We start from the raw sequence: 54495 nt of genomic DNA on the forward strand, positions 1-54495 counted from the left end.
CCGATTATGGATCGGTAGTGAAAAAGCCCCGCCTTGGCGGGGCTTTTTCATGGGCGGTAGAAACTGGCCAGAACGTGAGCAAGCGAAGCGTTGTGTCTGTGCGCCAGTTGGCCTACGTCTGTGTAGTGTCCACGGTGGGCGCCGATATACTCGGCCGACCCACCGGGAGCGGCGGGACAGTTCAGGGACAAAACGCATGCAATGGATCTTCATGCTGGTCGGCCTGGTGCTCGGTGCACTGGCCGGGGAATCGGTAACGTCGGCTTTGCTCGGCGGGCTGATCGGTCTGGGCCTCGGGCAGGCGCTGCGCCTGCAGCAGCTGGCGACCGATAACGCCAGGCTGCGCACGGAGCTGAAGGGCTTCGCCGAGCGCTTCGAGCGCGGCACCACGGCCGTAGTCGAGCGCCTGGTCCGGCTGGAAAGCGCGCAACCGGGTGCGGCTGCCGAACCGACGGTGGCGCCGCCTGCTGCGGCCGAGCCGAACCCTGTCGCACCGCTGCCCGAGAGCGAGCCGCTTGCCCAGTCCGAGGCGGAGTCCAGCGAGCTGGTCTGGGAGCTGCCGGAACAACTCAGCCCCGCCCCGCAGCTGGCCGCCGAGGCCGCGCGCGCCGAACCGGTCGAACCCCAGATACAGAGAGAAGAGCCGGTTCGCGAGCCGCGTCGTCCGCCGGTACCGCGCGAGCCTTCGCTGATCGAACGAGGCATCGCCCAGGCCAAGGCCTGGCTGCTGGGCGGCAACACCGTGCTGCGGGTCGGCGTGGTGCTGCTGTTCCTCGGCCTGGCCTTCCTCCTGCGCTACGCCACCGAGGGCATGGTGGTGCCGGTGGAGCTGCGTTATGCCGGCGTGGCAGCCAGCGCCATCGCCCTGCTTGGCCTCGGCTGGTGGCTGCGCCGGCGTAACCCGAACTACGCCCTGATGCTGCAGGGCACCGGCATCGCCGTGCTGTACCTGACGGTGTTCGCTGCCATGCGCCTGCACCCGCTGCTCGATCCCAAGCTGGCCCTGGGCCTGCTGGTGCTGGTCACCGCCTTCTCGGCCATCCTCGCCGTGGCGCAGAACGCCCTGGGCCTGGCGGTGGCGGCGGCGCTTGGCGGATTCGCCGCGCCGATCCTCACTTCCACCGGCAGCGGCAACCATGTGGCGCTGTTCTCCTACTTCATCCTGCTCAACAGCGGCATCCTCGCCATCGCCTGGTTCAAGGCCTGGCGCCTGCTCAACCTGGTCGGCTTCGTCGGCACCTTCGGAATCGGTTTCGCCTGGGGCATCCGCTCCTACACGCCGGAGCTGCTGTGGAGCAGCGAGCCGTTCCTCATTGTATTTTTCCTGATGTACGTAGTCATCGGCCTGCTATTCGCCCGACGCAAATTGCGCGAGGCGGCGGACGCGCCAGAAGAGCGCGCCGAGCTGCTGCGCTGGAGCCGCGGCCGCGCCGACTATGTCGACGGCACCGTGCTGTTCGGCCCGCCGCTGGTGGGCTTCGGCTTGCAGTACGCCATCGTCCAGCACCTGGAATTCGCTGCCGCCTTCAGTGCCTTGGGCCTGGGCCTGTTCTACCTGGTGCTGGCGCGCCTGCTGCGCGGACGCAACCTGTTGCTGTTGATGGAGACCTGCCTGGCCTTGGGCGTGGTGTTCGCTACCCTGGCCATCCCGCTGGGCCTGGATGCGCGCTGGACCACCGCCGCCTGGGCAGTGGAGGGCGCCGGCATCTATTGGCTGGGCCTGCGCCAGGGCCGACCGCTGGCACGCGTCTTCGCCCTGCTGCTGCAACTCGGTGCGGCGCTGGCCTTCCTCGGTCAGCTCGATATCGGCGGCGACAACCTGCTCGGTGGTGCACCGCTGGGCGCGCTGATGCTCGGCGTGGCGCTGCTGTTCAGTTTCTGGCAGCTGCGTCGCGCACCGCAGGAGGCGACCCGTGGCTGGGAACGCCGTGGCTTGCCCTGGCTGGCGGTGGCGGGGCTGCTGTTCCTCTACCTGATCGCGCCGCTGTGCCTGGACGCCGAAGGTACGGCTATCGCCTGGGCCCTGGCCGGCCTGGCCACCCTGTTCGTCGGCCTGCGCCTGCAGGCGCGCAGCTTCCTGTTCAGCGCCTTTGCCGTGCAGCTGCTCGGCGGTGTGGTATTCCTGACCCAGATGCAGGGCAGCGAACTGGGCAACTCCGCCATCTTCTACTCCGGATGGCGTGGCCTGATGGTCTGCTCGCTGATCGGCCTGGCGCTGGTGGCCGGCATGCTGATCGCCGTGCGCGACAAGCTGGTCAGCGAGGATCGCCGGCTGATGCGCGGCCTGTCGCTGGTGATGCTGGTCGGCCTGCTGTTCGTCAACCTGGCGGTGCTGTTCGTGCTGCCCTGGCAGAGCGCGGCGGCGGTGTGGGCCGGCACGGGCCTGCTGATCATCTGGCTCAGCCTGCGCCTGCAACTGCGCGCGAGCTTCCTGTTCGGCCTCGTGTTGCAGGTGGTCGGCGGTATCGCCTTCCTCGCCGCCAGCCCGCTGCTGCTCGGCCAGCTGCCGAGCGAAGGCCTGCGCCCGCTGGCGCATGCCGGATTTTGGGCGCCACTGGTGCTGGCCCTGGCCGCGCAGGTCGGTGCCTGGCGTCTGCGCCATGTGTTGCTGCGCCAGCAGGCCGGCGATCTTGGCAGCCTCAGCCTGCAGCGCCTGTCGCAGCTGTTGCTGGCCTGGGGCGCCGGCTGGTGGGCGCTTGCGCTTTCCAGCGAAGTGCTGCGTTTCGTCGCTAGCGATCTGCAGGGCGCCGCGCTGCTGGCCCTGGCGGCGCTCAGCGTGGCGCTGTGGAGCTGGCTGGCCGGGCGCCTGCGCTGGCGCTCGCTGGCGTTGTTGTGCACGTTGCTGGTGCCGGTGGCCGGCGTGATCCTGCTGCACCAGGCCCATCACCTCTACCATCCAGCGGCCGGCTTCGGCTGGCTTGGCTGGGGCCTGGTCTTCGCCGTGCACCTGTGGTCGCTCAAGCGCCTGGCCGAGTTGCTGCCGGCGGGCATGCGCAGCGCCGCCCACGTGCTGGGCTGCTGGCTGATCCTCGGCGTGCTGGCGCTGGAGCTGCGTTATCTGCTGATGCTGCTGGCCGAGCACTACAACGCCTGGCGTTGGCTGGGCTGGGCGGTGCTGCCGAGTGCCTTCCTCCTGGCGATGGCCGCGCCGCGTGCCTGGCCCTGGCCGGTGGCGGCCTACCCACGCGAGTACCGAGTGCTGGCCGCCGCGCCGCTGGCGCTGCTGATGCTCGGCTGGCTGTGGCTGGCCAATATCGCCAGTGACGGCAGCGCCGATCCGCTGCCTTACCTGCCGCTGCTCAACCCGCTGGAGCTGGGCATGCTGCTGGTGCTGCTGGCGATCTACAGCTGGATGCGGGCAGGCTTACCGCAGCTGGGCCTGGCGGCGCACAGCGAGCGCATCGCGCAGACAGTCGCCGGAGCCACGCTGTTCGCCGTGCTCACCGCCACCGTATTCCGCGCCGCCCATCACTGGGGCGGCGTGCCCTACGAGCTGGATGCGCTGCTCGACTCGATGCTGGTGCAGGCTGGCCTGTCCATCGTCTGGACCCTGATCGCTCTGCCGCTGATGATCGTCGGCCACCTGCGTGCCCGCCGCGAGCTGTGGCTGCTGGGCGCGGCATTGATCGCCGTGGTGGTGGCCAAGCTGTTCTTCGTCGAGCTGGGTAACCGTGGCGGCCTGGAGCGGATCATTTCCTTTATCGGTGTTGGCGTGTTGCTACTGGTGGTCGGCTACTTCGCCCCGCTGCCACCGCGCAAGAGCGAGTCCCCCGAGGTAAACGCATGAACAAGTCGTTGCTGATAGCCCTCCTGCTACTGGCGCCCTGGGCGCGTGCCGAGTTCGCCACCCAGGTACCGCTGACCCTGGCAGGCGAGGGCCCCTGGTACCGCCTGGAGCTGCCACTGGGTCTGCAGATGGCGGCCAAGCATGGCGACCTGCGCGACCTGCGGGTACTCAATGCCGAGGGCGAGGAGCTGGCCTATGCCCTGACCCTGGGCAGCACCCAGCCCGAGGAAAAGCGCCAGGAGGCGGCGGTGAAGTGGTTCCCGCTGCGCGGCCCGGCCGATACCCAGGCCGCACCGGCCATCCGCGTGCAGCGCGGCACTAGCGGCACCCTGGTGGAGGTGGCGCCGGAGCAGACGGGGCAGGGCGAACAGATCCTGCGTGGCTGGTTACTCGACGCCAGCGCCTTCGATGAGCCATTGCATCGCCTGCTGCTGGACTGGAGCGCCGAGCAGGAAGGCTTCCAGCGCTTCACTATTGAGGCCAGCGACGACCTACAGCACTGGCAGCGCTGGGAAGATGGGCAGATCGCCCGCCTGAGCCTGAATGACGAGCGCGTCGAGCAGCGCGAAGTCGCTCTGCCGGGCGCCAAGGCCCGCTACCTGCGCCTGCTTTGGCAGGCGCCACAGCAGGCCCCTGACTTGCTGGGCGCACGCATGGTCAGTATCGAAAGCCGCGATACGGCGCTTCCCTTGGCCTGGTCCGCGCCATTGCAGCCGAGCTCCGCCAAGACCGGCGAATACAGCTGGGAACTGCCGCTGTCACTGCCCCTGCAGAAGGTGCGCATCGAATTGCCGGTGGGCAATGTACTGGCACCGGTCAGCCTGTCGTCGCGGGGCGCCGGCAAGCTGGAGTGGCAACCACTGACCAGCGGCCTGCTCTATCGCCTGCCGCAGGATGGCAAGGAAGCACTGCAGGACGAGATCGAGCTGTACGGCACGCCGGTGCAGCAGCTACGCCTGCGTGTCGACAGCCGTGGCGGTGGCCTGGGCAGTGCGGCGCCCCAGCTGCGCGTGGCGGTGCGCGGCACTCAGGTGGTGTTCCTCGCCCGTGGCTCGGCGCCCTATCGCCTTGCCGTCGGCGACGCCGCTGCGCACTCGGCGGCGCTGCCACTGAGCACCCTGATCCCCGGCTACGAGCCCAAGCGCCTGGCAACCCTGGGCCGAGCCATTGCGCCCGACGAAGTGCCTGCAGTCGTGCGTGAAGCGGCCGCTGCCGGGCAGTCTTCCGCCGACTGGAAACGCATCGGCCTGTGGGCGGTGCTGCTCGCCGGTGTCGCCCTGCTCGGCGGCATGGCCTTCAGCCTGCTGCGCAAGCCGGAATGATGGCGATATCGGGGCCGTGGCACTGAACTTCCTGCATGTCGCCATCCTCTCATCTGCTGTCGGTTTCGGCAGAGGCGCCGGAGCCCGCAAACGGTTAAACTGCCGCCGATTTTTCCAAGCTTCCGGAGCCCCTCCATGTCGCGCGTCACTCTGAGCCGCTACCTGATCGAACAGACCCGCAGTCACAACACCCCGGCCGACCTGCGCTTCCTCATCGAGGTGGTGGCACGCGCCTGTAAGGAAATCAGCCATGCCGTGTCCAAGGGCGCCCTCGGCGGCGTGCTCGGCAGCATGGGCACCGAGAACGTGCAGGGCGAGGTGCAGAAGAAGCTCGACGTGATCTCCAACGAGATCCTGCTGGAAGCCAACGAGTGGGGCGGCCACCTGGCCGGCATGGCTTCCGAAGAGATGGACAACGCCTACCAGATTCCGGGCAAGTACCCGAAAGGCGCCTACCTGCTGGTGTTCGACCCGCTGGATGGCTCCAGTAACATCGACGTCAACGTCTCCGTCGGCACCATCTTCTCCGTGCTGCGTTGCCCGGACGAGTACCTGAGCCAGAACGACAGCCTGGACGAGAAGGCCTTCCTGCAGCCTGGCACCAAGCAGGTTTGCGCTGGCTACGCCATCTACGGCCCGCAGACCATGCTGATGCTGACCCTCGGTGACGGCGTCATGGGCTTCACCCTGGACCGCGAGATGGGCAGCTTCGTGCTCACCCACGACAACATCCGCGTACCGGAGAGCACCGCCGAGTTCGCCATCAACATGTCCAACCAGCGCCACTGGGAAGCCCCGGTCAAGCGCTACGTGGACGAGCTGCTGGCCGGCAAGGAAGGCCCGCTGGGCAAGAACTACAACATGCGCTGGATCGCCTCCATGGTGGCCGATGTACACCGCATCCTCACCCGTGGCGGCCTGTTCATGTACCCGCGCGACGCCCGTGAGCCTGAGAAGCCGGGCAAGCTGCGCCTGATGTACGAGGCCAACCCGATGTCGATGCTGATCGAGCAGGCGGGCGGCGCTGCCACCAACGGCACCCAGCGTATCCTCGACATCCAGCCGGAGTCCCTGCACCAGCGCGTGGCGGTGTTCCTCGGCTCGAAGGAAGAAGTCGAACGCGCTACGGCCTACCACAAGGCCTGACCCGTGAACGCCTGGCAGCCGCTGCTGGACTGGTGGTTCGGTGCTACCGAAGCCAGTGCCGGCGAGGTGGCTGCCCGACGCCAGGGCCTGTGGTTCGGCTATCGCGCCGAGCAGGACGAGGAGGCTCGCCGCCTGTTCGGCGAGCCTTGCACCGCAGCGCTGGCCGGTGGGCTGCAGGACTGGGCCGAGCAGCCGCGGGGCTGGCTGGCGCTGATCCTGCTGCTGGACCAGCTGCCACGCATGATCCACCGCGGTACGCCGCAAGCCTTCGCCGGCGATGTCCGTGGCAGAGAGCTGGTGCGCCAGGGCCTGGCGCGTGGGTTCGCTGCCGAGCTGACGCCGATCCAGCGCGTCTTCATCTACCTGGTGCTGGAACACGCCGAAGACCTGGCGTTGCAGGACGAGGCGGTCAACCTGTTCGCCGCGCTGCGCGATCAGGCACCGACCAGCGAGCAGCAGCTGTTCGCCAACTACCTCGACTTTGCCGAACGCCACCGTCAGGTGATCCAGCGTTTCGCGCGCTTTCCGCATCGCAATGCGCTTCTTGGGCGCGCCTCCACGGCGGCCGAGCAGGCCTTCCTCGAGGAACCTGGCTCACGCTTCTGAGGTCCGAGGGGCGCAGTTGGGCTGGTCCTGTGCCAAGCTCTGTTGCAACGTCCCCATCTTCTGGAGCTGCCTTCATGTCGCTGCGCAATCTCGCCCTTCTCACCGTCTGTGTCCTGCTCGCCGCCTGCGGCAAGGTCAATCAGGAAAACTACTCCAAGCTCAAGGCCGGCATGGCCAAGAGCGAGGTGGAGAGCATGCTCGGCAATCCTACCGAGTGCTCCGGTGCCGTGGGGCTGACCAGCTGCACCTGGGGCGACGAGAAGAGCTTCATCAGCGTGCAGTTCGCCGGCGACAAGGTGATGCTGTTCTCCGGCCAGGGCCTCAAGTAACTCGCTCGTTCTGCGGTGGGCGCGGTCCAAAGCGAACTGCCTTTGCGGAGATTCGCCATGCGCCCCATCCTCCTCTCCCTGCTCCTCGCCCTGGCCGGCTGTGCTGGCTCGGGGGCGACGGACAATCCGCCAGCGACCGCTGGCCAGGTCGATCTGCAGCGCTACCAGGGCACCTGGTACGAGCTGGCTCGCTTGCCGATGTTCTTCCAGCGCGACTGCGTCGCCTCTGAGGCGCACTACCGCCTGCAGGAGGACAGCCGCGTGGCGGTGACCAACCGTTGCCGCACGGCCGAGGGTGAGTGGCAGGAGGCGCGCGGCGCGGCCGAGGCACAGGTGGCGGGGCGTACCGACAAGCTCTGGGTGCGTTTCGACAACTGGTTCAGCAACCTCTTCCCCGGCCTGACCAAGGGCGATTACTGGGTGCTGTACCTGGATGCCGACTATCAGGTTGCGCTGGTCGGCCACCCTAATCGCGAATACCTGTGGCTGCTGTCGCGCACCCCGCAGGTCTCTGCCGAGACTCGTGATCGCCTGCTGAGCGAGGCCCGCGAGCGTGGCTACGACACCGGCGCGCTGATCTGGCGCGCGGACTAGCGCCGGCTGCGCAGCTTCACGGTGATCTGCGTGTCGCCGCTGCCGTGTTCGAACAGGCATTGCGCCGGCTGCGGCTTGCCCTTGAACAGCGAGGGATTGGTCGAGAAACCCACCGGCTCGCGCGGCACGCCGCGCGGGCTGAGGGCCAGCGCGCCATCGCCGTCGAGGTCCTGGAACAGCTGCACGGCGTAGCGCCCCGGCGGTACATCGCTCAGGCGCAGCTCGCCGGTATCGCCCTGCAACTGGCGCAGAATCGGGCCGTTCCAGTCGGGCTGGTCGGCCGCGATCAGGGCCAGGTGCAGCAGGCCGTTGGCCTGTTTGCCTTCGACCTTGACCAGAATGTCCCCGGCGCACGTCTGTGAACTGACGAACAGCAGCGCCAGCAGGCACGGCCAGGTTACGGTTTGAAGAAATCGCTGTGGCATAATCCGGCCATTTTGCAGGGAATTGGCAAAGGATGCGTCAGGTTTTAGTGGTTCATTTCTCACAAACCGGCCAGTTGGACCGCTTGGTCCGATCGGTATGCGCGCCTCTGGAAAATGCCCCCGGCGTGCAGGTCGACCATCTGCAACTGCAGCCCGCACAACCCTTTCCCTTCCCCTGGCCTTTCCTCGGTTTCTTCCGCATCTTCCCCGAGACGGTGCTGATGCGCCCGCAGCCACTGCTGCCATTGCAGGTGGATGCGAGTAAACGCTATGACCTGATCATCCTCGCCTACCAGGTGTGGTTCCTCTCGCCGTCGCTGCCGGTGACCAGCTTCCTCGCCTCGCAGGAGGCCGCCAAACTGTTCAAGGACACCCCGGTGGTGACCCTGATCGGCTGCCGCAACATGTGGCTGATGGCCCAGGAGAAGATCAAGGTGCGCCTGACCCAGCTCGGCGCGCGCCTGGTCGACAACATAGCCCTGACCGACGCCTGCGGCACCGCCGCGAGCTTCCTGGCCACCCCGCTGTGGATGTTCACCGGCCGGCAGAAACCCTATTCCTGGGTGCCGCGCGCCGGTATCGAGGAGGGCGAGATCGTCGCCGCCAGCCGCTTCGGCAAGGCCATTGCGCGGCGTCTGACGGCTGACCAGCTGCCCATCGTCCAGCCCATGCTGCAGGGACTCGGCGCCGTGCGCATCGACGAGAAGCTGATCGGCAGCGAGAAGGTCGGCAACCGCAGCTTCCAGCTGTGGAGCCGCCTGCTCTCCGCCCTCGGCCCGCAGCAGAGCACGCGCCGAGGTGTCGGCCTGGTGGTTTATATCGTCTTCCTGCTGTGTCTGATCATCACCGTGGTGCCGCTCGGCGCCCTGCTCAAGAAACTGCTGGCTCCGCTGTCCAGGGAACGGACTCTGCGTGAAAAGGCCTACTTCGCCGGTCCGTCCGGCGAGTGAAGTGACCCGAGGAATTCAACGTGGCCAATCCCGTCTTCATCAACCGCATCAGCGCCTACCTGCCGTTCGACCCGGTCGACAACGAGCAGATGGAGGAGCGCCTAGGCTTCGTCGGCGGCCAACCGTCGCGGGCGCGGCGCCTGGTGCTCAAGCGCAACGGCATCCAGAACCGTCACTACGTGATCGACCCGGCCAGCGGCCAGCAGGCGATGAGCAACGCGCAGATCAGCGCCGCCGCCATCCGCGAGCTGCAGGCTCCAGGCTTCGATCTGGCTGACCTGGACTGCCTGGTGGCCAGCACCTCATCGCCGGACCAGACCATGCCCGGCCATGCGGTGATGGTGCATGGCGAGCTGGGCAACCCGCCCAGCGAAGTGGTGACCACCGCCGGCATCTGTCTGTGCGGCATGACTGCGCTGAAATACGCCTACCTCAGCGTGGCCAGTGGCGAGAGCCGTAACGCCGTTGCCTGCGGCTCCGAAGTGGCTTCCGCGCTGATGCAGGCGCGCAACTTCGACGCCGAGTACGAGCGCCGCGCCGAGGAGCTGGAAAGCCACCCGGAGATCGCCTTCGAGAAGGACTTCCTGCGCTGGATGCTCTCCGATGGCGCCGGCGCCGTGTGGCTGCAGGGCCAGCCCAACGCGCGTGGCCTGAGCCTGCGCATCGACTGGATCGACATTCTCTCCTTCGCCGACCAGATGCCGCCGTGCATGTACGCCGGCGCCGAGATGGAGGAGGGCGGCCTGACCGGCTGGAGCCGCTTCGACGCCGACGAGCGTAGCCGCCGCTCGGTGATGGCGATCAAGCAGGACGTCAAACTGCTCAACGACAACATCGTGCGTGTCACCGTGGTCGAGGCGCTCAAGCGCATCCTGCACAAGCGCGACCTGCGCGTGGCGGACATCGACCACTTCCTGCCGCACTACTCCTCCGAGTTCTTCCGCGAGCGCCTGGCCGAGGGCCTGGCCGAGGCCGACCTGCCGATTCCCCAGGAGCGCTGGTTCACCAACCTGACCAGCAAGGGCAACACCGGCGCCGCCTCGATCTTCATCATCCTTGAGGAACTGTTCAACGGCGGCCGCCTGCGCCGTGGCGAGCGCCTGCTCTGCTACGTGCCGGAGAGCGGCCGCTTCTCCAGCGCATTCATGCATCTGACGGTGGTCGGCGATGAAGCTTGACGAGGTTCCCCAGGATCACAGCTCCACCTACGGCGGCCACAGCAAACTGGTCTACGCGGTGGACGCCGAGGGCCACTACCAGCGCGCGCAGAGCGACGGCTGGGACACCGAGGCTTACGCCACCCAACTGGCCGTGGCCGAGCTGGAGGCCCAGGAAGCCGAGGCCGAGGCGGCCTGGCAGCGCGGCGAGCTGTCGCCGCTGAAATGCCTGATGTACCGCTACCGTCTGGACGAGCCGGCGCTGGCGCAGATCACCGGGCTGTTTCAGTGGCGCATCCGCCGGCACTTCCGTCCGGCCATCTACCGGCGCCTGAGCGCATCTATCCTCGCCCGTTACGCCGAAGCCTTCGGCCTGCCGGTGGAACAACTGATCGGCTACCAGAAGGCCCCGGCATGAGCAGCTTCGAACCGCATTTCCAGCACCGCCAGAGCGCCCACTGCGAGAGCGGGGTGATGGCCAGCCTGCTGAGCCACGCCGGCCTGCCGATGAGCGAGCCGATGGCCTTCGGCCTGGCCTCGGGCCTGGCCTTCGCCTACCTGCCGATCGTCAAGCTCAGCGGCATGCCGCTGATTGCCTATCGCATGCCGCCCAAGCACCTGATCAAGACCCTGAGCAAGCGCCTCGGCGCACGCCTCAACAGCCGTACCTTCGGCAACCCCGAGCAGGGCCGCCGCGAGCTGGATGCGCTGCTCGACCAGGGCCGCCTGGCCGGCCTGCAGAGCTCGGTGTTCTGGCTGCCGTACTTCCCGCCGGAGATGCGCTTCCACTTCAACGCGCACAACCTGCTGGCCTACGGCCGCGATGGCGACGAGTACCTGATCAGCGATCCGGTGTTCGAGGAGCCGGTGCGCTGCGCCAGCGCCGACCTGCAGAAGGCGCGCTTCGCCAAGGGCGCGCTGGCGGCCAAGGGCCTGATGTACTGGCTCGACGACGTGCCGCAGGAGCAGGAGTGGGAGAAGCTGATCCGCCAGGCGGTGCTCGGCACCACGCGCATCCTCGACGGCATGCCGCTGCCGTGGATCGGTATTCGTGGCATCCAGCACCTGGCCAAGCAGGTCGAAAACCTCGATCCGGCGCAGACCAAGTACAACCGCCTGTACCTGACCCACATCGTGCGTATGCAGGAAGAGATCGGCACCGGCGGCGCCGGCTTCCGCTTCATGTACGCCAGCTTCCTGCAGGAGGCCGGCGAGAAGATCGGCGCGGCCGAACTGGGCGCGGCCTCGGCACGCCTGACCGCCATCGGTGACGACTGGCGCCAGTTCGCCTCGGCCTGCGTGCGCGCCAGCCGCAGCAAGGGAGAGGCGCCGGACTTCCGTCCCATCGCCGAGATGCTGCGTGGCATCGCCGGCCAGGAGCGCGCGCTGATGAAGGAGCTGGGCGCCTGGAGCAAGCGCAAGGGCTGAGCAAATTACGGATTCAGACAAGTGGGCTGAGAGAACGCTACTACATCAGGGATGAAGCAATATGAGTTTGCAGCGGTATCTGCTGGGAGCCACCGTCTGGATGCTGGTATCCACGGCTAATGCTGATGAGTACTACGAGTTTCTTTCTATTCGCTGTATGCCGCAGCTCCAGGCAATACGTTTGGACTTTGTAGGTATTTGGAATGTCGGTGACTGGATTTGGCCTAGCGTGCCGGAGCAAGAGAATCGTAAGTCTTGGGTCTTGGATAGCTGGCAACGTCATGAGAATGCGTTAAAGACGCTTGAGCGCAAGCACGGTCTCCATGTGTTTGGCCAGCAATATGGCCGCCAGCTGGACTCGCCCATCATCTGCGAGCTTCCTCATTTTCGCGTCAGTATCGCGGCCGCTCGCATTGAGCGCGAATACGTAGATGAGGACATTCGGGTTGCTTACCGAGGTCGTGCAGAGATTCAAATAACAGCTCTGAATGGTTCATTGGTTTTCAGCGAGACGCTGGATGAAGCTGACGACTTTCAGGCTGCCGAGGCCTCCTACGGCCTTGCTATATCTCACTGCAAAAAAGCGTCCGAATCTCCTAGTAGGCACGTGACCAAGGAGTGCAGCGAACAGCTGATCAAGGTGCCGAACAGCCAATAAGGCGTAGTGGCCAGAGGGGCGCTACAGGTTGACCTGCTGCACTTCAATGGCCGCTGTCAGCTTGGCGAAATCCTCCGCCGATGTAGCCGGTACGCCGCGTTCCAGCAGCACTGCCTGTACGCGGAAATCACCCAGGTCTTCGACCACCACCAGCAGCGCCTGGCTGACCAGGCCATCGGCCAGGTCCAGTGCGGCCAGTCGCTGCAGTTGCGGCCACACTCGTGGCCCTGCACCGACGAACAGGTTCGGCCCTTCCAGGCCCAGCTGCTGGGCGACATGGAAGCCGGCGGCATTGCTCACGCTGTTGACGAACTCGAAGGGCTTGGGCTGGCGCTGCTGCACGCACACGGCGTCGAGCAGCGCGCCCATGGTCGGCCGCGCCGGGTGACGCGAGGCCAGGTACAGGCCGCAGTCGCTGCGCACATGCTCCTTGAGCAGGGCGGCGCCGAGCAGGGCCTGGAAGATCAGACGATCGATGCGCCGCGGCGGGCTGGCTAGGTACTGGCTGAGCGCGGCTTTCAGCGCCTTGTCGTCTAGCTCGGCGCTGCCATGGATCTCGCTGGCGGCGATAACCTTCATGGCTGTTCTCCCGCAATGCAGCCCTGCAGCACCAGGCTGGCGTTGTTGCCGCCGAAGCCGAAGAAGTTGGCCAGCAGCAGGGCGTCGGGGGCGATCGCCGTCGGCTCGCTAGGCAAGGGCAGCAGCGCCGCATCGGCATAATCCAGCACCGGCAGCGGGCCTTGGCGCAGGGCGGCGAGCAGCAACAGGGTCTCGCTCAGGCCACAGGCGCCAAGGGTATGGCCGAGCCAGGGCTTGAGCACGGCCAGCGGCGGCATCGCCTCGGGATAGAGCCGGCGCATGCCGGCGCTCTCGGCCAGATCGTTGGCGCCGGTGGCGGTACCGTGCAGCTTGGCCAGGCCGATCTGTTCGGCTGTCACGCCGGCGGTGGTCAGCGCACGTTGCATCACCCAGTCGATATGGCTGCCGTCTTCGCGGGTGGTGGTCAGGCTGCTGGTATCGCAGGCGCTGAAGCCGCCGAGCAGCTTCGCCAGTGGCACCGGACCGGGTTCGAGGCCGAGCAGGGTGGCGCAGTAGCACTCGCCGAGCACCAGGCCATCGCGCTCGGGATGGAAGGGCCGATAGGCGCCGCTGGGGCTGGTCAGGTCGAGGGCGCCGAAACCCTGCTGGGCGATGGCGCTGGGCGTCTCGAAGGCCAGTACCAGTACCTGCTTGTATTCGCCACTGGCGAGCAGGCGCGCACCGTAGAGCAGGCCATTGGCGGCGCTGGTGCAGGCAGTGTTGAGGGTGAAGGCATCGGCAAAGCCGTGGCGTTGGCACAGGCGCTCGGCTATCAGGTCCAGCGGCGTGGAGTGTTCGAAGCGGAAGCCGCCGTCGGCCGCCACCTGGGCTTCCAGCTCGGTGATATCCAGCGCGGTGCTGGCGACGATCAACAGGCAATCGCCGGCCGTTGCGTCGCCCAGGGTTTCGCCCAGCAGGCGATCCAGGCGGGCATCCAGCGTCTCGTTAGTGGCGACGGTGAAGTAGGGGCGCGGCTGCTGCAGTTCGTGCAGCTGGAAGGGCGTCGGCTGTGGCCGGCGGTCGGCTAGCAGGTTGCTCGCCGCGTCGCTCAGGTCGGCGCCCAGGGCGCTGTGCAGGGCGCCGCGCTGCAGATAGACCGGGGTCACTTTTGCTGCCGGATAAAGGCGGCGATATCGGCGATGCTGGCGAGGATCTTGCGGCCGTCCTTGGCGCCCTCGATACGCACGCCATAGTGCTGCTGCAGGGCCAGCGACACCTGCAGGGCGTCCAGGCTGTCCATCTGCACGCGGCTCTTGGCGCCGAACAGCGGCTCATCGTCGGCGATGCTCTGCCAGTCGATGTCGTCTTCCTTGTCGCACTCACGAATCAGCAGTTGCTTGAGTTGTTGTTCTAGTCGTTCGTCCATTGCGTTTGCTGCACTCGTCTGCGGAACAGAAGCCAGCCACCGCCGCCCAACAGGGCAGCCATCAGCAGCAGGCGGAAACAGTAGGGGGCGATGTCAGTGAGCGAGCCCTGGCCCACCAGCAGGGTGAGGAAGGCGTCCAGCGCCCAGCTCATCGGCGAGACTTCCGCCAGCTGGCCCATGGCCGCTGGCATCACGCTCTTCGGCACCATGATGCCGCCCAGTGCGGCGAGGATGATATTGATCCCGCCGCCGAGCAACAACGCCTGCTCGGCGCTGCGCGCCAGTGCCGCCAGCAGCAGGCCGAGGCCGCAGGTGGCCAGGCTCAGGCTGATGGCCAGCAGGGCGTAGGCCGCCGGGCTGCCGGGCAGGCTCAGGCCCTGCAGGCCGAGCAGCGGCAGGCCGTGCACGCCGATGCTCAGCAGCAGGGCGAACTGCACCAGGTTGATGGCGAAGTAGGGCAGCAGCTTGCTCAGGGCCAGGGTGGCCAGACTGAGGTCGAGGGCGCGGAAACGCAGGAGGGCGCCGCTCTGCTGCTCGCGCTGGAAGCCGCCGGCCATTGGCAGGGCGACGAAGAACATGCCGAAGATCAGCCAGGCCGGCACGCTCAGCTGGCTGGCGTTGGCCCGGCCGCTGAGGTCGCCGCTGGCCAGCAGTTCGTGTTCCTCAATCTGGCTCTGCGTGCGCTGCTGCACCAGGGCCAGGCGCTCGGCCAATGGCAGGCTGGCATCCACGTCACCGTTGTCTTCGAGGAAGGCGAGCAGGCGGGTTTGCGCCAGGGCAATGCGCACGGCGCCGCGCAGGTGCTGGCGCGACAGCTTGTCCAGCTGCGGCGGGAAGCTCAGGGCCAGGCCCTGGCGCTCATCGTCCAGCAGGCTCTCGCTGAAGTCGGCGGGAAGGCTGATCCTAGCGCTGCGCGCATCGCCCTGCGCCAGCAGTTCGCTGCCCGGCAGCTGGGCCTGCAGAGCGGCGCGGAACACTTGTTCGTAGCTGCCGTTCGGTTCGGCCTGCAATACCAGGCGCAGGGCCGGCGGCTTGTCCTGCAGGTAGTTGGACATGGCGCCGGCCATCAGCACCAGGAACAGGGTCGGCATGATGAACAGCACGGCCAATGCATGCGGGTCGCGCAGCATCAGCAGGAACTCCTTGCGCACCAGGGCCCGCAGTCTCATAGGCGGCCTCCGTTGAGGCGCAGGTAGAGCTGCTCCAGCGAGGGTCGACCGAAGCGCAGCAGGTGCGGCAGCTCAGGGCGCTCGGCGAGGAAGCGGGTGATCTCCAGCAGCTGCGGGCCATCCAGCGCGGTGATGCGCAGGCCGCCCGGCAGCGTCTCGGCGCTCAGGTGCAGCTTGCCCAGCAGCTCGCGCAGCCCGGCGGGCTCCTCGCCCTGCCATTCCAGCAATAGGCCGTGGCTGTCGCCGAGCAGCTGGCGGCTGTCCAGGTCCAGGCGCACGCGGCCCTCGTGCAGCAGAACGATGCGCTGGGCCACGCGCTCGATCTCGTCGAGGTAGTGGCTGGTGTAGATCACCCCGTGGCCCTCGCTGGTGAGGCGCTCGACGGCGCCCAGCAGCAGCTGGCGGCTGGTGGCGTCGACGCCCACCGTGGCTTCGTCGAACAGGTACAGGCGCGCCGGTTGCAGCAGGCCGATGGCGAAGTTCAGTCGTCGCTGCTCGCCGCCGGACAGGCGCGCGGCGCGGCGTTGCAGCTTGCTCTCCAGTGCGGTGCTGGCGATGCACAACTCCAGGCGGCGGGCACGTTCGGCGCCGCGTAGGCGATAGAGATCGGCGAACAGCTCGAGGTTCTCGCGCACCTTGAGCTCGGCATAGAAGGCTAGCTGCTGCGGCACCAGGCCGAGGCTGCGCTCGCCTTCCCAGCGGATCTCACCCTGCTGCAGCGGCAGCACGCCGGCTAGCAGGGAGAGCAAGGTGGTCTTGCCGGCGCCGTTGCTGCCGAGCAAGCCCAGGCACTGGCCGGCCTGCAACTGCAGGTCGATGCCCTGCAGGGCCGGGGTGTCGGCGCCGGGATAGTGGTGGCTGAGGTTGCTCAGTTCAAGCACGGACCAGTACCAGCAGGAGCTTGCCGTCCAGCAGCAGGCGCTGCTCGGCGTGGATGCTGAAGGCATAGAGGGCGCCGGCCGGGCTCAGCGCTTCCTGGATGGCGGCGACATGCAGCGCGCCCTCGCGGTGTTGCGGCTCGAAGTGCAGCTGCAACTGCGACAGCTTGCCCACCAGGGCCATGTCGATGGCGTTATCCTCGCCATATAGGGCACCATGCGCGGCGCACAGCTGGGCGGCGGCCTCGAACAGCAGGCAGGGCGAGGCGTCGTGGCCCAGGGCGTCCAGGTGATGCCAGGCGGACAGCCCCTCGATGCGGCCGGTGTCGTGGCCGAGCAGGGCATCCAGCCACAGGGCTTGGCCCTGGTGTGGCAGCAGGCTGTGCAGTTGGGTGCGGTCCATTGCGTACGCCGGAACTGAAGAGGCCGGCAGTGTATCAGAGGCCTGGACGAGGCTGGCGAAGCGGCAGACGGAGGAGAAAGGGATGGCGTGGCTGCAGGTGGCGGGGTTTGTCGTTGGCTCACTGGTGCTGCTGGGCATCTCCTGGCGCGCGCTGAAGAACACCCGTTCCCACGGCTTCTACCGCTTCCTCGCCTGGGAGGCGATGCTGGGCCTGCTGGTGCTCAATGCGCCGGTGTGGTTCGAGGATCGCTACGCCCTGCACCAGCGCATTTCCTGGGTGCTGTTGTTCGCCTCGCTGAGCGTGCTGTTCTGCGGCATCTACCAGCTGCGCCGCGAGGGCAAGCCCAACGAGCAGCGCCAGGATGACGAGCTGTACGCCTTCGAGCGCACCTCGCAGCTGGTCACCGGCGGCATCTACCACTTCATCCGCCACCCGCTGTTCTGCTCGCTGCTGCTGCTGACCTGGGGCATCGCCTGCAAGGACCTACACCTGGCGACCCTGGTGCTGGCGGCTGTGGCCAGCGTGTTGCTGTACCTGGCGGCGCGGCGTGATGAGGCGGAGTGCCTGGCCTACTTCGGCGAGGCCTATCGCGCCTATATGCAGCGCAGCCGCATGTTCATTCCCTGGCTGTTCTGAGCCGGCTCACTCCCACTGCAGCCGCGCCAGCTTCCACTCGCCGTCTTCCAGCCACCACTCCAGTTCGACGCTGTAGTGGCGGGCGCTGTCCGGGATCAGCCCTTCGGCGCCGGTCACCGCCACTTCGGCGCGGGTATGGCCCTTGTTGCTGTAGGTGGCGTCGACTTCACTGCGCGTGCCGATGGCCATCACCCGCACCTGCTTGTGGCGCAGGAACAGCATGGCCATGGTGCGCTGCGCCCAGGTGCGGTCGTACTGCTGCTGGGCGCTGAACTGCGGGTGCAGCTGGTCCATGACCGCGCCGGTGTCCTTGGCTTCCAGGTTGTCCTGCAACTGCTGAACGGCCGCCTCCAGGGCAGCCTGCGGGTCGCTTGAGGTACAGCCGCCGAGCAGTGCGCAGATCAGCAGAAAAGCGGGGATTAGTTGCGCTCGAGTCATGTTCAAGGTCCTTTTCATGGTTATGATGCCCGGCACGGCTGACCGTCGGCAGACGGTCTCAGGGACCATACGCACAGACTCGGGAGTGCGCCATGCTGACTTTGTATCCGGAGATCAAACCCCACGCCCGCCACGAGCTGGCGGTGGACGAGCCGCATGTGCTCTACGTGGACGAGAGCGGCTCCGCGGATGGTTTGCCGGTGGTGTTCATCCATGGCGGCCCGGGCGCCGGCTGCGATAGCGCCAGCCGCCGCTACTTCGATCCCAACCTGTACCGCATCGTCACCTTCGACCAGCGCGGCTGCGGTCGCTCCACGCCGCACGCCAGCCTGGAGAACAACAACACCCAGACCCTGGTCGCCGACCTCGAACGCATCCGCGAGCACCTGGGCATCGACAAGTGGCTGCTGTTCGGTGGCTCCTGGGGCTCGACCCTGGCCCTGGCCTACGCCCAGGCGCATCCCGAGCGCGTACATGGCCTGATCCTGCGCGGTATTTTCCTCTGCCGCCCGCAGGAGATCAGCTGGTTCTACCAGGAAGGCGCCAGCCGCCTGTTCCCCGACTACTGGGAAGACTACATCGCACCGATTCCGGCCGAGGAGCGCGGCGATCTGGTGCAAGCCTTCTACAAGCGCCTGACCGGCGCCGACCAGATTGCCCAGATGCACGCGGCCAAGGCCTGGTCGTGCTGGGAAGGGCGCACCGCCACCCTGCGACCGAACCCGGTGGTGGTCGACCGCTTCAGCGAGCCGCAGCGCGCGCTGTCGATCGCCCGCATCGAGTGCCACTACTTCGTCAACAACGCCTTCCTCGAGGAAGACCAGTTGCTGCGCGACATGCCGAAGATCGCCCACCTGCCGGGCGTGATCGTGCATGGCCGCTATGACGTGATCTGCCCGCTGGACAACGCCTGGGCGCTGCACCAGGCCTGGCCCAACAGCGAGCTGCAGATCATCCGCGACGCCGGCCATGCCGCCGCCGAGCCGGGCATCACCGACGCCCTGGTGCGCGCCGCCGACCAGATGGCTCGGCGCCTGCTCGACCTGCCGCTGGAAGACGCGTGAAGCTGCTGCTGCAGCGCGTGCGTGGCGCCCGTGTCGAAGTCGATAGCGAGATAGTCGGCGCCATCGATCAGGGCCTGCTGGTGCTGGTCGGTATCGAGCCGCAGGACGATGCGACGACGCTGGCCAAGGGTTTGAAACGGATGCTCGCCTACCGCGTTTTCAGCGATGCCGAAGGCAAGATGAATCTGTCGCTGACGGACGTGAACGGCGGGTTGCTGCTGGTCTCGCAGTTCACCCTGGCCGCCGATACCAAGAGTGGCCTGCGCCCGAGCTTCTCCACCGCCGCACCGCCAGCCCAGGGCCTGGCGCTGTTCGAGCAACTGGTGGCGCTGGCCCGCGAGCAGCACCCGCAGGTGGCCACCGGGCGCTTCGGCGCCGACATGCAGGTGTACCTGGTCAACGATGGCCCGGTGACTTTTCTCCTCGACATCTGAACCGACCGGTCGTCGGTGCGGCGATCTGGCTCGATTCCTGCCTGTTTTGCGACTCGCCATCCACAGTTCGGGCGGTTAGGATTGCCCGCCTTGCCCCGGTGTCCGTGGGGGCGCATCCGTATTACGAGCTGTCCCTTAGGAGATAGGAATGAAGAAGTTTCTCGCATCTCTGCTGCTTTCCGCCTGCGCGGTGAGCGGCCTGGCCCACGCCGGCATGGTCGACGACGCGGTCAAGCGCGGCACCCTGCGCGTCGGCATGGACCCGACCTACATGCCCTTCGAGATGACCAACAAGCGCGGTGAGATCATCGGCTTCGAAGTCGATCTGCTGAAAGCCATGGCCAAGGCCATGGGCGTCAAGCTGGAGCTGGTGTCCACCAGCTACGACGGCATCATCCCGGCTCTGCTGACCGACAAGTTCGACATGATCGGTTCCGGCATGACCGTGACCCAGGAGCGCAACCTGCGGGTCAACTTCCCCGAGCCCTTCATCGTGGTCGGCCAGACCCTGCTGATCCGCAAGGAGCTGCAAGGCGAGATCAAGTCCTACAAGGACCTCAACGACGGCAAGTACCGCATCACCTCGAAGATCGGCACCACCGGCGAAATGGTCGCCAAGAAGCTGATCTCCAAGGCCCAGTACCACGGCTTCGACAACGAGCAGGAAGCGGTGATGGACGTGGTCAACGGCAAGGCCGACGCCTTCATCTACGATGCCCCGTACAACGTGGTAGCGGTGAACAAAGCCGGCGCCGGCAAGCTGGTGTTCCTCGACGAGCCGTTCACCTTCGAGCCTCTGGCCTTCGGCCTGAAGAAGGGCGACCACGACAGCCTGAACTGGATCAACAACTGGCTGAACCAGATCAAGCACGACGGCACCTACGAGCGCATTCACACCAAGTGGTTCAAGAAGAACGACTGGCTGAAAGAGATGGAATAAACCCCGCGGCGGACTTCGGTCCTCGCTGGTGATGACAGGCCCGGCCCACAAGGTCGGGCCTGTTTCTGTTCCCCGCCATGAGCGAGATTTCCCGTGATTAGAAAACATCGTCGTACCTGGCCCTGGCACGTCCTCACCGGACTGATCCTGGCCCTGGTGGCCTGGGGCCTCTGGTACTCCACCTCGCTGATCGCCTACGAGTGGCACTGGAGCCGCGTGCCGCAGTACTTCGCCTACCAGGCAGAAGAAGCGCAGCGCGCCGCCGACTACGGCAGCGTCAGTGCCATCGCCGAGAATGGCGAGCAGACCCGCGTGACCCTCACCGCCGAGGGTGGCGAGGAGCAGGTGCTGGAGATCGCCAGCGACAGCCTGCGGGTGGCCGAGGGCGACGATGTCAGCGAAGGCGACGAGATCGGCGTCACCCGCCACTGGGCTGCCGGCCCGCTGCTCTGGGGCCTGTGGACCACCCTGTGGATCTCCGTGGCATCCGGTGCGCTGGCCCTGGTGATCGGCCTGGTCACCGGCCTGTGCCGGCTGTCGAGCAACCCGACCCTGCGCGACCTGTCCACCGTGTACGTCGAGCTGGTGCGCGGCACGCCGCTGCTGGTGCAGATCTTCATCTTCTACTTCTTCATCGGCACCGTGCTCAACCTGTCCCGCGAGTTCGCCGGGGTGGCCGCACTGGCGCTGTTCACCGGAGCTTATGTTGGCGAGATCGTCCGCGCCGGCGTGCAGTCGGTGGCCAAGGGGCAGAACGAGGCGGCCCGCTCACTGGGCCTGACCGCATCGCAGAGCATGCGTCATGTAATCCTGCCGCAGGCGTTCAAGCGCGTGCTGCCGCCGCTGGCCGGGCAGTTCATCAGCCTGGTCAAGGACACCTCGCTGGTCTCGGTGATCGCCATCACCGAACTGACCAAGAGTGGCCGCGAAGCCATCACCACCTCGTTCTCCACCTTCGAGATCTGGTTCTGCGTGGCCGGCCTGTACCTGGTGATCAACCTGCCGCTGTCGCAGATCGCCAACCGACTGGAGCGGAGGCTCGGCAAAAGTGATTGAAGTCCGCAACCTGGTAAAAGTCTTCGACGCCCGCGGCCACGAAGTGCGCGCGGTGGATAACGTCACCACGCAGGTGCAGCGTGGCGAAGTGGTGGTGGTGATCGGCCCGTCCGGCTCCGGCAAGTCCACCTTCCTGCGCTGCCTCAATGGCCTGGAAGAACTCGACGAGGGCTCGGTGAGCATCGACGGCGTCGACCTGGCCAACCCGAAGACCGATGTGAACGCTTACCGCCGCGAGGTGGGCATGGTGTTCCAGCACTTCAACCTGTTCCCGCATATGACCGTGCTGGAGAACCTGTGCCTGGCGCAGAAGATCGTGCGCAAGCGCGGCAAGGCCGAGCGCGAGGCCAAGGCCCAGGCGTTGCTGGCCAAGGTCGGCATCGCGCAGAAGGCCCATGAGTATCCCTCGCGCCTGTCCGGCGGCCAGCAACAGCGCGTGGCCATCGCCCGTGCCCTGTGCATGGAGCCCAAGGTCATGCTGTTCGACGAACCGACCTCGGCGCTCGACCCGGAAATGGTCGGCGAGGTACTGGACGTGATGAAGCAGCTGGCCCAGGAAGGCATGACCATGGTCTGCGTCACCCACGAGATGGGCTTCGCCCGCGAAGTGGCCGACCGTGTGCTGTTCTTCGACCACGGCAAGCTGCTGGAGGACGCGCCACCGGCGCAGTTCTTCGCCCAGCCGCAGGATGCACGGGCGCAGAGCTTCCTGCGTCAGGTGCTGTAACGACAAACCGCCACGCATGTGGCGGTTTTTCTTTTATCTGCTGGGCAGGCTCAGTGCAGCGGTCGCGCCGGTTGTAGTTCGTTCTCTTCCAGCCAGTCTTGCGCCAGCTCGCGCAGGCGTTCGGTTTCGAAGTCCTGCCAGGCCTGTAGCAGCGCCGGGTATTGCATCAGCGCGTGGATGAAGGTGCGTGCCGGGCGGCGGCCTTCCAGGGCCTGTTCCAGCTCGCCATAGGCGTGCGGGTGGATGACCTCGGCGAGGAACTCGCGCATCAGCAGCAAGCCATCCTGCTGATCCAGCGGCTCGACCAGCAGGAAACGCTCCGGGTCTTCGCGCAGCAGGGCTTCCAGTTCCGGGTCGGCGTCTTCTTCGGGAATCAGCAGCACCTTGCCGCTGAGCAGGTCGAGGTAGTGATCGAGGCCCTCGGTGTTGAGGGCGCAGGCCAGTTGGTCCAGATCGATGGTCAGTGGGCGCATGATCGGCTTCTCGACGGCTGAAGATGCCGTCAGCCTAAGCTGACCGATGTTTCAGAACAACGGCTTTCAGAACCTGCCTACGATCTCGCGAGCTAGAGCCATGCAAGGCAAAAACAGGCGAGGAAGCGGAGTTTACGAGTGGTAAATGAGCATTCCGAGACGCCGCGTCCCGGCCTGTTTTTAACGCAGCAGGGCCGACGCGCAGCAGATCGTAGCCAGGTTCTCAGAACAGGCGGGCGAGCAACGCGGTGACTGCGGTTTCCACGCGCAGGATGCGCTCGCCCAGCTGCACCGGCGCCAGGCCAGCCTCGCCGAGCTTCTCCACTTCATAGGCGATCCAGCCGCCCTCGGGGCCGATGGCCAGGGTCACCGGTTCGCTGAGCGCGCGTGGGCAGGCGGGGTAGTCGCCGGGGTGGCCGACCAGGCCCAGTGTGTCCGCGGCGATGGCTGGCAGGCGGTCCTCGACGAAGGGCTTGAAGCGCTTCTCGATGCTCACCTCGGGCAGCACGGTGTCGCGCGCCTGCTCCAGGCCGAGGATCAGTTGCTCGCGGATAGCGTCCGGCTCGAGGAAAGGGGTCTGCCAGAAGCTCTTTTCCACCCGATAGCTGTTGAGCAACACCAAGCGCGGCACGCCCATGGCGGCGACGGTCTGCAGCACGCGCTTGAGCATCTTCGGGCGCGGCAGGGCGAGCAGCAGGGTCAGCGGCAGCTTGGCCGGCGGGGGCTGGCCCAGTTCGACCTGCAGCTCGGCATGGCTGGCGTCCAGGGTGAGCAGGGTACCGCGTCCCATCAGGCCGCCGAGGCGGCCGACGCGTAGCTGGTCGCCGGCCTCGGCGCGGTGTACCTCGTGCAGGTGCTTGAGGCGCCGGCCTTGCAGCACGGCACGATCCGGCGCGACGAAGTCGGCCTCTTCGAGCAGCAGCAGGTTCATTGCAGTGGCGCGGGGGGCTGGTCGTCGCTCGGCTCTTCGGGTTCGTGCTCGCTGCGCTTGCGCACCAGGCCGCCGAAGAACAGGCCGACCTCGAACAGCAGCCACATGGGCACGGCCAGCAGGGTCTGCGAGAAGATATCCGGTGGGGTGAGGATCATGCCGACCACGAAGCAGCCGACAATCACGTAGGGACGGCTCTTCTTCAGGGTGTCGATGTCGACGATGCCGACCCACAGCACCAGGAAGGTGGCGACCGGGATCTCGAAGGCCACGCCGAAGGCGAAGAACAGGGTGAGGACGAAGTCCAGGTACTCGTTGATGTCCGTCATCATCGCCACCCCTTCCGGGGTCACGCTGGCGAAGAAGTGGAACATCAGGGGAAACACCAGGAAGTAGGCGAAGGCCATGCCGCCATAGAACAGGAAGATGCTGGAGACCAGCAGCGGCATGGCGATGCGCTTCTCGTGCTTGTACAGCCCCGGGGCGATGAAGCCCCACACCTGGTGCAGGATGATCGGGATGGCGAGAAACAGCGCGCACCAGGCGGTCAGCTTGAACGGGGTGAGGAAGGGCGAGGCGACGCCGGTAGCGATCATCGTCGCGCCTTCCGGCAGGTAGGCACGCAGCGGCGCCGAGACGATGGTGTAGATGTCCTGGGCGAAGTAGAACAGCCCGGCGAAGACGATGAAGATGGCCACCACGCAACGCAGCAGGCGCGAGCGCAGCTCGGTGAGGTGCGCCACCAGGGGCATTTCGCTGTTCTGCTCGGTCATGGCTGGCGCGGCGGCTCCGGATTGGCTGGGGAAGGGGCCGGGGGAGTGGCTTCGACGACTGGGGCTGTGGCAGTGGGCGCCGCAGGCGGTTCGCTGGCTGGCTCGGCCGCTGGCGTTTCAGTCGGGGCCGGTGGCTGGATCGACTGCTTGAGCTCGCGCTCCATCTGCAGGATCTGCTCGTTGTGCAGCTGGCGGCGAATCTCGTCGGCGCCCATCTCGCGCTCGACCTCGGCCTTGATCGCGCTGAAGCTGCGCTTCAGGCGGCCGATCCACAGACCAGCGGTACGTGCCGCGCCGGGCAGGCGCTCGGGGCCGAAGACGATGAGCGCGACCAGCCCGACCAGCAGCAGCTCGGAGAAGCCGATATCGAACACGGGTTAGTCCTTGCGCGCCGGCTCTTCGACTCGTTGAGCCTGGGCGTCGATGGTCTGCGGCTTGTGCTGCACGTCGGCGCTGGCGGCGGGCTGTACCGGTGCCTGCGGTTGCGCTTCGGCCGGTTTGTCCTCGTCGGTGTTCATTGCCTTGCGGAAGCCCTTGATGGTCTCGCCCAGGTCGGAACCGAGGTTCTTCAGGCGCTTGGTGCCGAACACCAGTACCACGACGATCAGGATGACGACCCAGTGTTTCCAGTCAAAGATACCCATGCCAGTAGTCCTCGTTATGAATTCAGGAAGTGGGGCGCGCCGCTTTCTCGTCGTGCCCGGAAAGTCCGAAACGGCGGTCCAGCTCGTCCAGCACGGCCTGCGGATGCTGGCCGAGGGCGGCGAGCATGACCAGGCTGTGGAACCAGAGGTCCGCGGTCTCGTAGATCAGGTCGCTGCAGTCGCCGCTGGCGGCTGCGTCTTTGGCCGCAAGAATGGTCTCGACCGACTCTTCGCCGACCTTCTCCAGAATCTTGTTCAGGCCCTTGTGATACAGGCTGGCCACGTAGGAGCTGTCCGGTGCCGCGCCTTTGCGCGCCTCCAGCACCTCGGCCAGGCGGGTGAGGGTGTCACTCATGCTTGTGCCCCTGGTAGATGGCGTGCGGGTCTTTCAGGATCGGGTCGACGGTCTGCCAGGCACCATTCTCGAAGACCCGGTAGAAGCAGCTTTCACGGCCGGTGTGGCAGGCGATGCCGCCGAGCTGTTCGACCAGCAGGATGATCACGTCGGCGTCGCAGTCCAGGCGCAGTTCGTGGAGCTTCTGCACGTGGCCGGATTCCTCGCCCTTGCGCCACAGCTTGCCACGCGAACGTGACCAGTAGATGGCGCGCTGCTCGGCGGCGGTGAGGGCCAGGGACTCGCGGTTCATCCAGGCCATCATCAGTACGCGCCCGGTCTTGTGATCCTGGGCGATGGCCGGGACCAGGCCATCCTCGTTCCAGCGAATTTCGTCGAGCCAATCAGTCATTCGGGGCTCCGCCCGCGGTGGGCGGCCTTGTGGTAAGTCGGTTAACTATCCGGTTAGTGTGCCAGCCATGGCCGGCACTGGCTATCGGCGCAGGATCAACGCGAGGCCGGCGCCCAGGCTGAGCCAGGCGGCCCAGGCCGCCGGTGCCAGCACCAGGCCCTGGCTGACGCCGCCGGCCACCAGCGCCGCACCGAGCAGGCGCAGCGGCCAGCCGCGCTGGGCGGGCGCCTCCACGCTGGGCGCCGGACGTTGCTGGTTGAGCTTCTCCAGGGTGTCGCGGGCCATCTGCGACAGGTGCGGCACCTGCTCGGCCTGCTGCTGCAGGTTGCGCAGCAGGTGCAGCGGGCTGATGCGTTCGCGCATCCAGCGCTCGAGGAACGGCTGGGCGGTGCTCCACAGGTCTAGGTCCGGGTACAGTTGGCGGCCGAGGCCCTCGATGTTGAGCAGGGTCTTCTGCAACAGCACCAGTTGCGGCTGCACTTCCATGTTGAAGCGCCGTGCGGTCTGGAACAGGCGCAGCAGCAACTGGCCGAAGGAGATGTCCTTCAGCGGCTTCTCGAAGATCGGCTCGCACACGGTGCGGATGGCTGCCTCGAACTCGTTGACCTTGGTCTCCGCCGGCACCCAGCCGGAGTCGATGTGCAGCTGGGCCACGCGGCGGTAGTCGCGCTTGAAGAAGGCGATCAGGTTGCGCGCCAGGTAGTCCTGGTCCTCGGGCGTGAGGCTGCCGACGATGCCGCAGTCGATGGCAATGTACTGCGGGCTCCACGGCGTGCGGGTGGCGACGAAGATGTTGCCGGGGTGCATGTCGGCGTGGAAGAAGCTGTCGCGGAACACCTGGGTGAAGAAGATCTCCACGCCACGTTCGGCCAGCAGTTTCATGTTGGTACGCTGGTCGGCCAGGGTCGCCAGGTCGGTCACCGGCACGCCGTAGATGCGCTCCATCACCAGCACCTTGTGGCGGCACCAGTCCCAGTACACCTGTGGCACGTAGAGCAGGTCGGAGCCTTCAAAGTTGCGTCGCAGCTGGCTGGCGTTGGCCGCCTCGCGCAGCAGGTCGAGCTCGTCGTAGATGGTCTTCTCGTAGTCCGAGACCACTTCCACCGGGCGCAGGCGACGGGCGTCGACCGAGGCTTTTTCGGCGATGCGCGCGGCGAGGAACAGCCAGGCGAGGTCCGAGCGGATGATCGGGCGCAGGTTGGGGCGGATCACCTTGACCACCACTTCCTCGCCGCTCTTCAGCTGCGCGGCATGCACCTGGGCGATCGAGGCGGAGGCCAGCGGGGCCACGTCGAAGCGGGCGAACACCTCGCCGACCTTGGCGCCGAGCTGCTCCTCGATGCGCTCCACGGCATGTCCCGGGTCGAACGGCGGCACCTGGTCCTGCAGCTTGGCGAGCTCGTCGGCCACGTCCGGCGGCAGCAGGTCGCGGCGGGTGGAGAGCAGCTGGCCGAACTTGATGAAGATCGGGCCGAGGTCTTCCAGGGCCAGGCGCATGGCTTCGCCGCGGCTCAGTTCGAGTTGCCGGCGCGGCAGCCAGCGCCAGGGCAGGGCGAAGCGCAGGGCGCGCATCCAGGTGGGCAGCGGCAGGGTCAGCAGCAGGTCGTCCAGGCGGTAGCGGATGACCACGCGCAGGATGCGCAGCAGGCGGCGGGTGGCGAGCAGGCTCATGGGGTCTTGTTCAGGTTCCGGGCAAGGCGGTCGATGCGCGCGTCGAGGCGATCGAGGGACAGCTTGAGGTCGTCCAGTTCGTCGAAGCGGGCCTGGGCTTCGCGTTCGCCGACCAGGCTGCGCGATTCTTCGGCCAGGTAGTCGGCCAGGGTCTGGCGCAGGCTGTCCAGGCTGTCGCCGGCCCAGCTCACGCGGCTGCGCAGGTGGCCGGCGAGCAGATGGCTGCCAACCGGGCCGAGCCAGCGCGAGATTTCGTATTCCCAGTCCAGTTCCAGGTCCTGGAGGATGCCGGCCAGTTCCAGCAGCACGGCGCTGTCACCACTGAGAGTGACTTCCGGGCGGTGCAGGATGGCGGTCTTGTCCTTGGCCAGGGCCAGGCGCAGCAGGCTGCTGGCCGGCGCGCTGAGGGTGCAGTCGGCCTCGCCCCATTGGCTGGCCAGCTGCAGGCCTTCGTCGCTGGGCAGGATGAACAGCTTGAGCGCCGGGCTCAGGCAGTCGACTTCGATCACCTTGCCTTCCAGTCGGGCCAGGCGCGGCAGCGCGGTGCTGTCCATTTGCAGCACGCGGTTGAGGCCGAGCTCAACGCCGGCCAGCAGACCGGTGAGCAGCATCAGGGCTTGATACCGCGGTGCAGGGCGACGATGCCGCCGGTCATGTTGTGGTAGGTGACGCGCTCGAAGCCGGCCTCGACCATCATGGCTTTGAGGGTCTCCTGATCCGGGTGCATGCGGATCGACTCGGCCAGGTAGCGATAGCTGTCGGCGTCGTTGGTGATCAGCTTGCCGGCCAGCGGCATGAAGCTGAATGAGTAGGTGTCGTAGGCCTTGGCCAGCAGCGGGTTACCCGGTTTGGAGAACTCCAGCACCAGCAGGCGGCCGCCCGGCTTTAGCACGCGCAGCATGGAACGCAGGGCGTTCTCCTTGCGCGTCACGTTGCGCAGGCCGAAGGCGATGGTGACCACGTCGAAGTGGTTGTCCGGGAACGGCAGCGCCTCGGCGTCGGCCTGGACGAACTGCACGTTACCGGCCACGCCCTTGTCCAGCAGACGGTCGCGACCGACCTTGAGCATGGAGTCGTTGATGTCGGCCAGCACCACCTCGCCGGTCGGACCGACCAGGCTGGAGAACTTGCGGGTGAGATCACCGGTACCGCCGGCGATGTCCAGTACGCGGTTGCCCGGGCGCACGCCGGACAGCTCGATGGTGAAGCGCTTCCACAGTCGGTGCAGGCCGCCGGAGAGCACGTCGTTCATCAGGTCGTACTTGGCCGCCACCGAGTGGAAGACTTCGGCGACCTTCTCCGCCTTCTGGCTCTCAGGTACGTCCTGGAAACCGAAGTGGGTGGTCTTGTCCTGCTCTGCGGCCTTGCGCGGGTCATTCATGTCGCGGTCACCTGAATCGAAGTGGCGGCCATTCTAAACCCGCAGCCTGCCTTTGTCTTGGCGCCGGGTGGAGCTGTTATAGTCGGGCGACATCAGGTCGCAGCCGGAGTCAGGCATGAGTCGCATCACCGTCGAACGTTCCCATTCCCTCGGCCTCGCCGTGGCTCGTGAGAAGGCCGAGGCGCTGGCCCAGCGCCTGGCCAGCGAGTACGACGTGAAGTACCGCTGGAGCGGCGACACCCTGGAGTTCAAACGCAGTGGTGCCGACGGCAGCATCGCAGTCGGCGATGACAGCGTGCGCGTGGAGCTCAAGCTCGGCCTGCTGCTGTCTGCGCTGGGCGGCACCATCAAGCGCGAGATCGAGGAGACCCTCGATAAGCACCTCAAGGCCTGAGCCGATTCGGGTGCGGCAAAAACGCCTGCCGTCCCTAGTATGTGATTTCTAATTTTTCTCACTACCTTGCGATCAAGTCCTGGCAAAGGACGACCAGTCCATCACTTTGAACGCGAGGTGCAGCATGGCCACTAAAGTTGCCGCCAAGAAGAAAGCCGTAGTCGCAAAAATCGAAGACAAAGCCACCGTCCTCACCGACGTCAAAGCCTATGCCCGCAAGGTCTGGCTGGCAGGCCTGGGTGCCTACGCCAAGGCCGGTGCCGAAGGCGCCGACTACTTCAAGGAGCTGGTCAAGGCCGGCGAAGGCGTCGAGAAGCAAGGCAAGAAGCTGGTGAACGAGCAGGTCGAGGCCGCCAACAGCCAGATCGAGACTCAGATCAAGAGCGTCAAAACTGGCGTTTCCGAGGTCAAAGGCAAGGTTGAAGTGCAGTTCGACAAGATCGAGAAGGCCTTCGACAATCGCGTTGCCAGCGCGCTGAACCGCCTGGGTATTCCCTCCAAGCAAGATGTTGAGGCACTCTCTGCTAAGCTGGACGAGTTGAATGCTTTGCTTGAGCGTGTGGCGCGTACCTAACTAAGGAGAGCAGGATGGCTGTTAAGAAACCTACCGCTGCAAAACCGGCGGCGAAACCGGTGGCCAAGAAGCCGGTCGCCAAGAAGGAAAGCAACTCCTGGGTCGGCGAGATCGAGAAGTACTCGCGGCAGATCTGGTTGGCCGGCCTCGGCGCCTATTCGAAGATCAGCAAGGACGGCAACAAGCTGTTCGACGGTCTGGTCAAGGATGGCGAGAAGGCCGAGAAGAAGGCCAAGACCGAAGTCGACAAGCAACTGGATGTGGTCAAGTCCAGCGTTGGCACCACCGTCGGTTCGGCCAAGTCGAAAGTCGATGAGGTTCGCGGCAAGGCTCTGGGTAAGTGGAGCGAGCTGGAAGAGGCCTTCGACAAGCGCCTGAACAGCGCCATCTCCCGTCTGGGCGTGCCCAGCCGTAACGAGGTGAAGTCGCTGCAGACCAAGGTCGACAGCCTGACCAAGCAGATCGAGAAACTCACCGGTCAGTCGGTCAAGCCGGTTGCCAAGGCTGTCGCCAAGCCGGCACCGAAGGCAGCTGCCAAACCTGCCGCTAAGCCCGCAGCCAAACCGGTTGCCAAGGCCGCTGCGAAACCTGCAGCCAAGCCGGCCGCCAAAGCTGCCGCTAAACCGGCTGCCAAGCCTGCGCCCAAACCCGCCGCCAAGCCGGCCGCGAAGCCTGCAGCTAAACCTGCTGCAGCCAAGCCCGCCGCTAAACCCGCTGCAAAACCGGCCGCCAAGCCGGCTGCCGCGAAGAAACCGGTGGTGAAGAAGCCAGCAGCGCCGAAGCCGGCTGCTAAACCGGTTGCCGCCAAGCCTGCCGCTCCGGCGCCGGCCCCGGCTGCTACCCCGGCTCCGGCCGCAGCACCGGCAACGCCTGCTACTCCGTCCTGATAGTTCTGCAGGATGCGCAAACGCCCGGCCTAGTGCCGGGCGTTTGCATTTCAGGGTTCGCGTTTTCGCGCGCGCTTGGCGCGTCGTGAGCGGGGGCCGTCAGGCTTCGAGGTAGCGGTGAGCGATGCGCTCGGCGGCGTGGCGCGACTCGTCGGCCAGGTGCGGCGCGACCAGCATCATCACCTGGAATACCACCAGGCGTACTTCGCCGCTGGCGCCGAGGATGCGCTGGTAGTCGAGGGAGAACAGCAGGGTCAGGGTGATCTGCTCGACCAGTTGGCCGAGCGCCTCGGTGTCGCTACGCAGCTGGCCGAGCGCCTTGAGCCGGGCCAGCAGGCTGGCCAGGGTGCGCTTGAGCAGGTTGAGCCACTGGCGAATGCCGCGGCTCAGTTTGGGCAAGCGACCGGAGAGGTTGGAGAGGTCCTGGAACAGGAAGCGATAGCTGGCCAGGCGCTCGACGATCAGATGCAGGAACAGCCAGTAGTCCTCGGCGCCCAGTTCGGCCTCGGCCGGCGGATCGAGCAGCGGCGCCAGCTCGGCCTGGAAGCGCTCGAACAGCTCCATCACCAGCGGCTCCTTGCCGTGGAAGTGGTAATAGAGATTACCCGGGCTGATGCCCAGTTCGGTGGCGATTTCGAGGGTGGAAACGTTGGGTTCGCCCTGTTCGTTGAACAGCTGCAGGGCGCAGTCGAGGATGCGGTCGCGGGTCTTCATTCCATGATCTTGATTGGCCGCCGGGGTTCCGACGATAACCGGCCGGGGCAGCGCCCGGCCAGTGCTTTTCGCCGTGCCTCAGCGCACGTGGACATAGGTGCCCGGCGAGGCCTCCATCGCCGGGTACTTGCTGCTGCCGACGCTGAAGACGGTTTCGCGCTGCTCTCCCGAGCGCTGCTGGATCCACTCCAGCCATTGCGGCCACCAGCTGCCTTCCTTCTTCTGCGCGTCGTGGTACCAGGCGCGCGGGTCGCTGGTCAGCTTGCCGTTCTCGAAGTAGGTGGCCTTGGGGTTGCCCGGCGGGTTGAGAATGCTCTGGATATGCCCGCTGTTGGACAGCACGAAGCGGCTGTTGCCGCCGAGCAGTAGGGCGGAGCGGTACACCGTGTCCCAGGGCGTGATGTGGTCGTTGATGCCGGCCACGCTGAAGCTGTCGAGGTTGACCTTGGACAGGTCGATCGGCGTGCCGCACACCTCCAAGCCGCCGGAGCGAGTCAGCGGGTTGTGCTTGAACAGGTCGAGCAGATCGCCGTGCAGGGCGGCGGGCAGGCGGGTGTTGTCGTTGTTCCAGTAGAGGATGTCGAAGGCCGGTGGCTCCTTGCCCATCAGGTAGTTGTTGACCCAGTAGTTCCAGATCAGGTCGTTGGGGCGCATCCAGGCGAACACCTTGGCCATGTCCTTGCCCTCCAGCACGCCGGACTGGTAGGAACGGCGCTTGGCGGCCTCAAGGGTCTTCTCGTCGGCAAACAGGGCGACCTGGGTGTCGAGCTTGGTGTCGAGCACGCTGACCAGCAGGGTCATCGAGTTGACCTTCTTCTCGCCGAGCGCGGCGTAGTGGCCGAGCAGCGAGGAGATGGTGATGCCGCCGGAGCAGGCACCGAGCATGTTGATGTCCTTGCTGCCGGTGATGGCGGTGACCGCGTCGACGGCTTCCTTGAGCGCCTCGATGTAGGTCGACAGGCCCCACTCGCGCTGCGCCTTGGTCGGGTTGCGCCAGCTCACCACGAAGGTCTGCACGCCGTTGCGCAGGAGGAAGCGCGCGACGCTCTTCTCCGGCGACAGGTCGAATACGTAGAACTTGTTGATCTGCGGCGGCACCACCAGCAACGGGCGCTCGTGCACCTGCTCGGTGATCGGCTTGTACTGGATCAGCTCCAGCAGGTCATTGCGGAACACCACCGCGCCTTCGCTGGTGGCCAGGTTCTTGCCGACCTCGAAGGCGTCCATCTTCACCTGGCTGGGCATGCCGCCGTTGTTGACGATGTCCTTGGCCAAGTGGGAGAGGCCGTCGAGCAGGCTCTTGCCGCCGGTCTCGAAGAAGCGTTTGACGGCCGCCGGGTGGGCCATGCTGTTGCTCGGCGCGAAGGCCTCGGTCATCAGGTTGATGACGAAGTGGCCGCGGCTGGTGTCCTGTTCGGTGAGGTTGCTGTCCTCGATCCAGTCGTGCAGCTCCTTGCGCCAGGCCAGGTAGGTCTGCAGATAACGACGGTACAGCGGGTTCTGGCTCCAGGCCGGGTCGGCGAAGCGACGGTCGTCGGCCTCGGGCGCCAGCTCGGACTGGCCGAGCACGACGTTCTTCAGCTCGAAGGCGAAGTGGGTGACGTGCTTGGCGCTATGAAAGGGTTGCTTGATGGCCTGGGCCAGCACCATACGGGCAGAAGTGAGTAGGTCCTTGCCGCGCAAGCCGATCACCGGGTTCAGACCCAAGGTGCTTTCCGAGGCTTGGCGATGCAGGTCTTCGTTATTCTTGTAAGCCATCTACGACGCTCCATTGTCCTGACGCGAATACCAACTGACTGTGTGAAGGGCACAGGGCGAAGGGCTGGTACTGCTCGGGTTTGCCGGGTGCGGAGTGAGCTCCGCGCATTCTTCGCATTCGCTCAAGGCAAATGCATGGAACCTGCCAGTTCCTTGGTTACCCGAGTTTCCATTTTTGCGCAAGCGCGCGAGTGGCGGCTGTGCGGCGCGCGGGAGTATGCCGAGCGCGATTAGAAAATGCGCTCTAGGCGTGAAGGCAATATGACGGAAGTGGCGTGCCAGAGCGCGCCGAAAAGTTTTCCGCAGGCAGGCTCAGAGCATCAGACGGACGACCGATTCGCTCGGGTCGCGCGACTTGCCGGCGGCGGCCAGCTGCTGCAGGTAATCGGCCCACAGCTCGTCCTGGCGGGTGGCGAGCTGGTAGAGGTAGTCCCAGGTATACAGGCCGCTGTCGTGGCCATCGTCGAAGCACAGTTTCAGTGCATAGTTGCCGGCCGGCTCGATGCGGCTCAGCGCCACGTTCAGCTTGCCGTACTGCAGGATCGGCTTGCCGTGGCCCTGCACCTCGGCCGAGGGCGAGTGCACGCGCAGGAACTCGGCGCCGAGCTGGTGGCGCTCGTCGCCATAGGCCAGCTCCAGGGTGCGGGAGGCCTTGTGCAGTTTGATGGCGGTGGGCATGCGCATCGCGGGGAGTCCTGAGGAGGCGGGGTGGATAAGGCGATTATCCACCCCAGACCGTCAGAGGATATAGCGGGAGAGATCTTCGTCCTGCGCCAGCTCGCCGAGGTGGCCGTTGACGTAGTCGGCGTCGATGCGGATCGGCGCGCCATCCTGCTGGCCAGCCAGGTCGCCGGCGCTGAAGGAGACTTCCTCCAGCAGGCGCTCGAGCAGGGTGTGCAGGCGACGGGCGCCGATGTTCTCGGTCTTCTCGTTGACCTGCCAGGCGATCTCGGCGATGCGCTTGATGCCGTCGGCGGCGAACTCGATGTTCAGCCCCTCGGTCTTCAGCAGCTCGGTGTACTGCTCGGTTAGCGCCGCGTGCGGCTCGGTGAGGATGCGCTCGAAGTCCTCTGGCGACAGCGCCTTGAGTTCGACACGAATCGGCAGGCGGCCCTGCAGCTCGGGCACCAGGTCGCTGGGCTTGGCCAGGTGGAAGGCGCCGGAGGCGATGAACAGGATGTGGTCGGTCTTGACCATGCCCAGCTTGGTGTTGACCGTGCAGCCCTCGATCAGCGGCAGCAGGTCACGCTGCACGCCTTCGCGGGAGACGTCGGCGCCGCCGACGTTGGCGCGCTTGGCGACCTTGTCGATCTCGTCGATGAACACGATGCCGTGCTGCTCCACCGCTTCCAGGGCGCGGGCCTTGAGGTCCTCTTCGTTGACCAGGCGCGCGGCTTCCTCGTCGCGGACCAGCTTGAAGGCTTCCTTGACCTTGAGCTTGCGACTCTTCTTCTTGCCCTTGGTCAGGCCGGAGAACAGGTTCTGCAGCTGGCTGGTCATCTCCTCCATGCCCGGCGGGGTCATGATCTCGACGCCGGCCGGCTGTTCGGCCACCTCGATGTCGATCTCCTTGTCGTCCAGCTGGCCTTCGCGCAGGCGCTTGCGGAACAGCTGGCGGGTGTTGGAGTCCTGGGTCGGCGCTGGGTCGTCGTTGAAGCCGACGCGGGCCGGCGGCAGCAGCGCGTCGAGGATGCGCTCCTCGGCGGCGTCCTCGGCGCGGTGGCTCATCTTCTGCACTTCCTGCTCGCGCAGCAGCTTGAGCGCGGCATCGGCCAGGTCGCGGATGATCGACTCGACGTCACGGCCGACATAGCCGACCTCGGTGAACTTGGTCGCCTCTACCTTGAGGAACGGCGCGTTGGCCAGCTTGGCCAGGCGGCGGGCGATCTCGGTCTTGCCGACGCCGGTGGGGCCGATCATCAGGATGTTCTTTGGCGTCACTTCCTGGCGCAGCTCCGCGGGCAGCTGCATGCGCCGCCAGCGGTTGCGCAGGGCGATGGCCACGGCGCGCTTGGCGTCGTCCTGGCCGATGATGTGGCGGTTGAGCTCGGAAACGATCTCGCGGGGCGTCATGGACATGCAGGCTTGCTCCAGCAGAAACCGCGCTTACTCAGCGCAGTCTTCCTCTTCGATAGTCAGGTTCTGGTTAGTGAAGACACAGATGGAACCGGCAATGTTCAATGCCGCCTCGGTGATTTCACGCGCGGAAAGCTCGGTCTTCTGCAGCAGGGCCAGGGCTGCAGCCTGGGCGAAGCCGCCGCCGGAACCCATGGCGATCAGGCCGTGTTCGGGTTCGACCACGTCGCCGTTGCCGGTGATGATCAAGGATGCGTCCTTGTTGGCCACCGCCAGCATGGCTTCCAGGCGGCTCAGCGAACGGTCGGTACGCCAGTCCTTGGCCAGCTCGACGGCGGCGCGCACCAGGTGGCCCTGGTGTTTCTCCAGTTGGCCCTCGAAGCGTTCGAACAGGGTGAAGGCGTCGGCGGTGGCACCGGCGAAGCCGGCCAGCACCTGGCCGTGGTAGAGGCGCCGGACTTTCTTGGCGTTGCCCTTCATCACGGTGTTGCCAAGGGAAACCTGGCCGTCGCCGCCCATGACGACTTTGCCGTTGCGGCGGACTGAAACGATGGTGGTCAAGGGATGAATCTCCACGCAGCGGGGCGATGTGCCCGAATGGAGATCAGATGGGGTGGCCCGTCCGGCTTTTCAACCGGAACGGGCAACTTGCCGGCTCAGCGGCTCTGCCGCTGTTGTAGCAAGAGATTGCTGAAGCCGCTGCCAGCCAGCTGTTTCTGCGCGCTGGCCAGCTGTTCGCGGCTGGCGTAGGGGCCGACCAGCACGCGGAACCAGTTCTCCTCGCGCACCTTGCCGGACTCCACCTGCACGTTCTCGCCGAGCAGGAGGATCTGCGCGCGCACCTTGTCGGCGTCCTCGCGTTTGCGGAACGAGCCAGCCTGGAGGAAGAACTGGGTGGTGACCGGCGCCTTGGCCACCACCGGCGGTGGCGGCGGAGTCTGGCCGTTGAGCAGGGCTTCGGCGCGGGCGGCGTCGATCTTGGCGGCTTCTTCCGGGGTCACCGGTTTCTGCTCCGGCGGCTTGGGCGCGTCGGCCGGCGGCAGGGAGTCCGGCGGCACTATGACCTCGGACTCCGGCAGCAGGGTGTAGAAGTCGTACTTGGGCTTGGTCGGCTCCGGCGCCACCTGCGGCTTCTTCTGCTGCTCGGTGATGCGCTTCTGCTCCTCGGGCTTGGCGCGCTTCACGTCATCGCGGCCCGGCTCCAGGCTGAACAGGAACATGAAGAAGCCGCCGATGACCAGGCCGCAGGCCAGCCATACCCAGCCCGGCACCGGCTTCTTCGCCGGCGCCTGGTAGCGGCTGGCGCCGCGCTTGGGCGCGGGCTTCTTCTTCGCTGCCGCCACTTACATGCGCTCCAGGGTCGGCAGGCCGAGCAGTTCCAGGCCCTGCTTGAGGGTGCGGCCGGTCAGCGCGGCCAGGCGCAGGCGGCTCTGCTGGGTGGCTTCGTCGGAGGCAGCGAGGATCGGGCAGTTCTCGTAGAAGCTGGAGAACAGGCCGGCCAGGTCGTACAGGTAGCTGCACAGCAGGTGCGGAGTGCCCTTCTCGGCGACGCTGGCGAGCAGTTCATTGAACTGTGCGAGCTTGGCGCCCAGCGCCTGCTCCTGGTCGGCGACCAGATTGATCTTGCCGCCGATCTCGCTGACATCCTTGCCCAGCTTGCGGAACACACTGGCCACGCGGGTGTAGGCGTACAGCAGGTAGGGCGCGGTGTTGCCCTCGAAGCTCAGCATCAGCTCGAAGTTGAAGCTGTAGTCGCTGGTGCGGTGCTTGGACAGGTCGGCGTATTTCACCGAGGCGATGCCGACCACGCGGGCGATCTGGCGCAGCTCGTCTTCGCCGAGGTCCGGGTTCTTGCCCTTGACCAGGGCGTAGGCGCGCTGCTCGGCTTCGTCGAGCAGTTCGACCAGTTTCACCGTGCCGCCATCTCGGGTCTTGAATGGGCGACCGTCCGGGCCGTTCATGGTGCCGAAGCCCATGTGCTCCATCTCGAAGCTGGCAGGCACGAAGCCGGCCAGGCGGGCGGCGGCGAAGACCATCTGGAAGTGCAGGGCCTGGCGCTGGTCGACGAAGTACAGGGCGCGGTCGGCCTTCAGTACACCGGCGCGGTAGCGGGTCGCGGCCAGGTCGGTGGTGGCGTACAGGTAGCCGCCGCCAGCCTTCTGCACGATCAGCGGCAGCGGGTTGCCCTCGGCGTTCTTGAACTCGTCCATGAACACGCACTGGGCGCCGTTGTCCTCGGTCAGCAGGCCCTTGGCCTGCAGGTCGGCGATGACATTGGGCAGATCGTCGTTGTAGGCGCTCTCGCCCTTGACGTCGGCCATCGACAGTTTCACCCCGAGGCGGTCGTAGAGCGCCTGGCAGTGGCTCAGGGAGATGTCGTTGAAGCGGTTCCACAGGCGCAGGCACTCGGCGTCGCCAGCCTGCAGCTTGACCACCAGCTCGCGGGCGCGGTCGGCGAACTCGGCTGAGTCATCGAAGCGTTTCTTGGCGGCGCGGTAGAAGCCTTCCAGGTCAGCCAGCTCGCTCTCGGCGGCGGCCGGGTTTTCCTGCATGTAGGCCAGCAGCATGCCGAACTGGGTGCCCCAGTCGCCGACGTGGTTCTGGCGGATCACGGTGTCGCCGAGGAATTCCAGCACGCGCGCCACGCCGTCACCGATGATGGTCGAGCGCAGGTGGCCGACGTGCATTTCCTTGGCCAGGTTGGGCGCCGACAGGTCGACCACCACGCGCTGCGCCGCGCCGTTCTTGCGCACGCCGAGCTTGGCGTCGGCCAGGGCAGCCTCCAGGCGTTCGGCCAGGGCGTCGCTGTTCTGGAAGAAGTTGAGGAAGCCGGGGCCGGCGATCTCGACCTTGCTGATACCGGCGTCGGCCGGCAGCGCGGCGACCAGCTTCTCGGCCAGGTCACGCGGCTTCATGCCGGCCGGCTTGGCCAGCATCATGGCGATGTTGCTGGCGAAGTCGCCGTTGCTCTTGTCCTTGGTGTTCTCCACCTGGATCGCCGGGCTCAAGCCCTCGGGCAGCACGCCCTCGGCGGTCAGGCGGGTCAGGGCTTGCTGGATCAGGTGGCGAATGCTGTCTTTCATGGTCTGCTCGGTCGGCCGCGGCTGGTCGAAAACTGCGCATTATAGAGGCAGCCAATCGCGGCAGGCCACCCGCAGGCGCTGCGCCGCCGCTCGCGGCTCGCGCTAGAACAGGTCGATCGGGTCGACGTCCAGCGACCAGCGCACCGCGCGGCCCTCGGGCATGGCCTCGAGGATCGGCAGCCAGTGGGCCAGCAGCTTGTGCAGCGGCGCGCGGCTGGCGCACTGCAGCAGCAGCTGCGCGCGGAAGCGCCCGGCGCGGCGCTCCATCGGCGCTGGCACCGGGCCGAGCAGTTCGATGCCGGCCAGCTGCAGTTCATCGCGCAGCTGTTCGGCGTAGGTGCAGGCCTGGTCGAGGAAGCCCTCGGCCTGGCCCGGCTTGTGCGCCTCGCCGCGTAGCAGGGCGAGGTGGGCGAAGGGCGGCAGGCCGGCGCCGCGGCGCTCGCTCAGGGCCTGCTCGGCGAAGGCCGGGTAGCCCTGTTCGGTGAGCTGCACCAGCAGCTGATGGTCGGCCAGGTGGCTCTGGATGATCACCTTGCCCGGCTCCTCGGCGCGCCCGGCACGCCCGGCCACCTGCACGGTGAGCTGGGCCATGCGCTCGCTGGCGCGGAAATCGGCGGAGAACAGGCCGCCATCGGCATCGAGGATCGCCACCAGTGTCACCCGCGGGAAGTGGTGGCCCTTGGCGAGCATCTGGGTGCCGACCAGGATGCACGGCTCGCCCTTGTTGATGGTGGTGAACAGTTTGTCCATGGCGCCCTTGCGCGAGGTGCTGTCACGGTCGATGCGCAGCACCGGGAACTGCGGGAAGAGCAGCGCCAGGCGCTCCTCGGCGCGCTCGGTGCCGGCGCCGACCGGGCGCAGGTCGACCTGGTTGCACTCCGGGCAGTTGCGCGGCGGCCGCTCGACATGGCCGCAGTGGTGACAGCGCAGCTCGTTGTGGCGCTGGTGCAGGGTCATGCGCGCGTCGCAACGCGGGCACTGGCTGATCCAGCCGCAGTCGTGGCACAGCAGGGTGGGGGCGAAGCCGCGACGGTTGAGGAACACCAGCACCTGCTGGCCGGCCTCCAGGGTCTGGCGGATCGCCTGCTGCAGCGGGCCGGAGATGCCGGCGTCGAGCGGCAGGCTTTTCACGTCCAGGCGCAGGAAGCGTGGCTGCTGGGCACCGCCGGCGCGCTGGGTCAGCTTGAGCAGGGCGTAGCGGCCGGCATGGGCGTTGTGCAGGCTCTCCAGCGAGGGCGTGGCCGAGCCGAGCACGATCGGCAGGTTCTCCTGGCGTGCGCGCACCAGGGCCAGGTCGCGGGCGTGGTAGCGCAGACCTTCCTGCTGTTTATAGGAGGCGTCGTGTTCCTCGTCGACGATGATCAGGCCGGGATTCTTCAGCGGCGTGAATAGCGCAGACCTTGTGCCGATAACGATATCGGCCTCGCCGTCGCGCGCCGCCAGCCAGGCGTCCAGGCGCTCGCGGTCGTTGACCCCGGAGTGCAGCAGGGCGATGCGCGCATTGAAGCGGCGGGCGAAGCGCTCGACCGTCTGCGGTCCCAGGTTGATCTCGGGAATCAGCACCAGCGCCTGTTGGCCGGCCTCCAGGCAGTGGCGGATCAGCTGCAGGTAGACCTCGGTCTTGCCACTGCCGGTGACGCCATACAGCAGGTAGGCGCCGAAGTCGCCCATGCCCGACTGCACGGCGTTGAAGGCGGCACGCTGCTCGGCGTTGAGTGGCAGCTCCGGCTGCGCCAGCCAGCCGCCATGGCGCTCCAGCGGCGCGCTGCGGCGCACCTCGACGCGGGCCAGGCCCTTCTCCAGCAGCAGGTCGAGGCTGTCCTTGTTCAGCTGCAGCTTGCTCAGTAGCGCGTGCGGCACGCCGTGGTGGTGCTGGGCTAGGGCGCGCAGGGCTTCGCGCTGGCGCGGCGCGCGGGCCAGGCGCGGGTCGTCCGGGCTGGCGCCTTCGGTCGCGTGCCAGTAGCGCTCCTGGCGTACTTCGGCCGGCTCGCCCTGGCGCAGTAGCACCGGCAGGGCCCAGCTCAGGGTGTCGCCGAGGCTGTGCTGGTAGTACTGCGCGGTCCACAGGCACAGCTTGAACAGCGGCGCGGGCAGCGGCGGGGTGCGGTCGAGCAGCTCCAGCGCTGGCTTGAGCTTGTCCGCCGGCACGTCACTGGTCTGCGCCACTTCCACCAATACGCCAACCACCTCGCGGCGGCCGAACGGCACGCGCAGGCGCGCACCGGGCTGCAATGCTGCGCGCGGCACGCCCTGTGGCGCCAGGTAGTCGAACAGGCGGCGCAGTGGCGAGGGCAGGGCGAGGCGCAGGATGGTGTCGGGCACAGCGGGCTCCAGAGTCGAGGCGGCGATGCTAGCACGGCCGCACGTCGCCAAGGATCGCCGCTGGCTTGCGTGAAGGTGGCGGTCTGGTATAGTGCGCGGCCTATTTCCGTGCGGTACTTGGCAGCGAGCCGAGTGGCGGCACACTTAAACCGAGGAAAATACGATGAAAGCCGATATCCATCCGCAATACGAAGAAATGGTCGCCACCTGCAGCTGCGGCAACGTGATCAAGACCCGTTCGACCCTGTGCAAGCCGATGAGCCTCGACGTTTGCTCCGAGTGCCACCCGTTCTACACCGGCAAGCAAAAGATGCTGGATACCGGCGGCCGTATCGACCGCTTCAAGCAGCGTTTCGGCGTGTTCGGCAGCAAGTAAGCCGAATAGTGGTGCAAGCCACGTTGCTGAAAAAGGCGTCCCTGGTGGGCGCCTTTTTCGTTTCTGTTTGCCTGGTTTCCCCGGTCCAGGCCTTCTGCCCGCGGGTCGACGACCTGGCGCCACAGCGCGTGGCCAAGGTGGTGGACGGCGATACCCTGCGCCTGGCCGATGGTCGCAGCGTACGGCTGATCGGCATCAACGCGCCGGAGCGGGCGCGCGACGGGCGCCCGGCCGAACCCTTCGCCGAGGCGGCGACCCGGCGCCTGCAAGCGCTGGTGGCGGCCAATGAGGGTCGCGTGGGTCTGCGTGTCGGCGTCAAGGCGCGCGATCACTACGGCCGCACCCTGGCGCATGCCTACGACCGTGTCGGTGGCAATCTGGAAGCGCAGCTGCTGGCCGAGGGCCTGGGCTATCGGGTGGCCTTCGAGCCGGCCACGGGGCTGGAGAGTTGCCAGCGCGAAGCGGAGGCCGTCGCACGCCAGCGTCATCTCGGCCTCTGGCAGCGCGATGAGGTTGTCACGCCCTTCGATCTGCGCAGCGGCGGCTTCGCCCTGATTCGTGGCAAGGTCGAGCGCGTGCAGCGCAATCGCGGTGGTCTGTGGATCGAAATGGACGGCCCGCTGGTGTTGCGCGTCGAACCCAAGCTGCTGCGCCACTTCGATGTGGCCGCCCTGCAGCGCCTGGCCGGGCATGAGGTCGAGGCGCGCGGCTGGGTGATTGACCGCTCCAGGCGCGGCGGCGTACAAGCGGAACAGGCCCGCTGGATGCTGCCGTTGACTCATGCGGCCATGCTCGAGGTGTTGCCATGATGCTGCGTCTGTTCCTGCTGTTGCCCCTGCTGTTCCAGCTCGTCGGTTGCGCGGTCAATCCGGCCACCGGCAAGACCGACTTCGTGATGATGAGCGAGGAGCAGGAGATCGACCTGGGGCGCAACTATGCCGAGGAGATCGCCAAGCAATACCCGCGCTACGCCGACGAGAGGCTGCAGGCCTATGTGCAGCGGGTCGGCGAGCGGGTCGCACGCAACAGCCACCGCGGCAACCTCGACTATCGCTTCACCGTCATCGACTCGCCGGACATCAACGCCTTCGCCATTCCCGGCGGGCACATCTACATCCATCGTGGGCTGATGGCCTACCTGGGCTCCGAGGCGGAGCTGGCCGCCGTGCTCGGCCACGAGGTCGGCCACGTCACCGCCCGCCACAGCGTGCGCCAGCAGAGCCAGTCCACGGCCTGGGGCATCCTCGGCCAGGCGGTGGCCATCGGTACTGGCGTCGGCGCCGCCGGCGACGTGACCAATGCGCTGGGTACCGCCTTCGTGCGTGGCTATGGTCGCGACATGGAGCTGGAGGCCGACGGCTTCGGCGCTCAATATTTGGCCCGCAGCGGCTACGACCCGCAGGCGATGATCGAAGTGGTCAAGGTGCTCAAGAGCCAGGAGGACTTTGCTCGCGACGAGGCGCAGGCCAAGGGCCAGGAAGCGGCACCGGCCGGCTACCACGGTCTGTTCGATACTCACCCGGACAACGACACCCGCCTGCGCCAGGTGGTGGCCTCGGCCAGTCCGCTGGTCAGCGGTAAGGGCGAGGTGGGCCGCGAAACCTACCTGAAGATGATCGACGGCATGCCGTTCGGCGACTCGGCCGAGGCCGGCGTGCGCCGCGGCCAGCGCTTCTACCATGTCGGTCTGGATTTCACCTTGGCCTTCCCGCAGGGCTGGGAGCTGATCAACCGGCCCGATGCGGTAATCGTCCACAGCGGCGACGAGCAGGCCTTCCTGGTCATGAGCATGCAGGGGCTGAAGGAAAAGACCGACTCGCAGTCGTTCATCCGTGAGCGCACCGGTGGCCGCGGCCTGACTGGCGAGCAGAGCTTCAAGCAGAACGGTCTGGATGTGACCACCGGCGTACTGCAGGGCAATGGCGCCAAGCGGGTGGCAGTGATCGTGCGTGATCGCGAGGCCTTCCTCTTCGTCGGTGCGGTCAAAGGTCGCGCCTCGCTGGAGACGGCCGATGAGCAGTTCCTCGAGGTGGTACGCAGTTTCCGTCCGCTGCAGGCCGCCGAGCGGCAGCAAGGCGAGCCCTGGCGTCTGCACCTGGTGCAGCTCAAGGTCGGGCAGAGCCTGGAGGAGCTGAGCCGGCAAATGGGTGGTGAGGGCGACAAGCTGAAGCGCTTGCGCCTGCTCAATGGTCTTTATCCGACCGGCCAGCCACAACCTGGCGATTGGCTCAAGGTGGTTCGCTGAAACAGCGCGAGCCCCCGATCTTGTGGGCCTTGAGCACTTTGCGTATGCTCGGCCGCCTGCCTGTCAATGCAAAGCGGAAATAGCCGAAATGTCTGATCTGAAAACTGCCGCTCTCGAGTATCACGCTCAGCCCCGTCCGGGCAAACTCAGCGTCGAACTGACCAAGCCCACCGTCACCGCCCGTGACCTGTCCCTGGCCTACAGCCCGGGTGTGGCAGAGCCGGTACGCGAGATCGCCCGCGACGCCGAACTGGCCTATCGCTACACCGGCAAGGGCAACCTGGTCGCAGTGATTTCCGATGGCACCGCTATCCTCGGCCTGGGCAACCTCGGCCCGCTGGCCTCCAAGCCGGTCATGGAAGGCAAGGGCGTGCTGTTCAAGCGCTTCGCCGGCATCGACGTGTTCGACATCGAAGTCGACTCCGAGAGCCCGCAGGCCTTCATCGACACCGTCAAGCGCATCTCTATCACCTTCGGCGGTATCAACCTGGAAGACATCAAAGCGCCCGAGTGCTTCGAGATCGAGCGCGCGCTGATCGAACAATGCGACATCCCGGTGTTCCACGATGACCAGCACGGCACCGCCATCGTGACCGCGGCCGGCATGCTCAACGCTCTGGAAATCGCCGGCAAGACCCTGGCTGATGCCAAGATCGTCTGCCTTGGCGCCGGTGCTGCCGCCATCTCCTGCATGAAGCTGCTGGTGAGCATGGGCGCCCAGGTCGAGAACATCTACATGCTCGACCGCAAAGGCGTGATCCACGCCGGTCGTGACGACCTCAATCAGTACAAGGCGGTGTTCGCCCACGCTACCGACAAGCGCAGCCTGGCCGATGCCCTGGAAGGCGCTGACGTGTTCGTCGGCCTGTCCGGTGCCAACCTGCTGAGCGCGGAAGACCTGCAGCGCATGGCGCCGAACCCGATCGTGTTCGCCTGCTCCAACCCGGACCCGGAGATCAAGCCGGAGCTGGCCCATGCCACTCGCAGCGACGTGATCATGGCCACCGGTCGTTCCGACTACCCGAACCAGGTCAACAACGTGCTCGGCTTCCCCTTCATCTTCCGCGGTGCCCTGGACGTACGCGCCACCCGCATCAACGAGGAAATGAAGATCGCCGCCGCCAACGCCCTGCGTGAGCTGGCTAAACTGCCGGTGCCGCAGGAAGTCTGCGATGCCTACGGTGGTATCGAGCTGAGCTTCGGTCGCGAGTACATCATTCCGAAGCCGATGGACGCGCGTCTGATCACCGTGGTTGCCGATGCGGTGGCCAAGGCTGCAATCGAGAGCGGCGTGGCGACCCTGCCCTATCCGAAGCACTACCCGCTGAAGTCGGTGGACGAAGTGTTCAACGGCTGATCGCCGTGAAATGAAAAAGCCCCGCTGATGCGGGGCTTTTTTATGGGCGCTGCTTTATGAGCGAGCGATGCGCCGATCAGAACAGATCGATCGGCGCGGCCTCGTCACCGGGCAGTGGGCTGCCGGGGATGCCCAGGGCGGGGTCGAGTTCGCTCATCGGTGGTGGCGAGTCTTCGCTCTTGAACAGCTCAAAGTAGGCGTCCGGCGTGCCGGGGGAAGCGGCGCGGCCGCTCACCGGGTCGACCCGCAGGCTGAGCAGGCCGGCCGGTTCTGGTGGCAGGTGGTCCGGCTTGTCCTTCAGCGCTTCGCCCATGTAGCTCATCCAGATCGGCAGGGCCACGGTGCCGCCGTATTCATGGCGGCCAAGACTCTCCGGCTGGTCGAAGCCGACCCAGACGGTGGTCATGTAGTCGGCGTTGTAGCCAGAGAACCAGCTGTCCTTGGACTCGTTGGTGGTGCCGGTCTTGCCGGCCAGGTCGCCACGGCCCATGGACAGCGCGCGGCGGCCGGTGCCGCGCTTGATCACGTCCTGCAGCATGCTGGTCATGATGTAGGCGGTGCGCTCGTCGATGATCTGCTCGGCCAGCACCGGCTGCTGCGTCTCGGCATTGGGCTCCTCGATCAGCAGGGCGGCATTCTGCTCCTCGACCAGCTGCGCGCTTTCCGGCGTGCGCGGCGGGTTGGCGATGAACAGCGGCTTGCCGTCACGGCTGTCGATGCGCTCGATCAGATACGGCTGGATCTTGCGTCCGCCGTTGGCGAAGGCGCTCCAGCCACCAGCGATCTCCAGCGGCGTCAGGCCGGCGGTGCCAAGGGCCAGGGACAGGTTGCGCGGCAGCTCCTGGCGGTTGAAGCCGAAGGTGCTGATGTAGTCGAGGGTGTAGTCGATGCCGATGGTCTGCAGCAGGCGGATCGACACCAGGTTGCGCGACTTGTACAGCGCCTCGCGCAGACGGATCGGGCCGAGGAAGGTGTTGTTGTCGTTCTTCGGTCGCCAGGCTTCTTCCATGCCGGCTTCCTGGAACACGATAGGGGCATCGTTGACCAGGCTGGAGGCGGTGAAGCCGGCATCGAGTGCTGCGCTATAAATGAAGGGTTTGAAGCTGGAACCCGGCTGGCGCTTAGCCTGGGCGGCGCGGTTGTAGTTGCTCTGCTCGAACGAGAAGCCGCCGACCAGGGCCCGGATTGCGCCGTTCTGCGGATCGAGCGAGACCAGTGCGCTCTGCGCCGCAGGGATCTGGCGGAACAGCAGGGCGCCGTTCTCGGCGTCCGCCTCGACACGCACCAGGTCGCCGATCTGTGCGACGTCGGCCGGCGATTGCGGGCGCGGCCCCAGGCTGTTGGTGTTGAGGAAGGGGCGGGCCCATTTCATGCTGTCCCAGGCCACCGGCTGCTCTTCGCCGCTGCGCAGCAGGACCATGATGCCGCTCTTTTCCACCTGGGTGACGATGGCGGGCTGCAGGCCGCCGATGCTCTTGTGCTTGGCCAGCTCCTCCTGCCAGGCCTCGCGGGTCAGGCCGGGAAGGCGGGTTTCCGGGCCACGGAAGCCGTGGCGCTGGTCGTAGGCGATCAGGCCGTCGTGCAGGGAGTGATTGGCGGCGTCCTGCAGGGAGGACGGCACGGTCGTGGTGACGCGGAAACCTTCGGTATAAGCATCACTGCCGTAGCGACCGACCATTTCGGCGCGGGCCATCTCAGCGATATAGGGGGCGTTCAGCTCGATGGGTTGCACGTGGTGGCGTGCGTCGATGGGCTCGTCCATTGCGGCCTGGTAGCGCGCTTGGTCGATAGCGCCGAGCTTGAGCATGCGGCCGAGAATCCAGTCGCGGCGCTCCTTGCTGCGCTGCGGATTGACCAGCGGGTTGTAGCGCGAAGGCGCCTTGGGCAGGCCGGCGATCATCGCCAGTTGGCCGAGGCTCAGGTCGCGGATGGACTTGCCGTAGTAGACCTGGGCGGCAGCCTCGACGCCGTAGGCGCGATTGCCCAGGTAGATCTTGTTGACATAGAGCTCGAGGATCTCGTTCTTGCTCAGCTCGCGCTCAATCTGTAACGCAAGCAGGATTTCATTGATCTTGCGCGAGAAGCTGCGCTCGTTGGTGAGGAAGAAGTTCTTCGCCACCTGCATGGTGATCGTACTTCCCCCGGTCTGGATGTGGCCGCTGGCCAATAACTGCGTAGCAGCGCGCATCAGGCTAGTGAAGTCGACGCCATAATGGTTGGCGAAATTGTCATCCTCGGCCGCCAGAAGGGCGCGGATGAAGTCTTGAGGGATGTCGTCGAAACGTATCGGCGAGCGGCGCATCTCGCCGAATTCGGCGATCAGCTTGCCGTCGGTGCTGTACACCCGCAGCGGTATCTGCAGCTGGATGCTGCGCAGCGATTCGACGGAAGGCAAGCCAGGACTAAGATAGAGAAAGGCCCCACTGAAACTGAGCACTAACCCGCAAAAAGCGGCAACGCAAGACCACCAGAAAAACTTCAGCAAACGCATCAAGGTTCTTGGAATTCCAGATAAAAGAATGGGTTAAGTGTTGCGCGGTGCGAAAAGGGGAAAACTGTTCACATTATAAGCGGTTTTTTTGCAGGGGAGCCATTTGCGCTTCTGTCAAGACTGTTATTTAATGTGGAAAAACATAAATAGTCCGTAAGTCTCGGATGCAGATAGGAAATCGGTCGTGCTAGGGCTCTTCAATAAGAAAGCGAACACGCTTCTGGGGATCGACATCAGTTCGACCTCGGTGAAGCTCCTTGAATTGAGTCGCTCGGGAAGCCGCTACAAGGTAGAGGCCTACGCCGTCGAGCCGCTCCCCCCAAATGCTGTAGTCGAGAAGAACATCGCGGAGCTGGAAGGGGTCGGACAGGCCCTTTCTCGCGTTCTGAGCAAGGCCAAGACCGGTGTGCGTACTGCCGCCGTTGCTGTGGCTGGCTCTGCGGTGATCACCAAGACCATCGAGATGGAAGCTGGGCTCAACGACGACGAGCTGGAAAACCAGCTGAAGATCGAAGCCGACCAGTACATTCCATATCCCCTAGAAGAAGTTGCCATCGATTTCGAGGTTCAGGGCGTGTCCGCGCGCAACCCTGAAAGGGTCGAAGTGCTGTTGGCGGCCTGCCGGAAAGAGAACGTCGAGGTGCGCGAAGCAGCCCTCGGGCTTTCTGGTCTGACTGCGAAGGTTGTCGATGTTGAGGCATACGCGCTGGAGCGCGCCTACGGCTTGCTCGAGTCGCAACTGGGTGGCAACATTGATGAGCTGACTGTCGCTGTTGTTGACATCGGTGCCACCATGACCACTCTGAGCGTTCTGCATCACGGACGCACCATCTATACCCGCGAGCAGCTCTTCGGTGGTCGTCAGCTGACGGAAGAAATTCAGCGCCGCTATGGGCTCTCGGTCGAAGAGGCTGGTCTTGCCAAGAAGCAAGGCGGCTTGCCGGATGATTACGAAAGCGAAGTGCTGCAGCCGTTCAAGGAGGCTGTGGTTCAGCAAGTCTCCCGCTCGTTGCAGTTCTTCTTTGCTGCCGGCCAGTTCAATGATGTGGATTACATCCTCCTGGCTGGTGGTACGGCATCCATTCCTGATCTGGATCGCCTGATCCAGCAAAAGATCGGCACTCCTACTCTGGTTGCTAACCCGTTCGCCGACATGGCTCTGGGAGGCAAAGTCAATGCCGGCGCGCTGGCTAGCGATGCGCCGTCTTTGATGATTGCCTGCGGCCTGGCGATGAGGAGTTTCGACTAATGGCGCGGATCAACTTATTACCTTGGCGTGAGCAGCTTCGTGAAGAGCGTAAACAGCGATTCGTCGCAGCAATGGGGGGCGTTCTCTTAGTTGCGGGTGGGCTGGTCTTTTTAGGCGGACAGTACCTTAACTCTGCAATCGAGCAGCAGAACGCCCGTAATGACTATGTGAAAAGAGAAATTGCTGCTCTCGATGCTCGTATTGCGGAGATCAAGGATCTAAGAGAGAGGCGTGCTCAGCTTCTCGAACGCATGAAGATTATTCAGGATTTGCAGGGTAATCGGCCGATTATTGGGCATATATTTGACCAGTTGGTGAGGACGCTGCCGGATGGTGTCTTCTTTACTGAGTTAAATCGCAAGGGTGCATTGATTTCGATTGTTGGTAGTGCTGAGTCCAATAACCGTGTTTCCAGCTTGATGCGTAATCTGGATGCTTCGGAGTGGCTCAAGTCGCCAAATTTGACCGAGGTCAAGGCAATAACCGCTGGCGAGGTGGATCAGGCCAACATATTCAAGCTGACAGTAGAGCAAACTCGACCAGGTGTGGCTGAAGATGGAGCGGCCGGTGGGGATTCGACTCAAGCAAATTCGGGTAAAAGAATATGAGTCTCTCGGGCGCAGTTGAATCGTTGCGGAAGGTGGATCTTTCCGAGCTTGATGTAAATAATCTCGGATCTTGGCCGCTGCCAATTAGGGTTGTGACTTGTTTTATCTTGTTTGTTCTGGGGCTTGGTCTTGGGTATTACTTTTACTTGCAGGACTTGCAGGGGCAGTTGCAAGGGTATCAGGCTCAAGAAGAGCAGTTGAAGAGGGAATTCTCTGATAAAGCTTCCCAGGCTGCGAATTTGGATGCATATCGCGTTCAAATGAAGGAGATGGAGGAGTCCTTTGGTATGTTGTTGCGGCAGCTGCCAAGCGATACTGAAGTCCCGGGTCTGCTAGAGGATATCACTAGGACGGGCTTGGAAAGCGGTTTGGAGTTTGAGGAAATTAAGCTCCAGCCTGAAAGTGTTCAGCAGTTTTATATTGAGCTGCCAATCCAGATATCGGTTGTTGGCTCCTATCATGATTTGGCAACTTTTGTCAGTGCCGTGGCTAGTTTGCCTCGAATCGTAACTCTGCATGATTTTGATATTAAGTTATCGAAAGATGGCGATTCTACGTCGCGCCTAGCAATGAGTGTGCTCGCAAAAACCTATCGCTATAACGAGGGGGGGCTGAAGAAATGATTTATGCCCGTGGCGTAGGTGTGATGTTGTGCGCTCTTCTTATTTCTGGGTGCTTCGGCGAGGGTGACTTCTCGGATCTGCGGCAGTATATGGATGATGTGCGCGCAAGGCCGAAAGGTAGTATCGAGCCTCTGCCCAAATTTCTGCCGTATGAGCCATTTACTTATAGTGCGGCTTCTCTGCGCAATCCCTTCCAGCCTCCGGTTAAAGTTGAGCTGGCTAGTCGGAGCAAGGGCTCGAAAGATATCAAGCCTGATGAGACTCGTGTAAAGCAGTTTCTTGAAGGCTTTAATATCGAGGTCTTTGAGATGGTCGGTACTCTTCAGAACGATTCGGGTGTATATGGTCTCGTTAATGGGGCTGGAGGGGTTCACCGAGTTAAGGTGGGTGACTATCTGGGGCGTAATCACGGGCGCATTGTGGCTGTAGATGAGGCTCAAATTGACGTCATCGAGATTGTCCCGGATGGAGAGGGTGGTTGGCTGGAGCGCCCACGCAGCATCTCCCTAAAAAGTCGCTCATAGTGGCGGGGTCGATTATGAAAAATAACTACAGTTCTGCTAAACGGAAGCTTTCCATGAATAAGGCCTTTTCTCGCTTGGGCGTTTCATTGCTGCTGGCCGGTTTCGCTCCAAGTCTGCTGGCGGCCAATCTGCAAAAGTTGGATGTCGCAGCACTTCCGGGAGACAAGGTGGAGTTGCGGCTAAGCTTTGATGAGCCGGTTGCTGCTCCTCGCGGCTATACCATTGAGCAGCCAGCACGCATTGCTCTTGATTTGCCGGGTGTGTCTAGCCATCTGGGTGCAAAAAATAAAGAGCTTGGTGTTGGGAATGCTCGTAGCGTTACCGTTGTGGAGGCGCAGAATCGGACTCGGTTGATCATCAATCTTTCTACCTTGGCTCCGTATAGCACTCGTAGCGAGGGTAACAGCGTAATTGTTGTGGTTGGAGACTCTTCTGCAGCAACTGCATCCGCTCCGGCTGTATCTGCCCCTGTTGCTAAGCCCACTCCGATGGTGGCGGCTGGGCGCTCGATTCGCTCGATCGACTTTCAGCGCGGCACTGCTGGTGAAGGAAATGTTGTAGTAGAACTTTCTGATCCTAGTGTGAGTCCGGACATTCAGGAGCAGGGCGGGAAAATTCGTGTCGAATTTCCTAAGACTCAATTGCCGGAAAGCCTTCGCGCACGACTTGACGTGAAGGACTTTGCTACTCCTGTGCAGTTTGTTAACTCCGCGGTACAAGGAGATAAAGTCAGTATCAGCATTGAGCCAACAGGGCTCTACGACTATCTCGCATTTCAAACGGATAACAAGCTTACGGTTAGCATCAAACCGCTAAGCCCTGAGGATGTTGAGAAGCGTAAGTCCGAGAGCTTTGCTTATTCCGGTGAGAAACTGTCTCTCAATTTTCAGGACATCGACGTTCGCTCAGTACTGCAGTTGATTGCAGACTTTACTAACTTGAACTTGGTTGCTAGTGATACTGTGCAGGGCAATATTACCTTGCGTCTGCAAAATGTACCTTGGGATCAGGCTCTAGATCTCGTGCTAAAAACTCGTGGTCTGGATAAGCGCCAGGTTGGTAATGTTCTTCTGGTGGCCCCTGCTGATGAGATTGCGGCTCGTGAGCGCCAAGAGCTTGAGGCGAAGCAGCAGTTGGCTGAGTTGGCTCCCCTGCGCCGGGAGGTAGTGCAGTTGAACTACGCAAAGGCTTCGGATATCGCCAAGCTCTTTGAGGACGCTGGTAAGGATGGAACTCTAGACAAAGATATGCGTGGGAAGGTTATTTTTGATGACCGCACCAATAGCATCATCGCGTATCTGACTCAGGAGCGTTTGGATGAGCTGCGCAGAATTGTGACTCAGCTTGATATCCCCGTTCGGCAGGTAATGGTCGAGGCGCGCATCGTAGAGGCCAATGTCGACTTTGATAAGGAGCTTGGTGTCGAGTGGCGCGGTGTGGGACTCGGTGATAATAACTGGGTGGTTGGCGGCACCAATAGCGTTGAGAAAGATACTGATCCCTTGGAGTTCCAAGGTGGTACTTTCGTTGATATGGGTGCTGCTGGACGCACTTCTGGTTTGAACTTGGGCTTTATTACTGATAACACCTTGCTGGATCTTGAGTTGTCGGCGATGGAGAAAACCGGTAACGGTGAAATCATCTCTCAGCCGAAAGTGGTGACCTCTGATAAGGAAACCGCAAAAATCCTCAAAGGTACGAAAATTCCGTACCAAGAGGCATCTTCTAGTGGTGCTACCTCGGTAGCATTCGCAGAGGCGAACCTGTCCCTTGAGGTGACTCCGCAGATCACTCCTGATAACCGTGTAATCATGGAGGTCAAGGTCAATAAGGATGCGGCTGACTTTGCCAATCAGGTAGACGGCACTCCGTCCATCCAGACCAATGAGGTTAATGCGAAGGTTCTGGTAACTGACGGCGAGACCATCGTAATTGGTGGAATCTTTAGCAATACGCAGTCTAAAGCTGTGGATAAGGTGCCGCTTTTGGGCGATATCCCCTATATCGGTCGCCTCTTCCGCCGTGATGTGGTGCAGGATTCCAAGGCTGAGTTGCTGGTGTTCCTGACTCCTCGCATCATGAATAACCAGGCCATTGCGGTAAGCAACTGATAGTGCAGAACGTAGTATTGGTAGGCCCGATGGGGGCAGGTAAGAGCACCATCGGGCGGTTGTTGTCGAAAGAGCTGAAACTGCAGTTCAAGGATTCGGACAAGGAAATTGAGCATCGTACCGGTGCCGATATCCCTTGGATCTTTGATGTGGAGGGCGAGCAGGGTTTCCGCGAGCGCGAGCAATTGATGGTCGTGGAGCTCTGTGAGCTCGAAGGTGTGGTGATCGCTACCGGTGGAGGTGTGGTTCTGCGTCCTGAGAACCGGCAGGCGCTGCGTGCTGGTGGGTGGGTTGTCTACCTGCATGCCTCCGTCGAGCAGCAGTTGGAGCGCACATCGCGGGATCGTAATCGGCCGCTGCTGCGTAATGCCGAGCCTGGCAAGGTATTGCGCAATCTGATGGATATCCGTGATCCGCTCTATCGAGAGATCGCCGATGTGATCATCGAAACCGATGAGCGCCCGCCGCGTATGGTGGTTCAGGAAATCATCGAGCGTCTCAGGGCTCTGCCTCCCCGTTAAAGAGCGCTTCCATCTGCGTTATCCTATGCCCTTTCTACTCGGGGGCTTCATGCAGACTCTTACCGTCGATCTAGGCGAACGCAGCTATCCCATCTACATAGGAGAGGGGTTGCTCGCTCGCCCCGATCTGTTCAAGCCTCATCTCGCCGGTCGGCAGGTGGCGATAGTCACCAATGAGACTGTTGCCCCCCTTTACCTGGATGCGCTGAAGCAGTCTTTGGCTGGTCAGGACATTGCTACCGTGATTCTTCCGGATGGCGAGGTCTTCAAGACCTGGGAAACTCTGCAGCTGATTTTCGACGGCCTGCTTCAGGCTCGCCATGATCGCAAGACCACCGTTGTCGCCTTGGGCGGCGGGGTGATTGGCGACATGGCTGGCTTTGCCGCGGCATGCTACCAGCGCGGTGTCGACTTCATTCAGGTTCCGACTACCTTGCTATCGCAGGTGGACTCCTCCGTAGGGGGGAAAACTGGCATCAACCATCCGCTCGGCAAGAACATGGTTGGGGCTTTCTATCAGCCCAATGCGGTCATCATTGATACCTCCGTGCTCGGTACGCTTCCTGCCAAGGAGTTGTCGGCCGGGTTGGCTGAGGTGATCAAGTACGGGCTGATCTGTGATCTGCAGTTCCTGGGTTGGCTGGAAGAGAACATCGAGAGCCTACGTCAGCTGCAGCCTGCTGCATTGATCGAGGCTATCGAGCGCTCCTGTGCGGCCAAGGCTCGTGTGGTGGGGGTGGACGAGCGTGAGTCGGGCCTGCGCGCGATTCTCAACCTGGGGCATACCTTTGGCCATGCCATCGAGACGCACATGGGCTATGGCGAGTGGCTGCATGGTGAGGCGGTAGCCGCCGGTACCGTCATGGCGCTGGAGATGTCGTCGCGGCTTGGCTGGATTTCCGCCGCGGATCGTGATCGCGGTATGCGCCTGTTGCTGCGCGCGGGCCTGCCGGTGGTGCCGCCGGCCGAGATGCAGCCTGAGGATTTTCTCGAGCACATGGCGGTCGACAAGAAGGTGCTCGATGGCCGTCTGCGCCTAGTGCTGTTACGCAGCCTCGGCGAGGCAGTGATTACCGATGATTTCCCGCGGGAAGTCCTGGATGCCACCTTGCGCGCCGACTATCGCGCGCTGCTGGCTCAGCTTGGAGAATAAGAGAGCTACATGAGCAGTTTGCACGCCGACGAGGCCTTCCTCGCGCACTACCAGTTCAGTCACGACCCTTTTGCCGCTCGGGTCCCTGGTTTTCGTTTCTATCCGGCCCAGCGCAAACCGGTGTTGGGCCAGCTCCATCACCTTGCGCGCTACAGCCAGCTACTGCTGGTAGTGACCGGGCCGCGCGGTAGCGGCAAGACGTTGCTGCGTCAGGCGCTGGTGGCGAGTACCAACAAGCAGTCCGTGCACTCGGTTGTGGTCTCCGCGCGCGGTGCTGGCGATGTCGCCGGTGTTCTGCGTCAGGTCGCCCAGGGGCTGGGGATGCAGCAGGTCGACGTGCGCAGCATCCTCGCGCAGGTCGCCCAGCTGGCGCTCACCGGTCAGGAGGTCTACCTGCTGGTCGATGATTCCGAGCAGTTGGCCGATGCGGCGCTGGATGCGCTGTTCACTCTGGCAGCGGGTAATCCGGATGGTCGTCCGCATGTGTTTCTTTTTGCCGAGAACGAGCTTCTGCCGCGGCTTGAGCTGCTGGCCGATGGTGAGGAGCGCTTCCATGCCATCGAGCTGCTGCCGTATAGCGAGGACGAGACTCGCGAGTATCTGGCGCAGCGCCTGGATGGTGCTGGGCAGGGCATCGATGTGCTCAGCGATGATCAGGTCGTCGATATTCACCTGAACTCGGGTGGCTGGCCGGGCCCGATCAACCAGGCTGCACGC

The 54495-nt window shown here is 64.7% G+C and carries 59 protein-coding genes (1 of these 59 cut by a window edge); 32 read left to right on the forward strand and 27 right to left on the reverse strand.

What is annotated here, in order from left to right:
• Positions 1-196: 196 nt before the first annotated feature.
• The 6 genes from IP89_RS18270 (at position 197) to IP89_RS18295 (ending at position 7784) form a co-directional block, all read left to right on the forward strand.
• Positions 197-3787, forward strand: a complete 3591-nt coding sequence (locus tag IP89_RS18270) for a DUF2339 domain-containing protein (protein ID WP_043311086.1) — start codon at positions 197-199, stop codon at positions 3785-3787.
• On the forward strand, positions 3784-5109 hold the full coding sequence (locus tag IP89_RS18275) for a DUF3999 domain-containing protein (protein WP_043311087.1): 1326 nt from the start codon (positions 3784-3786) through the stop codon (positions 5107-5109). Before IP89_RS18270 ends, IP89_RS18275 begins: the two co-directional genes overlap by 4 nt.
• A gap of 135 nt (positions 5110-5244) precedes the next feature.
• Positions 5245-6255 (forward strand): class 1 fructose-bisphosphatase, encoded by a 1011-nt coding sequence (locus IP89_RS18280; protein ID WP_043311088.1) that lies wholly within the window; start codon positions 5245-5247, stop codon positions 6253-6255.
• Between the two features lie 3 nt (positions 6256-6258).
• Positions 6259-6861, forward strand: a complete 603-nt coding sequence (locus IP89_RS18285; RefSeq protein ID WP_043311089.1) for a DUF924 family protein — start codon at positions 6259-6261, stop codon at positions 6859-6861.
• A gap of 74 nt (positions 6862-6935) precedes the next feature.
• Positions 6936-7190: a lipoprotein gene (locus IP89_RS18290; protein ID WP_043311090.1), complete on the forward strand. Its 255-nt coding sequence runs from the start codon at positions 6936-6938 to the stop codon at positions 7188-7190.
• Positions 7191-7247: 57 nt separating this feature from the next.
• Positions 7248-7784 carry a lipocalin family protein gene (locus IP89_RS18295; RefSeq protein ID WP_043311091.1) on the forward strand — a complete coding sequence of 179 codons (537 nt, stop codon included), beginning with the start codon at positions 7248-7250 and terminating at the stop codon, positions 7782-7784.
• On the opposite strand, the gene IP89_RS18300 is transcribed toward IP89_RS18295, so the two are convergent.
• Positions 7781-8209 carry a DUF2141 domain-containing protein gene (locus IP89_RS18300; protein ID WP_081963301.1) on the reverse strand — a complete coding sequence of 143 codons (429 nt, stop codon included), beginning with the start codon at positions 8207-8209 and terminating at the stop codon, positions 7781-7783. The two genes, IP89_RS18295 and IP89_RS18300, sit on opposite strands and share 4 nt — an antisense overlap.
• 125 nt (positions 8210-8334) lie before the next feature.
• Between IP89_RS18300 and IP89_RS18305 the strand changes: the two genes are divergently transcribed.
• The 5 genes from IP89_RS18305 to IP89_RS18325 all read left to right on the forward strand — a co-directional run bounded on the left by IP89_RS18305 (position 8335) and on the right by IP89_RS18325 (position 12402).
• On the forward strand, positions 8335-9159 hold the full coding sequence (locus tag IP89_RS18305) for a dialkylrecorsinol condensing enzyme (RefSeq protein ID WP_256203164.1): 825 nt from the start codon (positions 8335-8337) through the stop codon (positions 9157-9159).
• Positions 9160-9179: 20 nt separating this feature from the next.
• Positions 9180-10337 (forward strand): beta-ketoacyl-ACP synthase III, encoded by a 1158-nt coding sequence (locus IP89_RS18310; RefSeq protein WP_043311093.1) that lies wholly within the window; start codon positions 9180-9182, stop codon positions 10335-10337.
• Positions 10327-10734 (forward strand): hypothetical protein, encoded by a 408-nt coding sequence (locus tag IP89_RS18315; protein WP_043311094.1) that lies wholly within the window; start codon positions 10327-10329, stop codon positions 10732-10734. Before IP89_RS18310 ends, IP89_RS18315 begins: the two co-directional genes overlap by 11 nt.
• Positions 10731-11744 carry a BtrH N-terminal domain-containing protein gene (locus IP89_RS18320; protein ID WP_043311095.1) on the forward strand — a complete coding sequence of 338 codons (1014 nt, stop codon included), beginning with the start codon at positions 10731-10733 and terminating at the stop codon, positions 11742-11744. Before IP89_RS18315 ends, IP89_RS18320 begins: the two co-directional genes overlap by 4 nt.
• A gap of 61 nt (positions 11745-11805) precedes the next feature.
• Positions 11806-12402 (forward strand): hypothetical protein, encoded by a 597-nt coding sequence (locus IP89_RS18325; RefSeq protein ID WP_043311096.1) that lies wholly within the window; start codon positions 11806-11808, stop codon positions 12400-12402.
• 21 nt (positions 12403-12423) lie between these two features.
• On the opposite strand, the gene IP89_RS18330 is transcribed toward IP89_RS18325, so the two are convergent.
• The 6 genes from IP89_RS18330 to IP89_RS18355 are packed head-to-tail and all read right to left on the reverse strand — an operon-like array spanning position 12424 to position 16797.
• A complete protein-coding gene (locus IP89_RS18330; RefSeq protein ID WP_043311097.1) occupies positions 12424-12981 on the reverse strand; it encodes a hypothetical protein in 558 nt (185 codons plus the stop codon).
• Positions 12978-14087, reverse strand: coding sequence for a beta-ketoacyl synthase N-terminal-like domain-containing protein (locus IP89_RS18335; protein WP_043311098.1), 1110 nt, complete (start codon positions 14085-14087; stop codon positions 12978-12980). The genes IP89_RS18330 and IP89_RS18335 overlap by 4 nt, the downstream gene beginning before the upstream one ends.
• The gene (locus IP89_RS18340; RefSeq protein WP_043311099.1) at positions 14084-14347 is read right to left on the reverse strand and encodes a hypothetical protein; all 264 of its coding nucleotides are present in this window, start codon (positions 14345-14347) and stop codon (positions 14084-14086) included. The genes IP89_RS18335 and IP89_RS18340 overlap by 4 nt, the downstream gene beginning before the upstream one ends.
• Positions 14332-15516 carry an ABC transporter permease gene (locus IP89_RS18345; RefSeq protein ID WP_043311100.1) on the reverse strand — a complete coding sequence of 395 codons (1185 nt, stop codon included), beginning with the start codon at positions 15514-15516 and terminating at the stop codon, positions 14332-14334. The genes IP89_RS18340 and IP89_RS18345 overlap by 16 nt, the downstream gene beginning before the upstream one ends.
• Complete coding sequence (locus tag IP89_RS18350) at positions 15513-16397, reverse strand: ABC transporter ATP-binding protein (RefSeq protein ID WP_043311101.1); 885 nt, start codon at positions 16395-16397, stop codon at positions 15513-15515. The genes IP89_RS18345 and IP89_RS18350 overlap by 4 nt, the downstream gene beginning before the upstream one ends.
• Positions 16390-16797 (reverse strand): beta-hydroxyacyl-ACP dehydratase, encoded by a 408-nt coding sequence (locus tag IP89_RS18355; protein WP_043311102.1) that lies wholly within the window; start codon positions 16795-16797, stop codon positions 16390-16392. Before IP89_RS18355 ends, IP89_RS18350 begins: the two co-directional genes overlap by 8 nt.
• A gap of 82 nt (positions 16798-16879) precedes the next feature.
• Between IP89_RS18355 and IP89_RS18360 the strand changes: the two genes are divergently transcribed.
• A complete protein-coding gene (locus IP89_RS18360) occupies positions 16880-17434 on the forward strand; it encodes an isoprenylcysteine carboxylmethyltransferase family protein (RefSeq protein ID WP_043311103.1) in 555 nt (184 codons plus the stop codon).
• Positions 17435-17440: 6 nt separating this feature from the next.
• On the opposite strand, the gene IP89_RS18365 is transcribed toward IP89_RS18360, so the two are convergent.
• Positions 17441-17872, reverse strand: a complete 432-nt coding sequence (locus IP89_RS18365; RefSeq protein ID WP_043311104.1) for a hypothetical protein — start codon at positions 17870-17872, stop codon at positions 17441-17443.
• A gap of 92 nt (positions 17873-17964) precedes the next feature.
• Between IP89_RS18365 and pip the strand changes: the two genes are divergently transcribed.
• From pip to IP89_RS18390, 5 genes are all read left to right on the forward strand, one after another.
• Positions 17965-18936 carry a prolyl aminopeptidase gene (pip, locus tag IP89_RS18370; RefSeq protein ID WP_043311105.1) on the forward strand — a complete coding sequence of 324 codons (972 nt, stop codon included), beginning with the start codon at positions 17965-17967 and terminating at the stop codon, positions 18934-18936.
• Positions 18933-19370: a D-aminoacyl-tRNA deacylase gene (dtd, locus tag IP89_RS18375; protein ID WP_043311106.1), complete on the forward strand. Its 438-nt coding sequence runs from the start codon at positions 18933-18935 to the stop codon at positions 19368-19370. Before pip ends, dtd begins: the two co-directional genes overlap by 4 nt.
• Positions 19371-19518: 148 nt before the next feature.
• Positions 19519-20310, forward strand: a complete 792-nt coding sequence (locus IP89_RS18380) for a transporter substrate-binding domain-containing protein (protein WP_043311107.1) — start codon at positions 19519-19521, stop codon at positions 20308-20310.
• A 93-nt stretch (positions 20311-20403) separates the two neighbouring features.
• On the forward strand, positions 20404-21366 hold the full coding sequence (locus tag IP89_RS18385) for an amino acid ABC transporter permease (protein WP_043311108.1): 963 nt from the start codon (positions 20404-20406) through the stop codon (positions 21364-21366).
• Positions 21359-22093: an amino acid ABC transporter ATP-binding protein gene (locus IP89_RS18390; RefSeq protein ID WP_043311109.1), complete on the forward strand. Its 735-nt coding sequence runs from the start codon at positions 21359-21361 to the stop codon at positions 22091-22093. Before IP89_RS18385 ends, IP89_RS18390 begins: the two co-directional genes overlap by 8 nt.
• Before the next feature lie 50 nt (positions 22094-22143).
• Here the strand turns inward: IP89_RS18390 and IP89_RS18395 are convergent, their stop codons facing one another.
• The 10 genes from IP89_RS18395 to ubiE all read right to left on the reverse strand — a co-directional run bounded on the left by IP89_RS18395 (position 22144) and on the right by ubiE (position 28712).
• A complete protein-coding gene (locus IP89_RS18395) occupies positions 22144-22566 on the reverse strand; it encodes a UPF0158 family protein (protein WP_043311110.1) in 423 nt (140 codons plus the stop codon).
• Between the two features lie 223 nt (positions 22567-22789).
• The gene (locus tag IP89_RS18400; protein ID WP_043311111.1) at positions 22790-23497 is read right to left on the reverse strand and encodes a 16S rRNA (uracil(1498)-N(3))-methyltransferase; all 708 of its coding nucleotides are present in this window, start codon (positions 23495-23497) and stop codon (positions 22790-22792) included.
• A complete protein-coding gene (gene tatC, locus IP89_RS18405) occupies positions 23494-24270 on the reverse strand; it encodes a twin-arginine translocase subunit TatC (protein ID WP_043311112.1) in 777 nt (258 codons plus the stop codon). Before tatC ends, IP89_RS18400 begins: the two co-directional genes overlap by 4 nt.
• Positions 24267-24644, reverse strand: coding sequence for a Sec-independent protein translocase protein TatB (gene tatB, locus IP89_RS18410; RefSeq protein ID WP_043311113.1), 378 nt, complete (start codon positions 24642-24644; stop codon positions 24267-24269). The genes tatC and tatB overlap by 4 nt, the downstream gene beginning before the upstream one ends.
• A 3-nt stretch (positions 24645-24647) precedes the next feature.
• Positions 24648-24914, reverse strand: a complete 267-nt coding sequence (locus tag IP89_RS18415) for a twin-arginine translocase TatA/TatE family subunit (protein ID WP_043311114.1) — start codon at positions 24912-24914, stop codon at positions 24648-24650.
• A gap of 22 nt (positions 24915-24936) precedes the next feature.
• Positions 24937-25269, reverse strand: a complete 333-nt coding sequence (locus tag IP89_RS18420; RefSeq protein ID WP_043311115.1) for a phosphoribosyl-ATP diphosphatase — start codon at positions 25267-25269, stop codon at positions 24937-24939.
• Positions 25262-25660 (reverse strand): phosphoribosyl-AMP cyclohydrolase, encoded by a 399-nt coding sequence (hisI, locus tag IP89_RS18425; RefSeq protein ID WP_043311116.1) that lies wholly within the window; start codon positions 25658-25660, stop codon positions 25262-25264. Before hisI ends, IP89_RS18420 begins: the two co-directional genes overlap by 8 nt.
• An 81-nt stretch (positions 25661-25741) precedes the next feature.
• Positions 25742-27331: a ubiquinone biosynthesis regulatory protein kinase UbiB gene (ubiB, locus tag IP89_RS18430; RefSeq protein WP_043311117.1), complete on the reverse strand. Its 1590-nt coding sequence runs from the start codon at positions 27329-27331 to the stop codon at positions 25742-25744.
• A complete protein-coding gene (locus tag IP89_RS18435; protein WP_043311118.1) occupies positions 27328-27942 on the reverse strand; it encodes an SCP2 domain-containing protein in 615 nt (204 codons plus the stop codon). The genes ubiB and IP89_RS18435 overlap by 4 nt, the downstream gene beginning before the upstream one ends.
• On the reverse strand, positions 27942-28712 hold the full coding sequence (gene ubiE / locus IP89_RS18440; protein WP_043311119.1) for a bifunctional demethylmenaquinone methyltransferase/2-methoxy-6-polyprenyl-1,4-benzoquinol methylase UbiE: 771 nt from the start codon (positions 28710-28712) through the stop codon (positions 27942-27944). The genes IP89_RS18435 and ubiE overlap by 1 nt, the downstream gene beginning before the upstream one ends.
• Positions 28713-28827: 115 nt before the next feature.
• Here ubiE and IP89_RS18445 point away from each other — a divergent pair, with 115 nt between their 5' ends.
• From IP89_RS18445 to IP89_RS18455, 3 genes are all read left to right on the forward strand, one after another.
• Entirely contained in the window at positions 28828-29106 is a 279-nt protein-coding gene (locus tag IP89_RS18445) for a polyhydroxyalkanoic acid system family protein (protein WP_043311120.1), read from the forward strand.
• A gap of 124 nt (positions 29107-29230) precedes the next feature.
• A complete protein-coding gene (locus IP89_RS18450; RefSeq protein WP_043311121.1) occupies positions 29231-29680 on the forward strand; it encodes a phasin family protein in 450 nt (149 codons plus the stop codon).
• 14 nt (positions 29681-29694) lie between these two features.
• A complete protein-coding gene (locus tag IP89_RS18455; protein WP_371261964.1) occupies positions 29695-30567 on the forward strand; it encodes a phasin family protein in 873 nt (290 codons plus the stop codon).
• Positions 30568-30666: 99 nt separating this feature from the next.
• On the opposite strand, the gene IP89_RS18460 is transcribed toward IP89_RS18455, so the two are convergent.
• From IP89_RS18460 to IP89_RS18495, 8 genes are all read right to left on the reverse strand, one after another.
• The gene (locus tag IP89_RS18460; RefSeq protein WP_043311123.1) at positions 30667-31281 is read right to left on the reverse strand and encodes a TetR/AcrR family transcriptional regulator; all 615 of its coding nucleotides are present in this window, start codon (positions 31279-31281) and stop codon (positions 30667-30669) included.
• 78 nt (positions 31282-31359) lie between these two features.
• Entirely contained in the window at positions 31360-33039 is a 1680-nt protein-coding gene (phaC, locus tag IP89_RS18465) for a class II poly(R)-hydroxyalkanoic acid synthase (RefSeq protein WP_043311124.1), read from the reverse strand.
• Between the two features lie 312 nt (positions 33040-33351).
• Entirely contained in the window at positions 33352-33723 is a 372-nt protein-coding gene (locus IP89_RS18470; RefSeq protein WP_043311125.1) for a gamma-butyrobetaine hydroxylase-like domain-containing protein, read from the reverse strand.
• Between the two features lie 54 nt (positions 33724-33777).
• Complete coding sequence (hslU, locus tag IP89_RS18475; protein ID WP_043311126.1) at positions 33778-35118, reverse strand: ATP-dependent protease ATPase subunit HslU; 1341 nt, start codon at positions 35116-35118, stop codon at positions 33778-33780.
• A 27-nt stretch (positions 35119-35145) separates the two neighbouring features.
• Complete coding sequence (gene hslV / locus IP89_RS18480; RefSeq protein ID WP_043311127.1) at positions 35146-35676, reverse strand: ATP-dependent protease subunit HslV; 531 nt, start codon at positions 35674-35676, stop codon at positions 35146-35148.
• A 95-nt stretch (positions 35677-35771) separates the two neighbouring features.
• Entirely contained in the window at positions 35772-36458 is a 687-nt protein-coding gene (locus IP89_RS18485; protein ID WP_043311128.1) for an SPOR domain-containing protein, read from the reverse strand.
• Positions 36459-38198 carry an arginine--tRNA ligase gene (gene argS, locus IP89_RS18490; RefSeq protein ID WP_043311129.1) on the reverse strand — a complete coding sequence of 580 codons (1740 nt, stop codon included), beginning with the start codon at positions 38196-38198 and terminating at the stop codon, positions 36459-36461.
• A 102-nt stretch (positions 38199-38300) separates the two neighbouring features.
• Positions 38301-40520: a primosomal protein N' gene (locus IP89_RS18495; RefSeq protein ID WP_043311130.1), complete on the reverse strand. Its 2220-nt coding sequence runs from the start codon at positions 40518-40520 to the stop codon at positions 38301-38303.
• Between the two features lie 163 nt (positions 40521-40683).
• On the opposite strand from IP89_RS18495, the gene rpmE reads away from it, so the two are divergent.
• The 4 genes from rpmE (at position 40684) to IP89_RS18515 (ending at position 44498) form a co-directional block, all read left to right on the forward strand.
• Positions 40684-40896: a 50S ribosomal protein L31 gene (gene rpmE, locus IP89_RS18500; RefSeq protein WP_043311131.1), complete on the forward strand. Its 213-nt coding sequence runs from the start codon at positions 40684-40686 to the stop codon at positions 40894-40896.
• A gap of 44 nt (positions 40897-40940) precedes the next feature.
• Positions 40941-41705, forward strand: a complete 765-nt coding sequence (locus IP89_RS18505; RefSeq protein ID WP_081963304.1) for a thermonuclease family protein — start codon at positions 40941-40943, stop codon at positions 41703-41705.
• Entirely contained in the window at positions 41705-43141 is a 1437-nt protein-coding gene (locus IP89_RS18510) for a M48 family metalloprotease (RefSeq protein WP_043311153.1), read from the forward strand. Before IP89_RS18505 ends, IP89_RS18510 begins: the two co-directional genes overlap by 1 nt.
• Positions 43142-43229: 88 nt before the next feature.
• A complete protein-coding gene (locus IP89_RS18515; protein WP_043311132.1) occupies positions 43230-44498 on the forward strand; it encodes a malic enzyme-like NAD(P)-binding protein in 1269 nt (422 codons plus the stop codon).
• Positions 44499-44574: 76 nt separating this feature from the next.
• Here the strand turns inward: IP89_RS18515 and IP89_RS18520 are convergent, their stop codons facing one another.
• Positions 44575-46989: a penicillin-binding protein 1A gene (locus IP89_RS18520; protein WP_371261965.1), complete on the reverse strand. Its 2415-nt coding sequence runs from the start codon at positions 46987-46989 to the stop codon at positions 44575-44577.
• 184 nt (positions 46990-47173) lie between these two features.
• Between IP89_RS18520 and IP89_RS18525 the strand changes: the two genes are divergently transcribed.
• The 8 genes in view from IP89_RS18525 to IP89_RS18560 are tightly spaced (at most 53 nt apart) and all read left to right on the forward strand, a layout consistent with a single transcriptional unit that may run on beyond the window.
• Positions 47174-48238, forward strand: a complete 1065-nt coding sequence (locus tag IP89_RS18525) for a pilus assembly protein PilM (protein ID WP_043311134.1) — start codon at positions 47174-47176, stop codon at positions 48236-48238.
• Positions 48238-48846 carry a PilN domain-containing protein gene (locus tag IP89_RS18530; protein ID WP_043311135.1) on the forward strand — a complete coding sequence of 203 codons (609 nt, stop codon included), beginning with the start codon at positions 48238-48240 and terminating at the stop codon, positions 48844-48846. Before IP89_RS18525 ends, IP89_RS18530 begins: the two co-directional genes overlap by 1 nt.
• Positions 48843-49469, forward strand: a complete 627-nt coding sequence (gene pilO / locus IP89_RS18535; RefSeq protein ID WP_043311136.1) for a type 4a pilus biogenesis protein PilO — start codon at positions 48843-48845, stop codon at positions 49467-49469. Before IP89_RS18530 ends, pilO begins: the two co-directional genes overlap by 4 nt.
• Positions 49466-49993 (forward strand): type 4a pilus biogenesis lipoprotein PilP, encoded by a 528-nt coding sequence (pilP, locus tag IP89_RS23160; protein WP_081963302.1) that lies wholly within the window; start codon positions 49466-49468, stop codon positions 49991-49993. The genes pilO and pilP overlap by 4 nt, the downstream gene beginning before the upstream one ends.
• Before the next feature lie 53 nt (positions 49994-50046).
• On the forward strand, positions 50047-52104 hold the full coding sequence (pilQ, locus tag IP89_RS18545) for a type IV pilus secretin PilQ (RefSeq protein WP_043311138.1): 2058 nt from the start codon (positions 50047-50049) through the stop codon (positions 52102-52104).
• 2 nt (positions 52105-52106) lie between these two features.
• Complete coding sequence (gene aroK, locus IP89_RS18550; protein WP_043311139.1) at positions 52107-52625, forward strand: shikimate kinase AroK; 519 nt, start codon at positions 52107-52109, stop codon at positions 52623-52625.
• 49 nt (positions 52626-52674) lie between these two features.
• Complete coding sequence (gene aroB, locus IP89_RS18555) at positions 52675-53778, forward strand: 3-dehydroquinate synthase (RefSeq protein ID WP_043311154.1); 1104 nt, start codon at positions 52675-52677, stop codon at positions 53776-53778.
• Positions 53779-53787: 9 nt separating this feature from the next.
• Positions 53788-54495: the 5' end (the start) of an AAA family ATPase gene (locus tag IP89_RS18560; RefSeq protein WP_043311140.1), read on the forward strand. The gene runs 954 nt beyond the window's last position; only the first 708 of its 1662 coding nucleotides appear in the window; it begins with the start codon at positions 53788-53790; its stop codon lies beyond the right edge, outside the window.

It is taken from the genome of Pseudomonas sp. ML96, from assembly GCF_000761545.1.
Lineage (GTDB): Bacteria > Pseudomonadota > Gammaproteobacteria > Pseudomonadales > Pseudomonadaceae > Aquipseudomonas.

Excerpts from the sequence above, each read along its gene's own strand:
- pilP (WP_081963302.1), top strand. The coding sequence starts at position 49,466 with ATGATTTATGCCCGTGGCGTAGGTGTGATGTTGTGCGCTCTTCTTATT.
- IP89_RS18520 (WP_371261965.1), bottom strand. The coding sequence starts at position 46,989 with ATGCGTTTGCTGAAGTTTTTCTGGTGGTCTTGCGTTGCCGCTTTTTGC.
- IP89_RS18530 (WP_043311135.1), top strand. The coding sequence starts at position 48,238 with ATGGCGCGGATCAACTTATTACCTTGGCGTGAGCAGCTTCGTGAAGAG.
- ubiE (WP_043311119.1), bottom strand. The coding sequence starts at position 28,712 with ATGAATGACCCGCGCAAGGCCGCAGAGCAGGACAAGACCACCCACTTC.
- ubiB (WP_043311117.1), bottom strand. The coding sequence starts at position 27,331 with ATGAGCCTGCTCGCCACCCGCCGCCTGCTGCGCATCCTGCGCGTGGTC.
- argS (WP_043311129.1), bottom strand. The coding sequence starts at position 38,198 with ATGAAAGACAGCATTCGCCACCTGATCCAGCAAGCCCTGACCCGCCTG.
- IP89_RS18365 (WP_043311104.1), bottom strand. The coding sequence starts at position 17,872 with ATGACTCGAGCGCAACTAATCCCCGCTTTTCTGCTGATCTGCGCACTG.
- pilO (WP_043311136.1), top strand. The coding sequence starts at position 48,843 with ATGAGTCTCTCGGGCGCAGTTGAATCGTTGCGGAAGGTGGATCTTTCC.
- IP89_RS18395 (WP_043311110.1), bottom strand. The coding sequence starts at position 22,566 with ATGCGCCCACTGACCATCGATCTGGACCAACTGGCCTGCGCCCTCAAC.
- IP89_RS18280 (WP_043311088.1), top strand. The coding sequence starts at position 5,245 with ATGTCGCGCGTCACTCTGAGCCGCTACCTGATCGAACAGACCCGCAGT.
- IP89_RS18420 (WP_043311115.1), bottom strand. The coding sequence starts at position 25,269 with ATGAGTGACACCCTCACCCGCCTGGCCGAGGTGCTGGAGGCGCGCAAA.
- IP89_RS18435 (WP_043311118.1), bottom strand. The coding sequence starts at position 27,942 with ATGCTGCTCACCGGTCTGCTGGCCGGCGTTGAGCTCGGCCTCAACCGC.
- IP89_RS18300 (WP_081963301.1), bottom strand. The coding sequence starts at position 8,209 with ATGCCACAGCGATTTCTTCAAACCGTAACCTGGCCGTGCCTGCTGGCG.
- IP89_RS18415 (WP_043311114.1), bottom strand. The coding sequence starts at position 24,914 with ATGGGTATCTTTGACTGGAAACACTGGGTCGTCATCCTGATCGTCGTG.
- IP89_RS18450 (WP_043311121.1), top strand. The coding sequence starts at position 29,231 with ATGGCCACTAAAGTTGCCGCCAAGAAGAAAGCCGTAGTCGCAAAAATC.
- pip (WP_043311105.1), top strand. The coding sequence starts at position 17,965 with ATGCTGACTTTGTATCCGGAGATCAAACCCCACGCCCGCCACGAGCTG.
- IP89_RS18470 (WP_043311125.1), bottom strand. The coding sequence starts at position 33,723 with ATGCGCATGCCCACCGCCATCAAACTGCACAAGGCCTCCCGCACCCTG.
- IP89_RS18355 (WP_043311102.1), bottom strand. The coding sequence starts at position 16,797 with ATGGACCGCACCCAACTGCACAGCCTGCTGCCACACCAGGGCCAAGCC.
- IP89_RS18460 (WP_043311123.1), bottom strand. The coding sequence starts at position 31,281 with ATGAAGACCCGCGACCGCATCCTCGACTGCGCCCTGCAGCTGTTCAAC.
- aroB (WP_043311154.1), top strand. The coding sequence starts at position 52,675 with ATGCAGACTCTTACCGTCGATCTAGGCGAACGCAGCTATCCCATCTAC.
- IP89_RS18330 (WP_043311097.1), bottom strand. The coding sequence starts at position 12,981 with ATGAAGGTTATCGCCGCCAGCGAGATCCATGGCAGCGCCGAGCTAGAC.
- IP89_RS18320 (WP_043311095.1), top strand. The coding sequence starts at position 10,731 with ATGAGCAGCTTCGAACCGCATTTCCAGCACCGCCAGAGCGCCCACTGC.
- rpmE (WP_043311131.1), top strand. The coding sequence starts at position 40,684 with ATGAAAGCCGATATCCATCCGCAATACGAAGAAATGGTCGCCACCTGC.
- IP89_RS18380 (WP_043311107.1), top strand. The coding sequence starts at position 19,519 with ATGAAGAAGTTTCTCGCATCTCTGCTGCTTTCCGCCTGCGCGGTGAGC.
- IP89_RS18270 (WP_043311086.1), top strand. The coding sequence starts at position 197 with ATGCAATGGATCTTCATGCTGGTCGGCCTGGTGCTCGGTGCACTGGCC.
- IP89_RS18275 (WP_043311087.1), top strand. The coding sequence starts at position 3,784 with ATGAACAAGTCGTTGCTGATAGCCCTCCTGCTACTGGCGCCCTGGGCG.
- pilQ (WP_043311138.1), top strand. The coding sequence starts at position 50,047 with ATGAATAAGGCCTTTTCTCGCTTGGGCGTTTCATTGCTGCTGGCCGGT.
- IP89_RS18295 (WP_043311091.1), top strand. The coding sequence starts at position 7,248 with ATGCGCCCCATCCTCCTCTCCCTGCTCCTCGCCCTGGCCGGCTGTGCT.
- hisI (WP_043311116.1), bottom strand. The coding sequence starts at position 25,660 with ATGACTGATTGGCTCGACGAAATTCGCTGGAACGAGGATGGCCTGGTC.
- IP89_RS18515 (WP_043311132.1), top strand. The coding sequence starts at position 43,230 with ATGTCTGATCTGAAAACTGCCGCTCTCGAGTATCACGCTCAGCCCCGT.
- IP89_RS18315 (WP_043311094.1), top strand. The coding sequence starts at position 10,327 with ATGAAGCTTGACGAGGTTCCCCAGGATCACAGCTCCACCTACGGCGGC.
- IP89_RS18325 (WP_043311096.1), top strand. The coding sequence starts at position 11,806 with ATGAGTTTGCAGCGGTATCTGCTGGGAGCCACCGTCTGGATGCTGGTA.
- IP89_RS18345 (WP_043311100.1), bottom strand. The coding sequence starts at position 15,516 with ATGAGACTGCGGGCCCTGGTGCGCAAGGAGTTCCTGCTGATGCTGCGC.
- IP89_RS18400 (WP_043311111.1), bottom strand. The coding sequence starts at position 23,497 with ATGAACCTGCTGCTGCTCGAAGAGGCCGACTTCGTCGCGCCGGATCGT.
- tatC (WP_043311112.1), bottom strand. The coding sequence starts at position 24,270 with ATGACCGAGCAGAACAGCGAAATGCCCCTGGTGGCGCACCTCACCGAG.
- IP89_RS18290 (WP_043311090.1), top strand. The coding sequence starts at position 6,936 with ATGTCGCTGCGCAATCTCGCCCTTCTCACCGTCTGTGTCCTGCTCGCC.
- IP89_RS18455 (WP_371261964.1), top strand. The coding sequence starts at position 29,695 with ATGGCTGTTAAGAAACCTACCGCTGCAAAACCGGCGGCGAAACCGGTG.
- hslU (WP_043311126.1), bottom strand. The coding sequence starts at position 35,118 with ATGTCCATGACGCCCCGCGAGATCGTTTCCGAGCTCAACCGCCACATC.
- IP89_RS18340 (WP_043311099.1), bottom strand. The coding sequence starts at position 14,347 with ATGGACGAACGACTAGAACAACAACTCAAGCAACTGCTGATTCGTGAG.
- IP89_RS18360 (WP_043311103.1), top strand. The coding sequence starts at position 16,880 with ATGGCGTGGCTGCAGGTGGCGGGGTTTGTCGTTGGCTCACTGGTGCTG.
- IP89_RS18510 (WP_043311153.1), top strand. The coding sequence starts at position 41,705 with ATGCTGCGTCTGTTCCTGCTGTTGCCCCTGCTGTTCCAGCTCGTCGGT.
- IP89_RS18445 (WP_043311120.1), top strand. The coding sequence starts at position 28,828 with ATGAGTCGCATCACCGTCGAACGTTCCCATTCCCTCGGCCTCGCCGTG.
- phaC (WP_043311124.1), bottom strand. The coding sequence starts at position 33,039 with ATGGCTTACAAGAATAACGAAGACCTGCATCGCCAAGCCTCGGAAAGC.